General features: G+C 63.9%; 54 protein-coding genes, 1 pseudogene and 1 riboswitch (2 of these 56 only partly in view). Of the genes and pseudogenes, 24 read left to right on the forward strand and 31 right to left on the reverse strand.

Annotated elements, in window-relative coordinates:
* The 4 genes in view from OW521_RS13895 to OW521_RS13910 are tightly spaced (at most 44 nt apart) and all read right to left on the reverse strand, a layout consistent with a single transcriptional unit that may run on beyond the window.
* Window positions 1-844, reverse strand: the 5' portion of a protein-coding gene (locus OW521_RS13895; RefSeq protein WP_268020217.1) for a VOC family protein. The gene continues 152 nt to the left of window position 1, outside the view; 844 of the gene's 996 nt are visible here — the first part of the coding sequence; the start codon lies at window positions 842-844; its stop codon lies beyond the left edge, outside the window.
* 27 nt (window positions 845-871) lie between these two features.
* A complete protein-coding gene (locus OW521_RS13900) occupies window positions 872-1,906 on the reverse strand; it encodes a PDR/VanB family oxidoreductase (protein ID WP_268020218.1) in 1,035 nt (344 codons plus the stop codon).
* Between the two features lie 3 nt (window positions 1,907-1,909).
* Entirely contained in the window at window positions 1,910-2,257 is a 348-nt protein-coding gene (locus tag OW521_RS13905) for a RidA family protein (protein ID WP_268020219.1), read from the reverse strand.
* Between the two features lie 44 nt (window positions 2,258-2,301).
* The gene (locus tag OW521_RS13910; RefSeq protein ID WP_326493958.1) at window positions 2,302-3,864 is read right to left on the reverse strand and encodes an aldehyde dehydrogenase; all 1,563 of its coding nucleotides are present in this window, start codon (window positions 3,862-3,864) and stop codon (window positions 2,302-2,304) included.
* 414 nt (window positions 3,865-4,278) lie between these two features.
* Between OW521_RS13910 and OW521_RS13915 the strand changes: the two genes are divergently transcribed.
* Window positions 4,279-5,550, forward strand: a complete 1,272-nt coding sequence (locus OW521_RS13915) for an MFS transporter (protein WP_268020220.1) — start codon at window positions 4,279-4,281, stop codon at window positions 5,548-5,550.
* A gap of 92 nt (window positions 5,551-5,642) precedes the next feature.
* On the opposite strand, the gene trmB is transcribed toward OW521_RS13915, so the two are convergent.
* Window positions 5,643-6,566 carry a tRNA (guanosine(46)-N7)-methyltransferase TrmB gene (gene trmB / locus OW521_RS13920; protein ID WP_268020221.1) on the reverse strand — a complete coding sequence of 308 codons (924 nt, stop codon included), beginning with the start codon at window positions 6,564-6,566 and terminating at the stop codon, window positions 5,643-5,645.
* Between the two features lie 77 nt (window positions 6,567-6,643).
* Here trmB and OW521_RS13925 point away from each other — a divergent pair, with 77 nt between their 5' ends.
* Entirely contained in the window at window positions 6,644-7,930 is a 1,287-nt protein-coding gene (locus tag OW521_RS13925) for an MFS transporter (protein ID WP_268020222.1), read from the forward strand.
* Window positions 7,931-8,002: 72 nt separating this feature from the next.
* Here OW521_RS13925 and OW521_RS13930 read toward each other — a convergent pair whose 3' ends face one another.
* The gene (locus OW521_RS13930; protein ID WP_268020223.1) at window positions 8,003-9,295 is read right to left on the reverse strand and encodes an MFS transporter; all 1,293 of its coding nucleotides are present in this window, start codon (window positions 9,293-9,295) and stop codon (window positions 8,003-8,005) included.
* A gap of 28 nt (window positions 9,296-9,323) precedes the next feature.
* Entirely contained in the window at window positions 9,324-10,553 is a 1,230-nt protein-coding gene (locus OW521_RS13935) for a M20 metallopeptidase family protein (RefSeq protein WP_268020224.1), read from the reverse strand.
* A 143-nt stretch (window positions 10,554-10,696) separates the two neighbouring features.
* Here OW521_RS13935 and OW521_RS13940 point away from each other — a divergent pair, with 143 nt between their 5' ends.
* Window positions 10,697-11,752, forward strand: a complete 1,056-nt coding sequence (locus tag OW521_RS13940; protein WP_268020226.1) for an Lrp/AsnC family transcriptional regulator — start codon at window positions 10,697-10,699, stop codon at window positions 11,750-11,752.
* A 28-nt stretch (window positions 11,753-11,780) separates the two neighbouring features.
* Here the strand turns inward: OW521_RS13940 and OW521_RS13945 are convergent, their stop codons facing one another.
* Together OW521_RS13945 and OW521_RS13950 are read right to left on the reverse strand one after the other, a co-directional pair.
* Window positions 11,781-12,932, reverse strand: coding sequence for an alkaline phosphatase family protein (locus OW521_RS13945; RefSeq protein ID WP_268020227.1), 1,152 nt, complete (start codon window positions 12,930-12,932; stop codon window positions 11,781-11,783).
* The gene (locus OW521_RS13950) at window positions 12,929-14,194 is read right to left on the reverse strand and encodes an alkaline phosphatase family protein (RefSeq protein WP_268020228.1); all 1,266 of its coding nucleotides are present in this window, start codon (window positions 14,192-14,194) and stop codon (window positions 12,929-12,931) included. Before OW521_RS13950 ends, OW521_RS13945 begins: the two co-directional genes overlap by 4 nt.
* A gap of 151 nt (window positions 14,195-14,345) precedes the next feature.
* Between OW521_RS13950 and OW521_RS13955 the strand changes: the two genes are divergently transcribed.
* The gene (locus tag OW521_RS13955) at window positions 14,346-15,815 is read left to right on the forward strand and encodes an MFS transporter (protein WP_268025880.1); all 1,470 of its coding nucleotides are present in this window, start codon (window positions 14,346-14,348) and stop codon (window positions 15,813-15,815) included.
* Here the strand turns inward: OW521_RS13955 and OW521_RS13960 are convergent.
* Window positions 15,812-16,486, reverse strand: coding sequence for an SAM-dependent methyltransferase (locus OW521_RS13960; protein WP_268020230.1), 675 nt, complete (start codon window positions 16,484-16,486; stop codon window positions 15,812-15,814). The two genes, OW521_RS13955 and OW521_RS13960, sit on opposite strands and share 4 nt — an antisense overlap.
* 383 nt (window positions 16,487-16,869) lie before the next feature.
* Here OW521_RS13960 and OW521_RS13965 point away from each other — a divergent pair, with 383 nt between their 5' ends.
* Window positions 16,870-18,594: a DEAD/DEAH box helicase gene (locus OW521_RS13965; RefSeq protein WP_268020231.1), complete on the forward strand. Its 1,725-nt coding sequence runs from the start codon at window positions 16,870-16,872 to the stop codon at window positions 18,592-18,594.
* A gap of 128 nt (window positions 18,595-18,722) precedes the next feature.
* On the opposite strand, the gene OW521_RS13970 is transcribed toward OW521_RS13965, so the two are convergent.
* From OW521_RS13970 to OW521_RS13990, 5 genes are all read right to left on the reverse strand, one after another.
* The gene (locus OW521_RS13970; RefSeq protein WP_268020232.1) at window positions 18,723-19,373 is read right to left on the reverse strand and encodes an MBL fold metallo-hydrolase; all 651 of its coding nucleotides are present in this window, start codon (window positions 19,371-19,373) and stop codon (window positions 18,723-18,725) included.
* Between the two features lie 36 nt (window positions 19,374-19,409).
* Window positions 19,410-20,429, reverse strand: coding sequence for an aldo/keto reductase (locus OW521_RS13975; protein WP_268020233.1), 1,020 nt, complete (start codon window positions 20,427-20,429; stop codon window positions 19,410-19,412).
* A 78-nt stretch (window positions 20,430-20,507) separates the two neighbouring features.
* Window positions 20,508-20,873 (reverse strand): DMT family transporter, encoded by a 366-nt coding sequence (locus OW521_RS13980; RefSeq protein WP_268020234.1) that lies wholly within the window; start codon window positions 20,871-20,873, stop codon window positions 20,508-20,510.
* A gap of 2 nt (window positions 20,874-20,875) precedes the next feature.
* The gene (locus OW521_RS13985; protein ID WP_268020235.1) at window positions 20,876-21,190 is read right to left on the reverse strand and encodes a DMT family transporter; all 315 of its coding nucleotides are present in this window, start codon (window positions 21,188-21,190) and stop codon (window positions 20,876-20,878) included.
* A gap of 9 nt (window positions 21,191-21,199) precedes the next feature.
* Window positions 21,200-21,265, reverse strand: a riboswitch (guanidine-III (ykkC-III) riboswitch).
* Window positions 21,266-21,481: 216 nt separating this feature from the next.
* A complete protein-coding gene (locus OW521_RS13990) occupies window positions 21,482-22,114 on the reverse strand; it encodes a HutD/Ves family protein (RefSeq protein ID WP_268020236.1) in 633 nt (210 codons plus the stop codon).
* Window positions 22,115-22,247: 133 nt separating this feature from the next.
* Here OW521_RS13990 and OW521_RS13995 point away from each other — a divergent pair, with 133 nt between their 5' ends.
* From OW521_RS13995 to poxB, 7 genes are all read left to right on the forward strand, one after another.
* Complete coding sequence (locus OW521_RS13995; RefSeq protein ID WP_268020237.1) at window positions 22,248-22,844, forward strand: phosphoribosylanthranilate isomerase; 597 nt, start codon at window positions 22,248-22,250, stop codon at window positions 22,842-22,844.
* Window positions 22,845-23,069: 225 nt separating this feature from the next.
* Window positions 23,070-23,420 carry an ArsR/SmtB family transcription factor gene (locus tag OW521_RS14000; RefSeq protein WP_268020238.1) on the forward strand — a complete coding sequence of 117 codons (351 nt, stop codon included), beginning with the start codon at window positions 23,070-23,072 and terminating at the stop codon, window positions 23,418-23,420.
* Entirely contained in the window at window positions 23,417-23,878 is a 462-nt protein-coding gene (locus tag OW521_RS14005) for an SRPBCC family protein (RefSeq protein ID WP_268020239.1), read from the forward strand. Before OW521_RS14000 ends, OW521_RS14005 begins: the two co-directional genes overlap by 4 nt.
* 286 nt (window positions 23,879-24,164) lie before the next feature.
* On the forward strand, window positions 24,165-25,601 hold the full coding sequence (locus tag OW521_RS14010) for an IS1380 family transposase (protein WP_268020240.1): 1,437 nt from the start codon (window positions 24,165-24,167) through the stop codon (window positions 25,599-25,601).
* A gap of 287 nt (window positions 25,602-25,888) precedes the next feature.
* Window positions 25,889-26,224 carry a hypothetical protein gene (locus OW521_RS14015; RefSeq protein ID WP_268020241.1) on the forward strand — a complete coding sequence of 112 codons (336 nt, stop codon included), beginning with the start codon at window positions 25,889-25,891 and terminating at the stop codon, window positions 26,222-26,224.
* Between the two features lie 331 nt (window positions 26,225-26,555).
* Entirely contained in the window at window positions 26,556-26,957 is a 402-nt protein-coding gene (locus tag OW521_RS14020; protein ID WP_268020242.1) for a YccF domain-containing protein, read from the forward strand.
* Window positions 26,958-27,038: 81 nt separating this feature from the next.
* Window positions 27,039-28,775: a ubiquinone-dependent pyruvate dehydrogenase gene (gene poxB / locus OW521_RS14025; RefSeq protein WP_268020243.1), complete on the forward strand. Its 1,737-nt coding sequence runs from the start codon at window positions 27,039-27,041 to the stop codon at window positions 28,773-28,775.
* 14 nt (window positions 28,776-28,789) lie between these two features.
* Here poxB and OW521_RS14030 read toward each other — a convergent pair whose 3' ends face one another.
* On the reverse strand, window positions 28,790-30,568 hold the full coding sequence (locus OW521_RS14030) for a sialidase family protein (RefSeq protein WP_268020244.1): 1,779 nt from the start codon (window positions 30,566-30,568) through the stop codon (window positions 28,790-28,792).
* 19 nt (window positions 30,569-30,587) lie between these two features.
* Between OW521_RS14030 and OW521_RS14035 the strand changes: the two genes are divergently transcribed.
* Entirely contained in the window at window positions 30,588-30,926 is a 339-nt protein-coding gene (locus OW521_RS14035) for a DUF1801 domain-containing protein (protein WP_268020245.1), read from the forward strand.
* A gap of 37 nt (window positions 30,927-30,963) precedes the next feature.
* On the opposite strand, the gene OW521_RS14040 is transcribed toward OW521_RS14035, so the two are convergent.
* The 4 genes from OW521_RS14040 to OW521_RS14055 form a co-directional block, all read right to left on the reverse strand.
* Window positions 30,964-31,743 (reverse strand): 2-phosphosulfolactate phosphatase, encoded by a 780-nt coding sequence (locus OW521_RS14040; RefSeq protein ID WP_268020246.1) that lies wholly within the window; start codon window positions 31,741-31,743, stop codon window positions 30,964-30,966.
* The gene (locus OW521_RS14045; protein WP_268020247.1) at window positions 31,740-32,609 is read right to left on the reverse strand and encodes a DUF4031 domain-containing protein; all 870 of its coding nucleotides are present in this window, start codon (window positions 32,607-32,609) and stop codon (window positions 31,740-31,742) included. Before OW521_RS14045 ends, OW521_RS14040 begins: the two co-directional genes overlap by 4 nt.
* An 18-nt stretch (window positions 32,610-32,627) precedes the next feature.
* A complete protein-coding gene (locus OW521_RS14050) occupies window positions 32,628-33,095 on the reverse strand; it encodes an SRPBCC family protein (RefSeq protein WP_268020248.1) in 468 nt (155 codons plus the stop codon).
* Between the two features lie 95 nt (window positions 33,096-33,190).
* Window positions 33,191-33,529 carry a hypothetical protein gene (locus OW521_RS14055; RefSeq protein WP_268020249.1) on the reverse strand — a complete coding sequence of 113 codons (339 nt, stop codon included), beginning with the start codon at window positions 33,527-33,529 and terminating at the stop codon, window positions 33,191-33,193.
* Between the two features lie 224 nt (window positions 33,530-33,753).
* Here OW521_RS14055 and clpB point away from each other — a divergent pair, with 224 nt between their 5' ends.
* The gene (gene clpB / locus OW521_RS14060; RefSeq protein WP_268020250.1) at window positions 33,754-36,423 is read left to right on the forward strand and encodes an ATP-dependent chaperone ClpB; all 2,670 of its coding nucleotides are present in this window, start codon (window positions 33,754-33,756) and stop codon (window positions 36,421-36,423) included.
* 5 nt (window positions 36,424-36,428) lie between these two features.
* On the opposite strand, the gene OW521_RS14065 is transcribed toward clpB, so the two are convergent.
* Window positions 36,429-37,124 (reverse strand): septum formation family protein, encoded by a 696-nt coding sequence (locus tag OW521_RS14065; RefSeq protein ID WP_268020251.1) that lies wholly within the window; start codon window positions 37,122-37,124, stop codon window positions 36,429-36,431.
* Between the two features lie 242 nt (window positions 37,125-37,366).
* On the opposite strand from OW521_RS14065, the gene OW521_RS14070 reads away from it, so the two are divergent.
* From OW521_RS14070 to OW521_RS14085, 4 genes are all read left to right on the forward strand, one after another.
* The gene (locus OW521_RS14070) at window positions 37,367-37,600 is read left to right on the forward strand and encodes a DUF3073 domain-containing protein (RefSeq protein ID WP_028265518.1); all 234 of its coding nucleotides are present in this window, start codon (window positions 37,367-37,369) and stop codon (window positions 37,598-37,600) included.
* Window positions 37,601-37,841: 241 nt separating this feature from the next.
* Entirely contained in the window at window positions 37,842-38,171 is a 330-nt protein-coding gene (locus OW521_RS14075) for an ArsR/SmtB family transcription factor (protein ID WP_268020252.1), read from the forward strand.
* Window positions 38,168-39,148, forward strand: a complete 981-nt coding sequence (locus OW521_RS14080; RefSeq protein WP_268020253.1) for a TIGR03086 family metal-binding protein — start codon at window positions 38,168-38,170, stop codon at window positions 39,146-39,148. The genes OW521_RS14075 and OW521_RS14080 overlap by 4 nt, the downstream gene beginning before the upstream one ends.
* Before the next feature lie 121 nt (window positions 39,149-39,269).
* Complete coding sequence (locus OW521_RS14085; protein WP_268020254.1) at window positions 39,270-40,055, forward strand: VOC family protein; 786 nt, start codon at window positions 39,270-39,272, stop codon at window positions 40,053-40,055.
* A 73-nt stretch (window positions 40,056-40,128) separates the two neighbouring features.
* On the opposite strand, the gene purM is transcribed toward OW521_RS14085, so the two are convergent.
* From purM to uraD, 5 genes are all read right to left on the reverse strand, one after another.
* Window positions 40,129-41,289 carry a phosphoribosylformylglycinamidine cyclo-ligase gene (purM, locus tag OW521_RS14090; protein ID WP_268020255.1) on the reverse strand — a complete coding sequence of 387 codons (1,161 nt, stop codon included), beginning with the start codon at window positions 41,287-41,289 and terminating at the stop codon, window positions 40,129-40,131.
* On the reverse strand, window positions 41,286-42,905 hold the full coding sequence (gene purF / locus OW521_RS14095; RefSeq protein ID WP_268020256.1) for an amidophosphoribosyltransferase: 1,620 nt from the start codon (window positions 42,903-42,905) through the stop codon (window positions 41,286-41,288). Before purF ends, purM begins: the two co-directional genes overlap by 4 nt.
* A gap of 62 nt (window positions 42,906-42,967) precedes the next feature.
* Complete coding sequence (locus OW521_RS14100; protein WP_268020257.1) at window positions 42,968-43,339, reverse strand: hypothetical protein; 372 nt, start codon at window positions 43,337-43,339, stop codon at window positions 42,968-42,970.
* Between the two features lie 124 nt (window positions 43,340-43,463).
* Complete coding sequence (uraH, locus tag OW521_RS14105) at window positions 43,464-43,805, reverse strand: hydroxyisourate hydrolase (RefSeq protein WP_268020258.1); 342 nt, start codon at window positions 43,803-43,805, stop codon at window positions 43,464-43,466.
* Window positions 43,802-44,332, reverse strand: a complete 531-nt coding sequence (gene uraD, locus OW521_RS14110) for a 2-oxo-4-hydroxy-4-carboxy-5-ureidoimidazoline decarboxylase (RefSeq protein WP_268020259.1) — start codon at window positions 44,330-44,332, stop codon at window positions 43,802-43,804. The genes uraH and uraD overlap by 4 nt, the downstream gene beginning before the upstream one ends.
* A gap of 295 nt (window positions 44,333-44,627) precedes the next feature.
* Between uraD and OW521_RS14115 the strand changes: the two are divergent.
* Window positions 44,628-45,721 (forward strand): annotated as a pseudogene (locus OW521_RS14115) (pyridoxal-phosphate-dependent aminotransferase family protein).
* Between the two features lie 225 nt (window positions 45,722-45,946).
* On the opposite strand, the gene OW521_RS14120 reads toward OW521_RS14115, so the two are convergent.
* The gene (locus OW521_RS14120) at window positions 45,947-46,873 is read right to left on the reverse strand and encodes an Lrp/AsnC family transcriptional regulator (protein WP_268025882.1); all 927 of its coding nucleotides are present in this window, start codon (window positions 46,871-46,873) and stop codon (window positions 45,947-45,949) included.
* A gap of 296 nt (window positions 46,874-47,169) precedes the next feature.
* Here OW521_RS14120 and OW521_RS14125 point away from each other — a divergent pair, with 296 nt between their 5' ends.
* The 5 genes from OW521_RS14125 (at window position 47,170) to OW521_RS14145 (ending at window position 52,384) form a co-directional block, all read left to right on the forward strand.
* Complete coding sequence (locus OW521_RS14125; RefSeq protein ID WP_268020260.1) at window positions 47,170-48,018, forward strand: transporter substrate-binding domain-containing protein; 849 nt, start codon at window positions 47,170-47,172, stop codon at window positions 48,016-48,018.
* A 69-nt stretch (window positions 48,019-48,087) separates the two neighbouring features.
* A complete protein-coding gene (locus OW521_RS14130) occupies window positions 48,088-48,822 on the forward strand; it encodes an amino acid ABC transporter permease (RefSeq protein ID WP_268020261.1) in 735 nt (244 codons plus the stop codon).
* Window positions 48,819-49,625 (forward strand): amino acid ABC transporter ATP-binding protein, encoded by an 807-nt coding sequence (locus tag OW521_RS14135; protein ID WP_268020262.1) that lies wholly within the window; start codon window positions 48,819-48,821, stop codon window positions 49,623-49,625. The genes OW521_RS14130 and OW521_RS14135 overlap by 4 nt, the downstream gene beginning before the upstream one ends.
* Entirely contained in the window at window positions 49,615-50,658 is a 1,044-nt protein-coding gene (locus OW521_RS14140; protein ID WP_268020263.1) for a C-terminal binding protein, read from the forward strand. Before OW521_RS14135 ends, OW521_RS14140 begins: the two co-directional genes overlap by 11 nt.
* Window positions 50,659-50,710: 52 nt before the next feature.
* The gene (locus OW521_RS14145) at window positions 50,711-52,384 is read left to right on the forward strand and encodes an amidohydrolase (protein WP_268020265.1); all 1,674 of its coding nucleotides are present in this window, start codon (window positions 50,711-50,713) and stop codon (window positions 52,382-52,384) included.
* A 186-nt stretch (window positions 52,385-52,570) separates the two neighbouring features.
* Here OW521_RS14145 and OW521_RS14150 read toward each other — a convergent pair whose 3' ends face one another.
* From OW521_RS14150 to OW521_RS14165, 4 genes are all read right to left on the reverse strand, one after another.
* Window positions 52,571-53,302, reverse strand: a complete 732-nt coding sequence (locus OW521_RS14150; RefSeq protein ID WP_268020266.1) for an RES domain-containing protein — start codon at window positions 53,300-53,302, stop codon at window positions 52,571-52,573.
* Entirely contained in the window at window positions 53,299-53,631 is a 333-nt protein-coding gene (locus tag OW521_RS14155; RefSeq protein WP_268020267.1) for a hypothetical protein, read from the reverse strand. Before OW521_RS14155 ends, OW521_RS14150 begins: the two co-directional genes overlap by 4 nt.
* Before the next feature lie 183 nt (window positions 53,632-53,814).
* Complete coding sequence (locus tag OW521_RS14160) at window positions 53,815-55,026, reverse strand: aminotransferase-like domain-containing protein (protein ID WP_268020268.1); 1,212 nt, start codon at window positions 55,024-55,026, stop codon at window positions 53,815-53,817.
* A gap of 56 nt (window positions 55,027-55,082) precedes the next feature.
* Window positions 55,083-55,155: the 3' end of a TetR/AcrR family transcriptional regulator gene (locus OW521_RS14165; protein WP_268020269.1), read on the reverse strand. Its footprint extends 608 nt past the window's final position; 73 of the gene's 681 nt are visible here — the last part of the coding sequence; the start codon falls outside the window, past its right edge; it ends in the stop codon at window positions 55,083-55,085.

Consider the following 55,155-nt stretch of genomic DNA (forward strand, 5'->3'; position numbering starts at 1 on the left):
GGTCCGACAGCTCGGGAGTCCGCTTCCAGGTACGGCACAGCCAGCTGTCTTCATCAACCTGCGCCACTTCAGAGGTGTACTCACAAACAAGGCCTGCGGGATCGGTGAAGTAGGAGAAGGTGTTATCCCCGGGACCGTGGCGGCCCGGACCCCACTGGGGGGCAATACCGTGGGTTTTGAGTGACCCGATGCCGCGCATGAAATGGTCGATACTCTGCATTTCGTAGGCCACGTGGTTGACCGCTGTCCAGGGGGCCTGATTGAAAGCGATGACATGGTGCTCTGAATTGCACCGAAGAAATGACATCTGATGCTCGGACCAGTCCGAGACCCGCATCCCCAAAACTTGGGTGTAGAACGCCGTAGCCCGGTCAATGTCAATAGTGTTCAGCACGACGTGGGCGATCTTGCGTGGGATGGCCCGCCGCCCCGCAGGCTCTTGGTTGAGGACGGCGTGAACATCAGCGGAAAGTTCAACAAGTCTTCCCTCAGGGTCAACCAGCTGCAGGCCGTAACCGCCCGCAGCGTCGTCCAATGGTCCTGGCTCGCGGAAGAGGGGAATCCCCAGAGCGGTGAGCTTAACTGCGGCCTGGTCCACCTCGTGGGGCGTAGCGAGGGCGAAGGCCACGCCGCCGAGAGCATTCTGCTGGCCCTTTTCCAGCTTCAGAATGTGGTGCTCCGAGCCGGTCCCACGGAGCCAGAAACGGTCACTGTCTTCGTCAACGGTGGAAAGGCCCCAGACCTCGTGATAGAAATCCTTGGCACGCGCCGTTTCCGGTACCTTCAAGGACACTGACCGAAGAGACCGCAATTTACACACAGGCTCTGCTGCAAAGAAATTCATGGGGCTACCTTCTTACTTTTCTAGGGTTTAGAGGTCAAGGATCAGTTCGGCCGAACGGCAACGCGAGACGCACACGAACATGGACTTGTTTGCGGCCTGCTCAGCCTGGCTGAGGAGAAAATCACGGTGTTCCACGTCGCCGCTGATGACACGGGTTTCGCACGTACCGCAGATTCCCTCCGCACATGAGCTGGGAACGTCTATGCCGGCGTTGTTGAGAGCATCAAGGACAGATTCATCAGGCCTCACAGGGATGCGTTGGCCGCTGCTGTTGCACACCACGTCAAACGCTGATTCGTTTTCCCTCGCGACGACGGCCTTCTCCGGTGCCTTGAACCGCTCGATCCGGAGCTGGGCTTCGTCCTGCATGGCCCCGGCAACAGCCCTCAACAGTGGTTCCGGACCGCAGGCGTAAACCAGCGCATCGGGGCTGAGGGTTCCGACCGCCGCGGCCAGGTCAGGGTAACTGCCGTTGGCCTCGTCATCAGCGTGGATGGTAATCCGGTCTCGAGGAAGGGCCACGATCTCAGACAGAAAGGCCATAGTGGCGCGGGACCGGCCGGTGTAGAGCAGCGACCAGTCCGCCCCTGCCGCCTGAAGCTCCCGCGCCATGGAGATGATCGGTGTGATGCCGATCCCGCCAGCGACCAGTACGTAGCGTCCAGCATCTTCCAACGCGAAGTTATTGCGCGGGCCTTCGACCTTGAGCAAAGACCCTACCGGCAGGCCATCGTGGACCAACTGGCTGCCGCCGCGTGAATCAGGCGTCCGCAGGACAGCCACTGTCCAGCTGGTCGGATCCAGCGGATTCGAGCACAGCGAATACTCGCGTATCAGCCCGTTGGGCAGATGAAGACTCAGGTGCGAACCTGGCTTCCATTGGGGCAATCTCGCCCCGGAGGGATCAGCGAACGTGACACTGGTGACCCCGTCTGCTTCCCAGGTCTTCTGCTGTACCCTCAGGGTCCGTGCGGATGGCTCCTCGTTGACGGCCCGGTCACTGTTGGCAACTGGCCGGGATGATTCTTCCGCTCCCCGTGCGTCCAAAGTGGCGATAGTCATTGTTCACTCCTCGCCCCGGTGCGCTATGGCTTCAATTTCAACCGTCGCACCGTACGGCAGAGCAGTAACCTCTACGAAGGTCCGGGCTGGCCGGGGCTCACTGAAGAGCCGTTCATAGTGGCTGTTGGCCTCTTCCCGCAAGGTCAGGTCCGTGACGAAGTAGGTGGTTTTGACGATGTCCTGCAGGGACATGCCGATGGTTCCCAGCCGCTCCGAGAGCCTGGTTGCAGCGGCCTCAATGGCTTCGAGACGGCCACTGACGGGCTTGTAGTTTTCATCAACGGACAACGCCCCGGATACAAAGCCGAAACCTCCGGCCTGGTATGCCGGGCTATACGGGTGAGCACTCACTGACTTGCCTTTCATCGGGGATGGATCGATAACTGCTGCGGATTTCATGCGCCGGCCCACGGCAAAGGTGTTCCGGAAAGATCCACGTAAATGCTCTTCTGGCGCATATAGGAACGGATACCGTCCCTCCCTTTTTCGGTTCCCAGACCGCTTTCCTTGATCCCGCTGAAGGGGGTAGCGATGCTGAACTGCTTATACGTGTTGATCCAGACGGTGCCGGCAGCAACGGCACGAGCAATGCGCCATGCCCGCCGGTAGTCTGCCGTCCAGACGCCGCAGGCGAGACCAAAAACACTGTCATTGGCTTGGGTGAGCAGATCAGCTTCATCATCAAAGGGAAGGACGACTGCCACCGGACCGAAGATCTCCTCCTGGCAGATCAGGTTTGAGTTCGCCACACCGGCGATGATGGTCGGCAGGTAGTATGCGCCCTGCTGTAGTTCCCGCTCGCTAGGCCGTGCACCGCCGCAAAGGACCTGTGCCCCGGCGGACCGTGCGTCCTCGACCACCTTTTCAACGAAATCTCGGTGGGCGTGGGCAACCAGCGGTGCAACCTGCGTGTCCGGATTGGTTCCAGGACCCACCCGCAGGGCTTTCGCACCTTCGACCAGGCGCGCCAGGACTGTTTCGTAGATGGCGCGCTGGATGAACACCCGCGAACCAGCGATGCAGCTCTGGCCGCTGGAGGAAAAGATGCCGTAAAGCACCCCGGCGACGGCCTGGTCCAGATCCGCGTCCGAAAAGATTATGGTCGGCGATTTTCCGCCCAGTTCCAGCGTGATCGGCATGATTTTCTCGGCTGCGATATGGCCCAGCTGCCGGCCGGTCGACGTGCCGCCGGTGAAGGAGACCTTGCCGACATCCCTGTGCCGTGCCAACGCATCCCCGACGGTCCGCCCCGGGCCCGGAAGCACCGAAAGCAGACCCGACGGAAGTCCGGACTCGTCGCAGATCCGGGCGAGTAGCAGCGACACCCATGGTGCCCATACCGGGGGTTTGATCACGACGGCGTTGCCGGCGGCAAGCGCGGGGGCAACCTTTTGCGCGTCACTGGCAATCGGGGAGTTCCACGGCGTAATAGCAGCCACCACACCGATATGTTCATAGGTGGAGATGCTTAAGTAATCCCCGCGAGGCGGCGTTAGTGAATCCTCCATGGTTTCAAGGGCCGACGCGGTGAAACGGAACGTGGCCGCAGCGCTCATTGCCAACGCTCGCGTCTCTTTGAGGGTTTTACCCGTGTCCCGGGTCTGCAGAAAAGCGATCCGGGCCGCGTTGGCTTCGATAGCCGAACCGATCCGGTGCAACACAGCTGCACGTTCGTGCGGCATCTTACGGGCCCAGCCTGACTCTTCGATGGCCGCAAGGCCGGCCGCGACGGCCACATCTACATCTTCAACAGTGGCGCCATGGAGAGTTGCGAAGACCTCGGCGGTTGCGGGATCAACGGACTCGATCGGCGCACCTGCTCCCCGAGCCCAGACCCCGCCGACATAAATTTCATCCAGCATGTCCATACCCGGTTCGAAGCCGCCAGAGGGGACGAATCCATCAGGATTCGTACCGGCCGGCCGGTCCACGATGCCCGCGCTGCTCAGCGTTGTCATCCTCAGGGTCCACCAATCTCTATAGCCACTCGTGCTGGCCGTCGACGTTGTTTGCGACTTGTCACGCAGGCCGTAGAAACGACCGAAATGTGAATTAGGTCATGCCAAAGAATATCAGCATTAAGATACTTTGTGTCAAGGAAATGGATGCTTGACCTTTAAGCGCTAAGGAGATAAAACTAACGCAGTGCCATGATCTTCATCACACCTGCGCACTTCGCCAGCCGGCTTCTGTGGCTGGGCCGACAGCGAGAGAACACATGTCGGGCTTGAACGGGGAAACCCCGTGACGTAGCTCGCGACGCGTGCGCCTCTTCCACGGCCTCGACTGGCGAGCCGCCAATGACGGTGGCATGCCCCGCTTCGAAACTGCATTCGAAGCCCTCACAACCTTAAGGATGTCCGATGGACACGATGAGCGAACCCAAGAAGGAAGAGACCAAACCGAATTGGTGGGTACTTTGTCTCGCATGTGCCGCTGTAGTGCTCGATGGATACGACACGGTCGCGTTGGGCCTGTCCATACCGGCGATTGCTAAGGACTGGGGTGTTCAACCCTCGCACTTCACTCCTGCGCTCGCAGTGACCAGCGCTGGAGTGGCTCTGGGGTATCTGGCGGTGGGGCGCCTCGTGGCCAAGCTGGGCACTAGAAACGTCATTTTTTCGGCGGTCGTCGTGTTCACCCTGGGTTCGCTGCTAACAGCGTGGTCGGGTTCGATTGTAGAGTTGACGATTCTACGTTTCGTGACCGGCCTGGGACTGGGGGCGGTGCTGCCGGCCGCTGTCTCCCATGCGACCGCAGTCAATCCTGGTCGCATGCGTCAATCGATTGCGGTGGTCGTGATGACGGGCATCTCGCTCGGGGCTCTCATCGCAGGGCTGGCCGGGAGCGGTATCGTGGGCGCATTCGGGTGGCAATGGGTGTTCATTATCGGAGCTATCGCTTCTGCTGTACTTCTACCGTTCCTGTGGTTCGGACTGTCCGGTAGCCACGTGTCGAGAATGCCCAACGATGCGGCCGAGGCCAAGCATCATGCGTCGGTTGCGCGTCTGTTCGATGCTTCCGTACGAAGCAGAACGCTTCTCCTGTGGGCTTTTTCGTTCCTCATCTTCGCCGTGTTCTACGTGTTCTCGTCGTGGTTACCGACCCTGCTCACCAGCTACGGCTTCAGCACCAGTCTGGCACCGTTGGGATCGGCGGCCCTGGGCACCGGAAGCATCATCGGTGCCTGCGTACTAATCCTCGGATCGCGTCGATTCCGGATGACATCGGTCCTGGCTGGAACCTCGGCAGCAGCGATCGCGTTCCTAGCCATCTCTGCATTCCTCGGCCCGGACAAAGCGCTGCTGCTACTGGTATTCGGTGGCGTCGGCCTCGGACTTCAGGCTGGCATGATCGGCCAGGCCGCGGTGGCAGTGACGCTGTACCGCCAAGCAACGCTGACCGCAGGCGTCGGCTGGGCGGCTTCACTGGGCCGACTCGGATCGGTTGTCGGCCCGATCTTCGGCGGCGTCCTCATCGGACTCGGCGTAGACACCAGCATCATCGTTCTCTCAGTATGCGTGCCCGTGGTCATCGCGCTGGTGTTGGTGCTGATTCTAGGGCGGATCACGGCAGCCAAAGCACGGATTCCGATGTCTGGACACTTGGCGAAATCGCCCCTCACGGCGCCGCCTCGGACCTAGCGTAGCGCCTGCCCGCACTGCCCCTTCGGCAAGGATCTGCAGGGGCAGTGCGCGACTCCTAAGCCGCCTCACGATCCCCACAAATCGTGTGGCTAGATCCTGCGGTAACTGAGGTCGAAGATCATGCGGCCTGCCTCGTGGGCCTTGTTTTCGAAGCTCGTCCGGATGCGGCCATCGAAGCGCGGAGCCCATCCGCCCACGTGGTCCACTCCCTCGTTGGGGCCGGTGTGTTCGGTGCTGACCGGTGCCCGGCCTTCCTTGACGGGTGCTCCGCCCACCATGGATTCGACGCCGGATTCCCAGACTTGGGTGAGGGGGCTGTCTGCGCCGGTCCGCTCGCCGTCGTGCAGGTTTTCAAACTCAGCGGAACCGGCAAGGACCTCGCGGACGTGGATGGCGTAGTTGGACCAGTCGGTGGCGATCCGCCACAGGCCACCCGTCTTGAGGGACCGCGCCGCGAGTTCGGCGAATGCGGGCTGAATGAGGCGGCGCTTGTGGTGCCGGGACTTGTGCCAAGGGTCGGGGAAAAAGACCCAGAGCTCGCTGACCGAACCCGCGGGGAGCATAGTGGCCAGGACCTCGGGGGCGTTGGCTTCCACCACTCGAACGTTGCTGAGGCCGCGGCTGTTGATCTTGATCATGGTGTTGGCAAGTCCAGGGGTATAGACCTCGACGGCGAGGAAATCCTTGTCCGGGTTTTCCTCCGCCGCGTGGCATACCGCGTCGCCGAGTCCTGAACCGATTTCGACGATCAGCGGCGCCTTGCGCCCAAATTCCGCTTCGGCGTCGAATACGTAATCCGGGTGCACCGAAGTGTTGGCCACGTGCCGTGGAACCTGGATGGCCCAGCGGTCCGAGTGCTCTTCCCACGCGGCCTGGCGACGGCCTTGAAGGCGCGTCCCGCGGCGCACGAAACTGACCGGCCGGCCGCCATAGGTGCCGAAGGAGGCTTGGCTGCCGGGGGTCACAGGGCGCGGGGACTGCGGTGTTTCAGGGGATTCTGGGGTTTCACTCATCCCCTTCAGAATACCTTCGCACAGTCAAAGCCCCGCGGCGGAGCCAGCGTATGTGGACAAACTGCCAGAATGGGTTGGTGACCCCCGCCTCAAGCACTTCCAAGAACACCAAGCCGCATTCCGGCGTTCCGGATATCCTCGTCGATGCTGAGATCGATGAGGTTCCCGCCGCCGAACCCACGCAAGTCAAGACTCGCCGTGGACTGGTCTTCCTGGGGATCTGCCTGGTGCTCATCGGACTGAACCTACGGACGGTGTTCTCGAGCTTTTCGGCGGTCCTTCCGGAAGTTACTGCCGACGCCGGACTGCCGGGCTGGGCTGTGGTGGTGCTCACTACCGTGCCAGTGACGTTGTTGGGTTTTTTCGCGCCGCTCGCCCCGATTCTGGCGCGCCGTTTCGGTGCGGAGAGGGTGTTGCTCGGCGCGATGGCGGTGCTGACGGCCGGGCTGTTGCTGCGTCCCGTGGACCTCGCCGGTGCCGGACATTTGCCCGCCCTACTCGCCGGGACGGCAGGGTGTGGCGCCGCGATAGCCCTGTGCAACGTGCTTCTGCCCGGTGTGGTTAAGCGCGATTTCCCGCACCGGCTCGGACTCATGGGTGGCCTGTATACGACGGCGATCTGCGCTTCTGCCGCGCTGGGCGCCGGTTTCACCTACCCCGTGTTCACGGCTACCGGGCGATGGACCTCGGCGCTGTGGTTCTGGGCACTGCCCGCCGCCGTCGTACTTTTGCTTTTCTTGCCGCTGGCGATTCGTCAGCATCCCGTTCGCCACAACGCCGCCGACGGCGGTGCGAACGTTTGGCGTTCCGCCGTCGCCTGGCAGGTCACCATTTTCATGGTGCTGCAGGCCATGATGTCCTTCAGTGTGTTTGCCTGGCTGGCGCCGATTCTGCGTGATCGGGGGATCGACGGCGGGACGGCTGGCTTGATCGTGTCCGTGTCGATTGTGCTGCAAATGGTGGGTTCGTTCCTGGCACCCGGGCTGGCCGCCCGTTTCAAGGACCAGCGCGTCATCAACACCCTGGTGGCCCTGATGACCGGTGGCGGCTTCGCCCTGAGCATCTTCGGCCCGACGGAACTGATCTGGCTCTGGACCGGGCTGCTGGGCCTGGGCCAGGGCAGCCTCACGGCCGTGGCTCTGACCATGATCATGCTGCGTACCCGTGATTCCCACACGGCCGCGCATCTTTCAGGCATGATGCAGGGCGTCGGCTACGGGTTGGGGTCTACTGGAACGCTGTTGGTCGGCCAGTTGCACCAAGCTACGGGTGGCTTCGCGGCGGCCGGCATCCTGTTCCTCGTGGTGGGTTCGTTGGCTGCTTTCTTCGGTTTCCGCGCGGGCCGGAACCGTTACGTCGACTAACCCAAGTAACTAGCAGTAGGTGTCGTTATGAGGGCTCATAACGACACCTACTGCGAGTCAGTTGGGTGAGTTTTAGTGCGTCAGGTCCTTGCCCTTGGTTTCCGGAATCGTGAAGGCGAACGCGATTCCGATGGCCAGCAGGATCACCGCGTAGACGTTGAACATGTTGGCCTGGCCGATGCTGCCCAACCAGGTCTGCAGGTACGGGGCAGTGCCGCCGAAAGCAGCCACGCAGATGGAGTACGGGACGCCGACGCCCACGGTACGGATCTTGGTGGGGAAGAGCTCGGCGTACACGGCCGGCACAATCGAGGCGCTGCCGGCGATGAAGAAGAGCATCACGGACATGCTGACGGCCAGCTGCCACGGAGAATCCTTCAGGAGCCACGTCATGGGGAAATGCAACAGGGCGGCGCCGGCAGAGCTCATGATCAGCACGGGTTTGCGGCCGATGCGGTCGGACAGCTTGCCCCAGAACGGGAGGGAGGCGATGAACGCGATGTTGCCGATGACGCCTGCCCAGAGGGCTTCTCCGCGGTCCATCTTGAGGGTGGTTGCGGCATAGCTCGGCGCCACGACGCCCCAGATGTAGTAGACAACGGTGAGGCCGACGGTCAGGCCGATCACCTGCAGTGCCTGCTTGCGGTACTTGACGATCTGCGGCCACATGGGCTCTCGCTTTTCCTTCGGCGCTTCGGCTTCGAACGCCTCCGTCTCCTTCATCTTGGCGCGCATGACCAGGGCGTAGATGCCCAGGGCGCCGCCCACGAGGAACGGGATACGCCAACCCCATGCGTTCATGTCGACCTTGCTCAGGACCCCGGTCAGGACAGCGCCCAGCAAGGTTCCTGCGAGGATGCCGGCGGTGCCGGAGGTGTAGATGAGGGTCGCCCAGAAGCCGCGCTTTTCCTTGGGCGCCATTTCGGACAGATACGTTTGCGACGACGGCAACTCGCCACCATGGGCGAGGCCCTGGATGAGGCGGGCCACCAGAAGCATGACCGAGGCCAGGGCCCCGACGGCCTGGAACGTCGGCGCGATGCCGATCAGCAGGCTGCCGAAGGCCGCCAGGCCGACGGCGAATGTCATGGAGGTCTTGCGGCCGATCCTGTCACCGATCCAACCAAAGACGAAGCCGCCGAACGGCCGGGCCACGAATCCGACGGCGAAGATCGCCAGGGTGGAGAGGACCGCGGACGTGGGGTCGGCATTGCTGAAGAGGGCGCTGGCAATGAAGGGCGAAAACGTGGCATAAATAGCCCAGTCGTACCATTCGACGGCGTTTCCGATGCCGGTGCCAATGAGGGTCCGCAGATGGGACTTGTGAACCTGAACGGTGGCTGATGCGCCTACGGTGGCGGTCATGTCTTGCTCCAAGTGGCTGGGGTGGTGGTTAGTTGCCGGCGGCGAGGGCGGCGATGCGGGACACTGCGAGCTCTGCGTAAAGCGCCGCACCGTCGGACAGGACGCCGTCGTCGAAGGTGGCGTAGGGGGAGTGGTTGAACGGTGAGGTGGTGTGGTCCACGCCCCGCGGCACGGCGCTGAGGCCCACGAACGTTCCCGGGACTTCGGCGAGGACCCGGGAGAAATCCTCCGAACCACTGATTGGCGTGGCCCAGCGGGAGAGCCGCGAATCGCCGAACATGCCGGAGATGACGTTCTCCGCGGTGTGGGTCTCGTCCTCGTCAGTGATGGTCATGGGGTATTCGCCGCGGTAGTCGACATCCACCTCAAGGCCATGTGCGGAGGCGATGCCCGTGAGGAGCTGCGGTATGGCGGTCATCATCCGGTCGCGGGAGGCTTCCGAGAAGGTGCGGATGGTGGCTTCGAAACGCGCAGATTCCGGGATGACGTTGCGCTTGGTACCGGCCTGCAGCAAGCCCACGGTCAGGACTACGGGATCGAACATGTTGAACTGCCGCGTGATCATGACCTGCAGCGCAGTCACCATTTCTGCGGCTGCCGTGACGGGATCCTTGGCCGAATGGGGCGCCGAACCGTGCCCGCCGGCACCCAGGACCGTGACGAAAAGCCCGTCAGAGGCGCTCATCATCACTCCAGGCTTGGTGCAGAACTGGCCATACGGTTCCAGGGAGGAGAAGACATGCATGCCATAGGCGGCGTCAACCCGGCGGCCTGCAGCGTCCAGGACGCCTTCGCGGATCATGTGGCCCGCGCCGTCGAAGCCTTCTTCGCCCGGTTGGAACATCAGGACCACATCGCCGGCCAGCTGATGGCGCCGTTCGGCCAGCAGGGTAGCGGCTCCGGCGAGCATGGACGTGTGGAGGTCGTGGCCACAGGCGTGCATCGCGCCGTCGATCTTCGAGGAGAACTCGACGCCGGTGCGCTCCTGGACGGGGAGGCCGTCCATGTCGGCGCGGAGCAACACCGCTGGCTTCTGCGCTGAAGCGTGCGGCGCACCGGGTGCGGTGCCGCGCAAGACTGCCGTGACCGACGTCGTGCTCTCGCCGAGGGTGATTTCGTACGGGAGTCCGTCGAGGGCCTTGATCACCTTTTCCTGGGTGCGCGGGAGGTCCAGGCCGATTTCCGGGTTCTGGTGGAGCTCGTGGCGGAACCGGGCGATTTCTCCCTGCATCTCTTTGGCGTCTGCGGCGATCGACATCTGCTCTCCTGTTTCCTGAACGTTTGGTAAGTACCCATAGTCATTGTGGAGTGATTAGCCTCACAATCTTCTAAAGCCCTGAAAAAATTCAGGAACATGCCAGAATTAGCAGGATTCACGCACCGTCTAGGAGAGGATCGCTCATGGAACTCAGTGAAGAGGACCTCCGGCTGATCAATGCCCTCCAGATCTCGCCGCGGATCAGCTGGTCCGACGCCGCCGAAGTCCTCGACGTCCATGCCACTACGTTGGCCTCCAGATGGGACCGGCTGCGCGAGTCCGGAGCGGCTTGGACCACAGCGCACCTCATGGGCGATCCCAAGAATGCCTGCCTGGCACTGATAGACGTGGATTGCGAGATGCACCTCAGGCCCGAGGTCACGGCCGCGCTCGCTGCGATTCCGGAGGTCATCACGGTTGAGGAGGCCGCCAGCAACCGGGACCTCATGCTGACCGTGATCACCCAGGACCTGAGCGAGTTCAGCACCCGGCTATTGCCTCAGCTCAAGGAAATCCGGGGGCTCACCAAGTACCGGACCTCGCTCTGCACGCGGATCCACACCAGCGGCTATGCTTGGCGGCTCAACGTACTTAGCCGGGCGGAGCAGCAGGCGCTGCGTGCCCTTGCCGGGCCGGAAGCGGCCAATCCGTCCGCCCCCTACGCGGCGGTGACCCCGCTGCCGGCGAGCCACATGGCACTTCTTCCCTTCCTCGCCCGGGATGGCAGGGCCTCCGCCGCGGAAATCGCACGTGCCCTGGGGCGCCACCCTGCCACGGTGCAGCGGCAGCTCGGCCGCGTGCTCGCGAGCCGGATGCTGTCCTTCCGCTGCGAAATTGCCCAGAAATTCTCCGGCTTTCCCATGACGTGCCAGTGGTTCGCGAATGTTCCGGCGGGACAGCATGAAGCCGCGGCCGCCGAGCTACGGGCCATCAGGAACGTCCGGTTCACTGCCTCCACCACCGGCAGCACCAACTTTGTGATCATCATGTGGCTGCGTTCACTGGCAGAGATCATGGAGATGGAACTAGCAATCCAGCAGCGCATTCCCGGGATCGAACTCGTCGAAAGCGTCGTGATGCTGAGCACGGCCAAGCGGGTCGGCTGGATGCTGAACCCCGACTCGACGGCGACTGGCGCCGTCGTACCCACCGCCGCCGGTGGGCCGGTCCGCGCAATCGAGCTGACGACGACGGCGTAACTGCGGTACTCGCGGTGCGGAGCCCGGCCTAGAGGCCGGCGTTGTAGACGTCGAGTCCGAAGCGGTTCAGCCCAGGGGTGGCTGCGTAGCCGAGGTACGGAAGGGCGAAGGTGTCCTCAATGCTGGCCAGCAGGCTGTAGTGGTTGTAGGGGGTGGTGGACCAGGTGCCACCCTTGGTGAAGGGCGAGATGACCAGGGCGCCGACGCGGCCGCCGCCCTGCCCCACGATCCCGGGAAGCGGGGAGTTCGGTCCCGGGCCTTCACCGCAGCACGCGCTGGCGTCCGATTGGGGGCTGTCGGATTCGTCGAAGGTGATCACCAGGACACCGTCTTGGCGGAACGCGGGAGACGAGGTGATCAGCGGAACATACTGCTTAAGCCATGCATCCGCGCTGGTCAGGCCCCCGGGCTGTCCGTCCACGCAAGGGGAATCGTGTCCGTCGTGGCAGAGGTTCGGGGTGATCATGGACAGGTTTGGGGTGGTGGAGGCAGAAGCAAGATCATTCTTCAGGGCGCCGAGGTCCACATCGTTCTTGGCGCAGTCCGGTGATCCCGTGATCCCGGCGAAGTAGACAAAGGGATTGTGGCGGGCGGCGTACTGGTCCCCGACCTTCGCCTTCTGGGTGTCATCAGGTGCGCCGAGGGCGGGGTGCCGGCATGGCGTACCCATGTCCTCCATGTAGCCTTTCCAGGTCTTCCCGGCTGCCGTCAATTGGCCGGCCACCGTGGGCACATCAGCCGGGAAGACGCAGCCATCTCCAACGGCCTGGCCAGGAGTTGCCGTCCCGGTCTTCACGAACGGGGAGTAGGTCTGGCAGTCTGCCTGCATCTGCGGGTTGGGGCCTTGTCCGGAAATCTGGGCGACGTAGTTCGGTTGGGAGTTGTGTGCGGTGCCGAAGTACTGGTTCAACAGGACGCCCTGGCTGCGCAGCGTGGTGGAAAGGTACGGCGCGGCCGAACTTGGTCCCCACGTGGTGTCGTAGCCCTTGTTTTCGAGATTGATCACGAACACATGCTTGGCGCCGGGGAGATAGCCCGCGCCCTGGGTCGTCGGGGGTTGGCTTGCTTGGGCCTGCGTCTGGTGGATGCCGAATGCAATACCGGAAACGGTCAGCAAGACAACCATCAGGGCCGCAAATCCGAGCCGGAGCCTGGAAATGGTGAAGGTTTTGAATGTCATGGCAGGATCCATCCGTCCGCAAGAGCTTTTTGTTTCAAACCGGCCCACTCTTCTTCCGCGGGCGGTCCGACGGGAGAACATGCCGGTCCAGCGACATAGGGGGGTACGAGGTACGTCGGGGCCGCGAGATTCGGTGCTGATTGGAAATCGAGCACCTCGGCGATGTTCCGGGCAGCGTTGTCCCGCGGCGTCAGGGGTTGGAGTCCCCAGCGCCACTCGATGGCCTTCAAGATTGAGGTGTGGTCGTACTTATCGTGTGCAACGTACCGCCTGCGGGCCCGGGGTGAAACCACCAAGGACGGGACGCGGAAGCCACGCCTGGCGGTATCCGGATTGGTGTCCGGTGCTGTTTCCGGCGGCACGTGGTCGTAGAATCCGCCCCACTCGTCGTAATTGACCACCAGCATCGTGTTGGCCCAGTTGGGGCTCTTGGTCACTGCGTTGTAGACCTCGGCCAGGAAGAGCTCGCCGGAGCGGATGTCAGCGTGCGGGTGGTCATCGCCGGAGGTTCCGCTGGATTCATCCATGAAGCGCGGATCCACGAAGGAGACTGCGGGAAGTTTCCCGGAACTACAATCGCTGAGGAATTCAGCGTAGGGCCTGGAGATTCCGAGGTACTTGGTTCCCCAGAGCGCGGTGAAGGGAATGTCGCCGTAGTAGTACTTGCCCTGTACGCCGGCAGCTGCCAGGCGGTCCCAAATCGTGGGCATGGTGCTGGTGACGGTCGAGTTGTGGAGCCTGTCTGTGGCCGCCGAGTGCTGATAGAAACGATTCGGATAGGTCTCGGCCATCGTGGCAGCGAAATAGCGGTCGCAGACGGTCCAGTCGGGGCCTGCCTGGCGCCAAAAGTCTATGTCGCTTGAGTCGTAGTACCCGACCGCGAATTCATCGTTCTCACCGGCTCGTAGCCAGCCATCGTTCTTGCCGTTGTTGAACTGGATCCGGCCGCCCTCATAAGAATGATCGGGGTCGGGATGGGCGCAGCCCTGGTAATCCGTCAGGTGGTGCGTCGTGTGGGGAATCCCGTAGCGGTCAATGTACGTCAGGCCGGATTGCTTTCCATCAGCCCCGGGCATCCAGCCAAGAAAATGGTCGAAGGAGCGGTTTTCCATCATCACCACAATGATGTGGTCGATGCCCGAAGCGCCGGGTTGAGGGAGTGGGGTCGCAGCAGGAGCGGTTCCCATGGTCGCCCCGCTGACAAGCGTGGCGGCCGTGGCAGATCCGGCAACTGACAGGAAATTGCGTCTTGTGAAGTTCACCCCAAGAGTCGATCACGGAATGATTACGGGGACAATCGATAGTTGGCTATTTAATAAAGTGTTCGCCAACAGTTAATTTCAGGTGAACGTTAATCACTTGAATGGATTTTCATGGTGGCCCCAACCTCGTTTGGGCTTCTAGGCTGGGATGATGACTAGCCACGACGCGACAGCCGGCATCCTGCAACGCCCCTACCTTTTGGCCACCGTGGGTTCCTGCGCGCTGGTCTTCCTGGCAGCCTTCGAATCCATGGCCGTCACCACCATCATGCCGGTGGTGAGCCGTGAACTGAATGGCGCCGGACTCTATGCCCTGGCGTTCGCTGGGCCCCTCGCCACGAGCGTCATTGGGATGGTTGTCGCAGGGAATTGGGCGGACCGGCGTGGTCCGGCCGCTCCGCTGTACGCGTCTGTAGCGCTGTTCGCAGCAGGACTGCTTATCGCCGGCACCGCGGTTTCCATGCCGATGCTCGTCGCTGGGCGGCTCGTCCAAGGCCTCGGCATCGGCGCCATGACGGTCGCACTGTACGTGGTGATTGCAAGGGTTTACCCCGCCAGGCTGCACGCCCAGGTCTTTGCAGCGTTCTCGGCGGCCTGGGTCATACCTTCGATGATCGGGCCTTTCGCTGCCGGCGTGGTTGCCCAGTTGAGCAGCTGGCACTGGGTTTTCCTGGGCGTCGTCGGTCTGGTGGTTCCGGCGTTGGCAATGATCCTGCCTGCCATGCGCGGCATGCGTTCCGCACCGGGCGTGCGCGAGGCAGGTTCCCCGAAGACCGGGCTGCGCCAAGCAAAGCCCAACGCAGCGGAGGTCCCTTGGGCGTTCGGCCGCATGGGATGGGCCGCGCTCGCAGCCCTTTCCGTCCTCGGCCTGAACCTGTCCGGGCAGGTGCCCGGCGTGGGCTGGGTGATCGCCGCCGTCGCGCTCGTCATCGCGATGCTGGCCGTGAAGCCATTGGTTCCCCGCGGCACCCTCGGCGCACACCGCGGATTGCCGAGCGTCATCCTGATGCGTGGAATCGCCTCGGCCGCGTTCTTCGGCGCCGAGGTCTACGTTCCGTACCTTCTCACGGAGCGGTACTCCTTCACCCCGGCGTTCGCCGGACTCGCGCTGACCGGATCGGCCCTCGCCTGGGCAGGAGCGTCCGCTGTCCAGGGCCGGCTGGGTTCCAGGCTCGGGAATGCCTTGGCTGTCCGGATCGGTTCTGCGCTGGTTCTTGGTTCCGTGGCCGTTGTCCTTGTGACCACGGTGTTCGTCTGGCCGGCCGCGGTGGCGATTGCAGGCTGGCTCTTCGCTGGCGCCGGTATGGGACTGATGTACCCGCGCCTAAGCGTCATGACCCTGGCCCTCTCGCGCCCCGAGGACCAAGGCTTCAACAGTTCGGCAATGTCCATCGCCGATTCCCTCGGAGGCGCCCTTTCGCTCGCCGTGACGGGACTCGTCTTCAGTGCGCTGACGACGACGGTGGCCTCCTTCGCAGGCGTCTTCGCACTGACGTCCGGGATCGCCGTCGTCGGACTCATCATTGCGCCGCGCGTGGTGGGCAGGCGACCTTCGGGCGGTCCGCGTGGTCAGGGCGCGGAGGCTCACCGCGCCGAGGAAGCCGACGACGTAAGAGCCTAAGATTTTCTGTGGGCCCGGAGCACGCTGTCGACGGTGGTGGCCTGCTGACCGTCCGGACCGTTCACCACGCGTTCCCGGGAATCGGCGACGTTGATCCTCCACGAGCCAGGGCCGCGGGTGAGCGCTTCCACTAAGTCCTCGGGAGTGAAGAACTTGTCCTTCATTTCCTTGTGCGCGCTCCACGGAGTCAGGCCCTCCGGGTGATGCCCGACCACCAGCAAAGCCCCGCCGGGAGCCACGGCTGCTGCGGCCGAGGCAAGGGAATCGCGCCACGGAAGAAGCGGAGTGTGAAGGAATTGGGCGGACACCAGATCAAAGGCTTCGTCCGGACGCCATGTTGCGAAGTCCCTCTGCAACCAAGTGATCCGGTCCTGTAGCCCCGCTTCGATCGCGTGGGCTGCTGCCCGTTCAAGCGCGACGGCGGAGACGTCCACAGCGGTCACCGTCCAGCCATGCTGGGCGAGCCAGATGGCGTCCGCGCCCTCGCCGCAGCCCAGGTCCAAGGCGGTGCCAGGGGGCAGGCCGGCGGCTTCCGCGATCAGCTGCGGATTGGGATTCCCGCTCCACCTCTTCGCCTTTTCCTGGTACACCTCGTCCCAAAACTGCGCTGCGTCAACGCCGTGGTTCGGTTCGCTGTGAAGGTGGGCTCCGCCGTCGTGCTGGTGCGTCATGGCTCAAGCGTGCCCTGACTTGCTTCCGCGAGGCAACGGCCACCCACCCAACTGGCTCGCAGTTGTTGTCGTTTTCAGCCCTTAAAACGACATCTACTGCGAGCTACTTGGGCAACAAAGACCCCCGCGGAAAGGCGGGCTGCCCGCGGATGCTAGAATGGATTTACTTGATGTGCAGTGATGCCCGCTTAGTCCCGGATTCGGGGAGTGGGCTTTTTTCATGTGAGAGGCACATCCTGCGTCGATGAACGCGTTTTCTCTGGTCCCGGCCACGGCTTATTGCCTACCGGTCGATCACTGACTTTTTCCTCGGCGAACCCTCGGCCCAACCGGCGTCGGGGGACGATGTCCGTTGGACACCGCCAGAAAGACCCTTGAAACACATGACTACTTTTGCTGCCCTTGGCACGCCCAAGGCCATCGCCGAGTCCCTCGCTGCAGATGGCATCGAAGAAGCCTTCCCCATCCAGGTCAAGACCCTCCCGGACACGCTCGCAGGCCGCGACGTCCTGGGCCGTGGCCGCACGGGCTCCGGCAAGACCATCGCTTTCGCTATCCCGCTTGTGGCACGTCTCGCCGAGCGCGAAGCCAAGCACTTCCGCAAGCCCGGCCGCCCCATGGGCCTGGTCCTCGCACCGACCCGCGAGCTCGCCACCCAGATCAACGCCACTATCGAACCGCTGGCCAAGGCCATGGGCCTGAACACCACGGTCATCTACGGTGGCATCTCCCAGGCCCGCCAGGAAAAGGCCCTACGTGCCGGCGTCGACATTGTCATCGCCTGCCCGGGTCGCCTTGAGGACCTCATCCGCCAGCGCATCCTGACTCTCGAAGCCGTCGAGATCACCGTCCTGGACGAGGCCGACCACATGGCCGATCTCGGCTTCCTCCCGGTGGTCAAGAAGCTCATGGACATGACCCCCACCCAGGGCCAGCGCCTGCTCTTCTCCGCGACGTTGGACAACGGTGTTGACAAGCTCGTCAACCGTTACCTGTCCAACCCGCTGACCCACTCCGTGGACGACCCCCAGGCCGCTGTCACCACCATGGAGCACCACGTCCTGGTGGTCAACGACCAGACCGTCAAGAAGCAGCTGATCGTCGAGTTGGCCTCCGGTGCCGGCCGCCGCCTGCTCTTCATGCGGACCAAGCACCACGCACGCAAGCTCGCCAAAACCCTGACCGATTGCGGCATCCCCGCCGTCGATCTTCACGGCAACCTGTCGCAGAATGCCCGTGACCGTAACCTTGCCGAGTTTGCCAGCGGCGAGGTCCGGGTCCTGGTGGCCACGGACGTCGCAGCCCGCGGCGTGCACGTTGACGACGTCGAACTCGTCATCCACGTAGACCCGCCCACAGAGCACAAGGCATACCTGCACCGCTCCGGCCGTACGGCCCGCGCAGGTTCAGACGGCACCGTGGTCACGCTGACGCTTCCCGAGCAGCAGTCCGACGTCAAGAAGCTCATGAAGGCTGCCGGCGTCGACGTCTCGTTCGAGCGCGTCACGGCCAGCTCCCCGCTGGTTGCCCAGCTCGTGGGCCAGGTTGCCGACAAGGTTGACCCCCGCACCCGTGCGGCATTGCTCGCAGCGAAGACCCAGCAGCAGGGTGGCGGCACCTCCACTGGTGCCAATGCCCAGCGCAAGCGCAACCGCCGCACCACCCAGGCTGCACCCACTGCGGGTGGCCGTGGTGGTCGCGGTGGCCGTGGCAAGGTTGGCTCCGAGCCGGTACGCACCGACATCAACCGTGCGGATCGTCGCGCAGCAGCGAACGACGACGTCGCCCGCAGCTCGCGTGGTCGCGGCAACTCTGCTTCCACTCACCGCAACGACGTGCCCGCTGCACAGGGCCAGAACGGTCGCAGCGGCCGTCCGGCGACTGGTCAGCGTGCTGCCGGCGGCAACCGCTCGGCGTCGGCCCCGCGTACCGAGTCCGCAACTGCTACGCGCAGCAGCGGCAACAAGTCCGTCTGGTCCTCGAACACCGGCGGCAACTCCGGTGGCTCGTACGGCTCCGGCTCGGGTAACTCGGGTTCGGGTCGCCCGGCCCGCAGCGGCCCGCGCCGTGCCTCGGCTCCGGCGTCGAACGAGCGTCGCAGCCGCTAGGCACTCCGGCCGCTGGGCCAGCTGTGCTCTAGGTACTCCGCAGGACATGCTCAACGTTGGTAGCAAGGAGTGGACATATTCCTGATATGTCCACTCCCGGGCTCGAAGAATGAGCATGTCCCTAGGGATTACCAGCCGCGCTCGCGCCATTCTGCAAGGTGTGGCCGCTCCGCGCCAAGCGTCGTCGGATCTCCATGGCCAGGATGCACCACCGTGTCATCCGGGTAAGCCTCGAACAGTCGTTCCGTTACGTCGTTCAACAGCGACGTGAAGCGGGCGGCATCGTTCTGCGTGTTGCCAACCCCTCCCGGGAACAACGAGTCGCCGCTGAAAATGTGCGTGGGCCCTTCCGGGTCCTGGTACACGTAGGCGATTGAACCCGGGGTATGGCCGCGCAAGTGCACCGAAGTGATGTCGAAACCGTCGAAGTTTCCCACATCGCCATGGTGCAGCGGTACGGCCACGGGTACCGGCAGCGCGGCCGCGTCGTCCGCTCCGGCCGAGGTCTTAGCGCCCGTGGCTTCCACCAACCCGGGAAGCGCGCGGACGTGGTCCCAATGCTGGTGCGTCGTGGCGATCAGGGCCAGCTTCGGTGTGGCCTTGGTGTCCGCGGCCGAGTCCTCGATCATCTGTTGGATGGCCGGAAGGTCGTCCGCGGCGTCGATCAGGAGCTGCGCACCGCTTGCCTTCGCGGTGAGCAGGTACACGTTGTTGTTCATCTCGCTGACCGAGATTCGCCGGATGGTGATGTCACGCAGTGAATGAATGAGTGAGTCCATTCGTCCACTCTACGGAAGCCGCGTGCGGCCTACCGACTACTCGCGGCCCTGCGAAACCCAGGTGGGATCCGCGGACCGTGAGCCGACGACGGCGTCCGCGGCGCCGTCGAGCACGTCTAGTTGGGCGGCACTCAACTGGAGGGACAGGGCGCCGAGGTTTTCGTCGATCCGGTGCGCCTTGCGTGTGCCGGGGATGGGGACCACGCTGAGCTGGAGGCGGCGGCCTTTGGCGAAAAGCCAGGCCAAAGCCAGCTGGGCGGGAGTTGCATCCCGGCCAGTGCTCTCGGACAGTTCCGCGGCGACGGCGCGAACCGCGGCGACAACCAATTGGTTGGCGTCGAGGGCGCCGTCGGCAAAACGGGGGATGCGGTGCCGGAAATCGTTCTCCCCGAGTTGATCGGCGCTGACGGTTCCGGTGAGAAAGCCCCGGCCAAGCGGCGAATAAGGTACGAAACCCACACCAAGCTCAGCCGCAGTCGGGACGACGTTGCGTTCAACGTCCCGGCTCCAGATGGACCACTCGCTCTGCACGGCGGAGATCGGGTGCACGGCGTTGGCCTCCCTCAGCTCCTCGGCTGTCACTTCCGACAAGCCCAGGTGCCGGACCTTGCCTGCCCGGACAAGCTCGGCCATGGCCTCCACGGTTTCCACAATCGGAACGCGGAGGTCACGGCGGTGCATGTAGTAGAGGTCAATAACGTCAGTGCCCAGGCGGCGGAGGCTCGCTTCTGCCGCCTGGGTCACGTAGGCGGTATCTCCCCGGACGTCGGTGTAACCATCGCGCGGGTTGCCCACGATTCCAAACTTGGTGGCTAACTGGACCTCGTCGCGGCGATCCTGCAGCAGTTTTCCGATCAGTTCCTCGTTGTCGCCCGCGCCGTAAATATCTGCGGTGTCAATGAAGCTGATCCCGGCATCCACCGCATGGTGCAGCGTCTTGAGGGATTCGGCGGGATCCACCTCGCCATAAACGGGCGTCAATGCCATCCCGCCGAAACCGAGGGGGCTTACGGTCAGGCCGTCGCCTAGCTGTACGTTCGTGGTTTCCGGGCTCATGGTGGTTCTCCTTCGCCGAGTGTTCGTCTCATTGCTGGCAACTCCGCGGGGCGGGGGAGTATTCCGCCTGCTTGGGGCTTATGGTTGGGCCGGTTCTGATACCTCATCGTGCTTCTCCGTAGGCAGGGCCTTCAGACCGGCCGCACAGCCCACGATTCCGGTAATGAACAGCAGCTTGAGCGGGCTGGCCGGTTCGACGCCGGTTGTCATCGCCCAGCCGACCGTCAGTGCCGCGCCGATCCCGACCCAGACCGCGTAGGCCGTGCCAAGGGGAATGCGCTTCACCGCGAGGCCGAGGCCGATCATGCTGAGGGCCGCCGTCACGGTGAAGACCACGGTGGGCGCGGCCTGGCTGAACCCGTCGGACAGTCCGAGGGCAGTCGCCCACACAGCTTCGAGTACGGCGGAGGCCAGCAAAATGGCCCATGCAAACTTAGGGGTCATGGCTACGCCACCACCTTCAAGCCGACCACGCACACACCGATCCCGGCGAGCAGGAGCAGCCGTGCCGCCGTCGGGCGCTCAACTTTGGTGATCATCGCGTAAGCCGCTGTAAGAACGACACCGACTCCCACCCACACCGCGTAGGCGGTGCCGGTCGGGATGGATTGCATCGCGAAAGCCAGGCCCGCGGTGCTCGCAATCACGGTGACCAGGAAGATGGTGGAGGGGAGCGGCTTGCGGAAGCCGTTGGAACGGTGGAGGGCTGCGGCCCAGACGGCCTCGAGGGCACCGGACAGAATGAGGATTAACCACGACATGACAGATCCTTTGGCCAGTCTTGTCGCGTGCCGGGTACTGAACCGTCGTCCGGAGGTCCCTGTGCGGGCCTTCCTTCTAGGCTAGCAAATCCCGACGCCGGGCGGCCAGCTTGGAGGCGAGGCTCACCCGGTCGCGAGGCTTGCCGGGGGGACATGTCCAGTCGCGAGCATTGCCAAGGGACATGTCCAGCGCTGGGCTCAGCGAGTGGGCATGTTGTGGTCACCATGAGGGACATGTCCAGCGCTGGGCTCAGCGGATGCACACGTTGGCATTATGTCCAGTGCTGGGACCTAGGAGTGCACATGCTCCACGCGGTCGATCGAGATAACGGCCAGGAACCCACGGCCCAGGATTTCGGGGCTGCGGGTGTCCGAACCTACTACGGCGTCGTAGCGGGCGAGTTCGACTGGCTCGGACGCGGTAAGCGCGGCCTCAGCTTCACCGTCCGCGGCGTCGGCAGGCTCCGCCCCGGGTGTGACAGAAGCCTTGCCCTCCAAGAGGACGGCCATCTGACCTTCGAACACCGGGTGCGCGCGCTTCTTCGAGAGCTCGATGATGGACGTGTAACCCTTGAATTCGCCCGCCCGGGCAATCACGTTGAGGTCCCGGATGTCGCCGGTGGGGAGTGAGCTGGAAGAGGCTGCCTCACCCGAGAACCGGAAGGGCCGATACTTTTCCAACGGGTGCTCTTCGCCGGCCACCGTGAGCAGCAGCAACTCGCCGTCGATCACTGTGATGACGCGCTCCATGCCGGGGAACGTCGAGAAATCGCCGGCCGATCCGACGTCGGCGATGCTGACGCGCCAGTCCCACGCGCCGTCCTGCGCCGATGCTGCTTTCGGATGGCTGGCCAGTTCGCGGGTCACCCCGCCGCCGTTGCGCCACGGTTCAGGTCTGAGCTCGGCAAAACGGATGATCTCCATATGCTCCAGCCTAGCCCGAGCCCGCCTTTGGCCGGCTGAACGCTCGCGTAACATCGGCGCAATCTTGGCACGGTTCAACAATCGCTGGGGCCCTTGCTAACGTCGTAGGGAGATAAACGGTTGGAGGCACGGAATGTTCGTCAAAGTGTGTGGCTTGAGCACGCCTGAATCCGTGCAGGCCGCCGTCGAGTCCGGCGCAGACGCCGTGGGTTTCGTACTGACGAAGAGTCCGCGCGAGGTATCGCCCGACCGTGCCCGAGACTTGCTGGTCCATGTACCGGAAGGTGTCGCCGCCGTCGGAGTCTTCCGCCACGAGACCGCCGCCGACGCCGTCGCAACCGCCCGCGAGGCCGGTCTCGAATGGGTCCAGTTGCACGGAAGCCGCACGCCGGAAGATATTAAGGCCGTGCACGACGCCGGGATGCGGCTGGTCAGGGCCGTCACCATGGGTGCCGCTCCGGAGGAGTTCGAGGAGTGGGGCGAGGAACTGCTCCTGATCGACGCCGCCGTGCCCGGCTCGGGGGAGTCGTGGGACTATTCATCAGTCCGGAAACTGGGCCTGGGTGAGCGCCAATGGTTGTTGGCCGGAGGGTTGACCCCGTCCAATGTCGGAGCGGCAGCGCGGGAAGCCGAAGCCTGGGGCGTTGACGTGTCCAGCGGAGTGGAGTCGTCCCGTGGCGTGAAGGACCTCGACCTCGTGCGTGCCTTCGTCAAGGCCGCGAAAGCCTGACGCCCCCCACCCAAACGCTCGCTCACCTTTGGTGCGTTTTGGACGCTCGCTCACCTATAGAGCGCCTTTGGCGCGATGCTCCTGCAGATGATGTGATCGAGGGTTCGAGGATTGGCCCCCAAAAGTGAGCGAGCGTCGCAAGAAACCTTTGACAGCCGTCGTTCGGCGTCGCATATTTAACATATCAATTAATTAGCGGCATGGTTAAATCCAGAGGCCCCAAACATGTCCACAGATCGGCTCAGTCTCATCTTCTCGGCCCTCGCCGACCCCACCCGAAGGGCAATTCTGGCCCGGCTTTCGGAGGGTGAAGCCACCGTGAACGAGCTCGCCGAACCGTTCGACATCAGCCTTCCCGCCGTCTCGCGGCACCTCAAAGTCCTGGAAATCGCAGGGCTGATCAGCCGGAGCCGGAATGCGCAATGGAGATCTTCCAAATTGGAAGCGGAACCACTGCGCGAAGCCACCGAATGGATGGACACATACAGGCGATTCTGGGATGCGAGCTTTACCCGCCTCGATGCCCACCTACGCAAGATTCAGCACGATTCAAAGGATCCAGGAGTCAAGCAATGAACAAGGAACAGCACATCCTCACCATGACCCGCGAGTTCGATGCCCCACGGGAGCTCGTCTTCGAGGCATTCATGGATCCCGATCAGCTCGCCGCATGGTTCGGGCCCGTGGGTGTTGCTTCGCCGCGCGACCGGATTGTCGTGGAACCCAGGGTGGGCGGCGTCTGGCAGCTCGTCATGACCTGGAATGAGGACGGCGCCCCCAAGGAATCGCCTATTGACGCTGTCATCACCGCTTACGATCCGCCCGCCTTGCTGGTCGCCACGCAAAAAGCAGAGCCCGACGCCGGGATCACGCTTCTGCTGGAAATGCGCCTTGAGTTCGAGGTGTTGGAGGGCGACCGCACTCTGCTTCATCTCACCCAAGGGCCCTTTGACTCCGACGAATGGGTTGAAATGACCCGCGAGGGGTGGGGTACCTCGTTCACCAAGCTGGACACCCTGCTGGTGCGGGATTAGGGAAGCGGGCCAAAGGGCGCCAGAAGTCAACTTGGAAGGTCGGGGACCGTTCGGGCTACACTCCACGGCGGGGACAGAATGCCATTGACTCTGGAGACCGAACGGTTCCGGAGACAGACGATCAAGCAGAATGCGACCTTTGAAAATCCTTGTGAAACCTTTTAACCCGGGGTTTTCGTGGCCAGCTGGCGCGAGTGGCGCGTTAAAGCAGTGAAAGGGTGCTCTGAGCTGGGAAAATAGTGGTATTCGACGCCATATTTTCCTGATCGTGAGGAGCACCCTTTCGATGCATCATTTTACCCGGCTTTTCCCTGCTGCAGCGGTTGGCTTCACCGGCCAGTCACTGGTGTCCCACGCCGGAACGAAGATTCTGACGGAATTGATCGACGCGCTGGGTTTCCGCGGACTCTGCGAGGACCGGCTTGGCCAGTTCGCTCCTTCCGGCGCCCGACACCGGCCCGGCCGGCTCATCGCTTCCCTGGCCCTGATGCTCGCTGGCGGCGGCGAGCACGTCAGCGACCTGGACATGCTGCGTTCCTCGCCCGGGATCTTCGGGCCGGTGCCCTCGAACGCGACCGTGTCCCGGTTTTTCGAACGCACCGTCGCCAACCCCGAACTGTTCAGCTACGGCTTCGAGACCCTGACCCGGGAACTGCGGTCCAGGGCCTGGGACGCTGCAGGGAACTTCGAACCCGGCGGCCAGGCAACCGCCGCCGATCCCTTGATCGTTGACTTGGATGCCACGTTGGTGACCTCGCACAGTGACAAGGAACTGGCCGCGGGCACGTACAAAGGCGGGTACGGTTTCTCCCCGTTCATCGCCAGCATCGATTACGGCACGGGCAACGGCACCGGGGAAATCCTCGCCTGCGTGTTGCGGCCCGGCAGCGCGGGGGCGAACAGCGCCGATGACCATATCCGTGTCTTCGAGACCGCCACGGCCCAGTTGCCCGAGAGCTTCTTCCCCGATGGGAAGCTGGACGGGCAGAGGATCCTGGTCCGCACCGACAGTGCCGGCGCCTCGCGGAAGTTCCTCTGGCACCTGCACTCCTTGGGCGTGCAGTTCTCCGTCTCGTATCCGGTCCCGGCAGCCAAAGCCCACATGATCGACTGGATCAACGACAAACAGTACTGGCAACCGGCCCTGGACCAGCACGGGACCGACCGCACGAACGCGTGGGTCATCAACGCCACCGAAGTGATCCCGCTGAAGGACTACCCGCCGGGCACGAACATCTACCTGCGGGCCGAGCCGCTGCACCCCGGCGCGGCCCCGACCCTGCTGGATCTGGACGGGCACCGCATCACCGCGTTCCTGACGAACGCACCGCGCTGGCACGGACCGTTCCTGGATGCCCGGCACCGGGCCCGGGGCCGGTGCGAGAACCGGATCAAGACCCTGAAGAACACCGGCCTGGGCAAGCTGCCGTTCTACGATTTCGCCGCGAACCAGGCCTGGGCCAACATCGCCGCCCTGGCATTGAACCTCACCTCCTGGCTGCAGCTCACCGCCCTCCCGGAAGGCCACCACGCCAGGTCCTGGGACATCAAACGCTGGCGCTACCGGCTCTTCGCGACCGCCGGGAAAATCATCACCCGCGCCCGCCGGAGGACCTTGCTCCTGCCAGACAGGGCACCGGAGAAACAGCTCATCACCGTCCTGCTGGACCGGATCAAAGACCTCCCAGCGCGACTGAAAAGCGCCCCGGCAAAGCCTACGTAGCCAGGTCCAAGGTTCCAACCGCCACGACACAGAACAAACACCCAACGGAGAAGTGGAAATCCGCGCCGATCCCGGCGGCACCAGGGCCACTCCAGCCCCGCCAAAATCCAGATCACAGCCGATCAGCGATCAACGCCGCCCCCGGCCGGCCCACCAGCGGCAGATGAAAAATCTGGGTTAACGGCCCTATCCGCTACCTGCCAGTCGCCTTTTTTGCCGCTTTGGCATTATCTGGCTGCTCTTCGCAGGCAGGCACCGCCTCGGCGGGCACGCCGTCGCCCTCTTCCGTGAGCGATTCCGCATCTGCAAGCCCAACGCCGTCGTCGGGGCCCTTTGGAGGCTTCGCTTCGGCGGCCGAGATGTGCTCCACCATTTCGCAACAGGCCACGGGAGCTTCGTTGCTGCCTATGTCTGCGGCGCAGGGAAAGACCGCTGAACTGGAGCAATACAAAGCCGAGCTCGCCGCGACGGCTCAGCGCGTCCCAGATGCGCTCAAAGCCGATTTCACCAACCTGAAGGACATCGCGATCGCAGGTTTGAAGGACCAAACCGTGTACTCGAGCGGCAAGTTCGAAAAAGCGATGGCTCCCGTTACAACCTGGCTGGGCGCCAACTGCAAGTAGGCCCTGGCCCGCAGCCCCCGCGGGGAAGGCCTGCCCTGGCGCTCGTAGGTGAGCGGGCGTCAGTGAAGAGGGCCGCGTAGGTGAGCGAGCGTCAGCCAAAAGGTCAACATAGGTGAGTGAGCGTTGCGGCGGCGTGACGCTCGCTCACCTTTGGGCTAAAAGTAGAGCGCCCGCCTTCAGATGATCTGCAGGAGGGTGCCGCCGTTTGGGCTCATATGTGAGTGAGCGTCGGGGGAAAGGGCCATATATGTGAGCGGGGATCGGAAGATCAGGGGGATTTCAGGGCGAACCCCTAGGCCTTGGCCGCATCCCGCAAGGGACAATGGAAGACATGAAAACGCTGCTTAACATCATTTGGCTCGTCTTCGGCGGCTTCGTTCTGGCCTTGGGGTACTTCATGGCCGGAATTGTCTGCTGCTTGTTGATTGTCACCATCCCGTGGGGCATCGCGTCGTTCCGGATAGCCTCGTACACGCTGTGGCCTTTTGGACGGATGGTTGTCGACAAGCCGGGAGGCGGGGGAGTCTTCCCGCTCATCGGCAACGTCATCTGGCTGCTGGTTGCGGGCATTTGGATCGCGATCGGCCACGTGGTTACAGCTTTCGCCATGGCCATCACCATTATCGGGATCCCGCTGGCCATCGCCAACCTGAAGCTCATTCCGGTATCGCTCATGCCGCTGGGCAAGCAGATCGTGCCCAGCAACCGCCCGTTCGTCAGCACCTACCGCTAGCCTCCCCGCATAAGGCACCACGAACTGTTCCGGAGTAGCGTAGGCCGTGTCTGCACTGCCTCCCCTCGAAAGGAACAGTCCATGTCCGCCGCCAGGAACACCGTTGCCAAGAACATCGTCGCCACCCTCAAAGCCAACAATGTCCAGCGCGTCTACGGGATACCCGGAGATTCGCTGAACGGATTCACGGACGCGCTGAGGGAGGAAGAGAGCATCCGGTGGGTCCATGTCCGGCACGAGGAAGCGGCCGCGCTGGCAGCCGCGGCCGAGGCGGGTCTCACGGACGAGTTGGCTGTGTGCGCCGGTTCCTGCGGCCCTGGCAATCTCCATCTGATCAATGGGCTCTACGATGCCAACAAGTCCAGGGTCCCCGTGTTGGCCATCGCCGCGCACATTCCGAGCGAAGAGATCGGCAGCCAGTACTTCCAGGAGACGCATCCCCAGGAGTTGTTCCGGGAATGCAGCGTTTACGTCGAGCACGTCGCACATCCCAGCCAGATGCCCAGGATCCTGGAAATCGCCATGCGGACCGCGGTCGAGAAGCGGGGCGTCGCCGTCGTCGTGATTCCCGGTGATGTTGCCCTCGCGGAGGCGCAAAGCGACCGGACCGCGGTGGTCCGGGCCGCCCGCCCGGAGATCCGCCCCAACCCACAGGAGCTCGTCGAGGCGGCAGACATGCTCAACACGGCCGGCAAAGTCACGATCCTCGCGGGTGCCGGCACCGCGGGTGCGCACGCGGAGGTCATGGCGTTGGCGGACGGGTTGGGGGCGCCGATCGTCCACGCGATGCGGGGCAAGGAACACATCGAATACGACAACCCGTTCGACGTCGGCATGACCGGCCTTTTGGGGTTCAGTTCCGGCTACCGCGCTATGGAGAGCTGTGAGGCCTTGCTCATGCTGGGCACCGACTTTCCGTACCAGCAGTTCTACCCGGAGAACGCGAAGATCATCCAAGTGGACATCAGGGGCGAGCAGCTCGGCAGGCGCGCCAGGATCGATCTTGGACTCGTGGGCACGGTCAAGGACACGGCGGCCTCGCTCCTGCCTTCGATCAAGCGCAAGACGAAACGAACACACCTCCAAGCTTCGCTCAAGCACTACGCGAAGTCGCGCGCCAAGCTCGATGACCTCGCCTCTCCGGCGAAGGACGGCCAGCCCATCCATCCGCAGTACGTTGGGAGGCTAGTCGATGAGTTGGCGGCCCCGGATGCGGTATTCACGTGCGACGTCGGATCCCCGACGGTGTGGGCCGCCCGCTATCTGACCATGAACGGCCGACGCCGGCTTCTCGGCTCGTTCAACCACGGAACCATGGCCAACGCCCTGTCGCACGGCATCGGAGCGGCGGCTGCGTATCCCGGGCGCCAAGTGGTTGCCCTGGCCGGCGACGGCGGGCTGACCATGCTGCTCGGCGAGCTGATCACCTTGGTGCAGAACAAGCTCCCGGTCAAAGTGGTGGTCTTCAACAACTCCTCGCTGAACTTCGTGGAGCTCGAAATGAAGGCCGCGGGCTTCGTCAACTACGGCACGGACTTGGAGAACCCGGATTTCGCTAAACTCGCCGACTCCCTGGGCATCCGCGGCATCCGCGTGGACGACTCCTCCGGGCTGAAAGCGGGATTGGCTGAAGCTTTCGCGCACGACGGCCCGGCCCTCATCGACGTCCGCACGGCCCGGCAAGAACTGTCCATTCCACCTGCAATCAGCGCCGAACAAGTCAAGGGGTTCACGCTCTACGCGATCCGGACTGTACTCTCCGGCCGTGGCGACCAGCTGATCGACCTCGCGAAGACCAACATCCGCCAGATTTTCTAGGTGGAACCGCCACGCTAGCGAGCCGTCACAGCTCCGGTGCGCAGATCGAAACTGAAGCTGCGCTCCACGGCCCGCGTGCCGCCGTCGTACGTTGCGGCGAAAGTCAGCTCGAGCGAGTCCAGCGCCAGGTCCTCCTCGGTGACCGTGTACACGGGCGTGAAGTAGAGCGCCTCCGCGCCCGGCGCCAGATCGGCGGTCGGGAAGTCCTCCGGGTTGGAGTGCGGTCCCAAGAGTACGACGCCGGACGCCGCTTGGGTGCCTAGGTTGCGGGCCCGTCCGGTGAAAGCGAGGATGTCCCCGGCTTTGTAGCCCGGAATGATGGGCCCGTAGTTGAGGTCCTGGGCTTCGCGCGTACCGAGGACCTGCGCCTGCTCCGCTGAGTAGCCCTGGCCGACTTCCTTCCAGGTCTGCACGTCCCAATCGCCGTCGTTGTCAGGTGATATGACATGGAATTCGCCGGCGTTCTGCCAAACAGCGGGCCGGCCGGGGGTGATGGAGCGCAGTTCCATGTGAAACTCGAGGCCCTGGGGCTGAGACTGGCGCCGGAACTGGGCTTCGGGCGCCGCGGTAGCCACGCCGGTGAGCTGCCCCGTCAGCTGCTCCACCGGTACGGATAAGAACACAATCTCGCGGTATCCCTGCCGTTCATACAGCACGCCGATGTTGCCATCCGGAAGCCGCGCAGCGGTCGAGTATGCCGAGCTGCCCTCGCACAGGACAAGCTTGGCGGGCCAGCTGGACCCATTGTCTTTGGACAGGCTGAGGATCGTGTTGCGGCGCAGCGAGGTGTCCTGGTTGTTGCTCGCGAGCAGCCAGCTGTTCGTGGCCGGGGCGGCTAAGGACGTTACGCTCGGCAATCCGTCGAATCGGACAAGGGAGCCATTGTCGCTCGGGTCGGGGAGGTCCTCCACCGGTTCCAGCGGGCTCCACGTGTCGCCGCCGTCGTCGGAGACGGCCATGAGGCGCCGAGGTGTCGCCCGCGAGTGCAGCAGGAGGCCGCCGTCGTCGAGGCAAGCCACTTTGTTCTCGTTGGGGCCGATTCCGTCCGGCCCCGTTCCGATCAGCGAGCCGAGCGTCCACTTCTCGCCGTGGTCGTCGCTGTACGCGGAAGCCGCCATGATCTCGCCGTCCACGAGCACTACGAACTGCTGCACCAGGCGTCCGGCGAACGGACCCGCGTGCACCTGGATTCCCTGCCCGGCAGCGGCGAAAATCCCCGTGATGCCGGGGTCGCGTGCGCCGGCACCGCGGCCTATCTTGAGCTGGGCGGTGAGCCGCCGGTGCTGCCAGGTGACGCCGTCGTCGTCGGAAATGCTGACATCGCAGTGCTGCACGTCGTCGTCCGGTTCGAGCCCGGCCACTGCCTCGAAGAATCCGGCATGCGTCCCGGCGGCGTGGAACATGAAAATCCGTCCGGTCACGACGTCCACCAGGAGGCTGGGATCGCCGTAGCCGTTGAGTCCCGAGCCTCTGCGGACCACCCGCTGCTCCTCCCAGCTATGGCCGTTGTCCGTGCTGCGCCGGAGCAGGAGGTCGATCGGATTGGGCAGGTCGTCCAGGTTCGGTCGGCCGTCATACGCGGCGAGCACTGTTCCGGCCGTGGAGACGGCCAGCGCGGGGATGCGGTACTGCCGGTAGCCTCCCGTGCCGCGTACAGCCAGGACATGCTCGACGTCGGGATGGGCTTGGGGGAGTGCGGCACCGTTGCGTTGGAGGTAGGAGGTCACACCTCCATGATACGAGGTGTCGTCTTGGGCTCCAGCAGCCGCGGCCAGGCTTATGGTTACTGCCATGGGCAATAGAAATCCAGAAGTGGACACCTGGCTTCAGCAGTACGACAACCCGCACCGCGAATTGGTCGGTCAGATCAGGGAATTCATCCTCTCCGTGGACCCCCGCTTGTCCGAAGCCATCAAATGGCAGGCACCCACCTTCATTTACAAGGGAAACATTGCCTCGTTCTTTCCGCGATCAAAGAAAAACGTCACCCTGATGTTCCACCAGGGCGCGTCGATCGCCGATGAACTGGGCCTGCTCGAGGGTGACGGCGAAGTCTCCCGCGTTGCGCGTTTCGTGGACAACGCCGACTTCGAGGCAAAGAAGCCGGCGCTTGAAGCCGTGATCCTGGGATGGATCAAGGACAAGGGCTAGCCACACGGGGCTGACCGGCACACAGGCTTGGTGGGCCTCAGGGCCGCCCAAACGCACCATCCCTCAACAGGGCCACAGCGAATCCGGCATCAAGTTCGGCGGCGATCTCGACGTCGTTGACGTACCCTGCGCCGATCAGCTCCCGGCCGCTTGAACAGCCTTGCAGGGCGTCGCGGAGCCGGGGCTCGGCAGCGTTGAATACTGCCATCGCGGCCTCAGCCTCCGGCGAGAAACCTTCCCTGCCGTCCTCTGGGGTGAAGCCACCCCTGCCCGCGGCTGCAAGCCCGGCGATGAAGGCCCCGGCCCCGATCTGATCCTCCACGGCGGGCCGGAGCGGACCGCCGGGCCATCGCTCACCGGCCGCGATCACCGCGACTATGGCGTCAGGGGGCAGTTCGGACGCCACCCAATCCGCGGTGGCGGCAGCGTTACGCAATGACACTGCTGCGATGAGCGGCACTTCCTGGGCGAGCTCATGGGCAAGCGCGGAACCGTTCGGCGAAGGCAGGACCACGCGACTCAAGGCCGGTGCGTCGCGAAGGCTCGACGGCGAGAGGCTCAGTCCGCCGCCACCCCTCGGACCCGCCAACAGGGCATCATGGTGGGCTGCGAAGTCCTCTGCACTCGCATCCATCCACGGGTAAGGGAACACCGTGGCGCCGCGGTCGACGGCGACGCTCACGCACGTGGTGAAGGACAGGACGTCAACCACAACGGCAAGGTCGGCTCCGGACGATATGGCGCGGGCGCCGTCGAGCCCCCACTCAAACCTCACCGCGAACGGGAGCTGCCGGTGCACCATCGCCGCCGTGGTCATGACAGTTCGGCCTCCAGGTTGCGTCGGGCGGCATCCAACCAAAGGCTTTTCGCCCGCTCGCTGTGGAAGAGCGGATCCAGGGCGAGCAATTGGCGGACTACTGCGGCCCGGCCGGCGGCAAAGTCGGGATCGCTGACGTGGGCATAGTCATCGCGGACAGCCGTCAGGTAGCGCGCGTAAGCGGCGGGTTCCGCGCCGAGGATTGAGAGATCGGCGTCGCACAGGAGGGCGCCGGCATGATCGTCCGGCGCGGGGCTGTGCGTGGAGGTCAGCCTGACGAGCCGGGCAACTTCGTCCGCGACTGACTCGGGAAGGCCCGCGATGGCGAGGCGGTCCTCGGCCAACTTGGCTGATTCTTCCTCGTCCTGTCCGGCGACTCCTTCATAGACGGCGTCGTGGAACCACGCGGCGAGGGTAACCGAGCGCGCCGGAAGCGCGGGGTCGGTGAGGACGTCCAGGGCTTCGAGGACCGCCAGCAAATGCGTGCGGCTGTGGTACTTCCGGTGCTCCTCACCCCAGCGCTCCAGGAGTTCGAAACCCAGCTCTTCATGTCCTGGAAGCGTCGAATTCCAGCGCTCCAGCAGGGGCACCGTGAGAGCCTTGCTCCGCTCCCGGGCAGGGATGCGCAGGCCGCTCGCGATCAGCTTGCGCACCAAAATTCGGGCCTCAACGGGGACGGCCCCGGCGGACAGGAGATCCTGGTAGCGGCGCTCGGGGACGTCGTAGTGGTCGCCGTCGAAGGCTCGTTCAGGGATCCCCGCGGCCTTGGCAAAGGCATGCAGTTCGTCGAGCGATGTGTCCGAGACCAGATGGGAAAACACTGTCCCGTGCGCGGGCCACAGCGGCGGATCAACGTAGACGGCCATGGCCTGCGCCCGGACGGACTACGAGTTCTTCTGGGTTGCTGCCGCAGAGAGCGAGGTCAGGCCCTTTTCGAAATCGCCGCCCACCATCTTGTCCATGTTCATGAACAGCGCGAAGATCTTGCCGATGCCTTTGTTCTCGCCCGTCATTGTCCACGTGACACGGGTGCCGTCGCCTTCCGGCACGAAGGTGAATTCTGTGGGGTTGACGGCCTTCATCGGCTTGGTGAATTCCAGGCGGATGTCGATCTTGCCGGGCTCTTCGGAGCCGACGATCTCCATGTTTCCGGTGCCGGCCTTGTTGTTGCCGCTCCAGGCATACTTTGCTCCGACGCCGGATTCGGTGCCCGAGTAGCTGCGGCTTAGCTTGGGGTCAACCGCCTCCCACGGAGACCATTTGGTCCATTCGTGGAAGTTGTTGACGAGCGGGAAGATGTCCGCGGGAGCCGCGGGGATGAGTGCATTGCGGGTGACTGTGAAGGGTGCCATGTGCATATCGTACGGCTGATGTCGGGTCAGTGGGTCCGGGCCGAGCGCTGCGTTCTGAATGCGGCGCTCGGCCCGGACCCACGTTGTCGCGAGCGTTACATGCCCGGGATGTCGAGTTGTTCGTAGATGTGGATGGAGGCTTCCGGTGCCATGAGGAAATGCGGGTGGCCTTCGAGGAGCTTCAGTGCTCCGTCCATGTCCTCCGCTTGCAGGACGCTGTAGCCGCCTACGCCGGTCTCGGCATCGGACACTCCGGAATTCCCAACGATCTTGCCTGCGCCGAGGGGTGTGCCGAGATCAACAATCCCGTCACCAGCCCGCGTGGCCCAGTCCGTCCACAGCTTCATGCCTTCGGCTGCTGCCTCGGGAGTGCTGTCGGCCATGGCCGATTCGGCCGATTGCGGGGCATTGTAGAGAACAACGAACTTCTTCATTGCGCGTCCTTTTTCTCAGCTTGCCGGGCGGGTGATCCACCCAGTCAGAACCGATCCTAGGGCTCGGAGCCGCAAACGGCGAGGGGCTTTTCCACATAAGTGGGGTGGACTATGGACAGTAGTTTCGCCGTCGGCAAACATGGAGCGGGAGGGCCGGTTTCTCAAAGTTGAGCATAGTAGACTCAACTTTGAGAAACAGTCATCTTCCCGAAAGGAGCTCTTCAATGGACGTCAAATTCACCACCAAGAGCCAGGAGGCTCTTTCCGCAGCGGCCATGAACGCCTCCACCGCCGGAAATCCGCAATTGGAGCCGGCCCACCTGCTCAAGGCGCTCATGGACCAGCGCGAGGGCGTCGCCGTCGCGCTTTTGCGCGCGACGGGAGCGGACCCGGACGCGGTGAGCGTGCAGGCGAGTTCTGTGATCAAGGCCCTGCCGTCGTCGTCGGGCAGTTCCGTGCAGCAAGCGCAGCTCTCCCGCCCCTCCATGCAAGCCATCCAGGCCGCCCAGCACGAGGCCGAGAAACTCGGTGATTCCTTCGTGTCCACCGAGCACCTCCTTTTGGGACTTTCTGCCGGAAGCGACGCCGTAGGGAAACTACTGCGCGACGCCGGCGCCTCCCATGAAGCGCTCCTCGCCGCCTTGCCGGGTGTCCGCGGAGACCGGAAGGTAACCTCCGCGGACCCCGAAAACACCTTCCAAGCGCTGGAGAAATACGGTATGGACCTCACCGCCGTGGCGCGCTCCGGCAAGCTGGATCCCGTGATCGGGCGGGACAGTGAAATTCGGCGAGTCGTCCAGGTCCTAAGCCGCCGCACCAAGAACAACCCGGTGCTGATCGGTGAACCCGGCGTGGGTAAGACGGCCGTGGTCGAAGGCCTCGCCCAGCGTATGGTGGCCGGGGACGTCCCGGAAAGCCTGCGCGGCAAGACCCTGATCGCATTGGACCTCGCTTCGATGGTGGCCGGAGCCAAGTACCGCGGCGAGTTCGAGGAACGCCTCAAGGCCGTACTGGAGGAGATCAAGAACTCCAACGGTCAGATCGTCACGTTTATCGACGAAATCCACACCGTTGTGGGCGCCGGGGCCACGGGCGAAAGTGCAATGGACGCCGGCAATATGCTCAAGCCGATGCTGGCCCGCGGCGAGCTCCGGCTCATCGGCGCCACCACGCTGGACGAGTACCGCGAGAACGTCGAGAAGGATCCGGCCCTGGAACGCCGATTCCAGCAGGTCTACGTCGGTGAGCCGAGCGTGGAGGACACCATCGGGATCCTCCGGGGCCTCAAGGAACGCTACGAGGCCCACCACAAAGTGGCTATCGCAGACTCTGCCCTGGTAGCCGCCGCCACGCTCTCAAACCGGTACATCTCGGGCCGCCAGTTGCCGGACAAGGCGATCGACCTCGTGGACGAGGCCGCGTCACGGTTGCGTATGGAGATCGATTCCGCTCCCGAGGAAATCGACCAGCTTCGCCGGGCCGTAGACCGCCTCACCATGGAAGAGTTGGCCCTCGCCCGCGAGACTGATGCCGCCTCGGTGGAGCGTCTCGCAGCCCTCCGCGCTGACAAGGCGGACAAGAAGGAAACCCTGGCGGCATTGAACGCCCGCTGGGAATCTGAGAAGGCCGGGCTCAACCGGGTTGGTGACCTCAAAGCGAAAATCGACGAATTGCGATCCGCCGCCGAAAAGTACCAGCGCGAAGGCGACCTTGAGGCTGCCTCGCGCATTCTCTACGGCGAGCTGCCGGCGTTGGAGCGCGAGCTCAGTGCGGCAGCCGAGGAGGAATCCGCCAGGGAGGCGCGGGGCGAAGCAAAGCCTGCGTTGATGGTCGCCGACGAAGTCACGGCGGACGATATTGCCGAAGTCATTTCCGCCTGGACCGGCATCCCCGCAGGCCGCATGCTGCAAGGCGAATCCCAGAAGCTGCTGCACATGGAAGAGGAGATCGGCAAGCGGCTGATCGGCCAATCCAAGGCCGTGGCCGCCGTTTCCGACGCCGTCCGCCGCGCCCGCGCGGGTATCAGCGACCCCAACCGCCCCACGGGTTCGTTCTTGTTCCTCGGCCCCACCGGCGTCGGGAAGACCGAACTGGCCAAAGCGCTGGCCGACTTCCTCTTCGATGATGAACGCGCCATGGTGCGGATCGACATGTCCGAGTACGGGGAGAAGCACTCCGTGGCCCGCCTGGTCGGTGCTCCTCCCGGATATGTCGGCTACGAGGAAGGCGGTCAGCTCACGGAAGCCGTCCGGCGCCGCCCGTACTCCGTGATCCTGCTCGACGAGGTAGAGAAGGCCCACCCGGAAGTCTTCGACATCCTCCTCCAAGTGCTCGACGACGGCCGCCTCACCGACGGTCAAGGCCGCACTGTGGACTTCCGGAACACCATCCTGGTGCTGACCTCAAACCATGGCAGCCAGTTCCTCGTGGATCCAACCTTGGACGCCGCGTCGAAGCGAAATGCGGTCATGGCCGTGGTCAACGCTTCGTTCAAGCCGGAATTCCTCAACCGGCTCGATGAGATCGTCTTGTTTGATGCCCTCACCGTAGACGAGCTGGCCAAGATCGTTGAGCTGCACGTGGACGAGCTGACCAAGAGGCTGCACGACCGCCGGCTCATCCTCGAGGTCACCGACGGCGCCCGTGCCTGGCTCGCGATGTCCGGTTACGATCTCGCCTACGGCGCCCGTCCGTTGCGCAGGCTGGTTCAACGAGAGATCGGAGACCGCCTGGCCAAGGAAATCCTCGCCGGGGAGATCGCGGACGGCGACACCGTGCTGGTGGACACAGCGGCCGACGTCGACGAACTCACCATCGAGGGGCTCGAGGCTCTGTCAGGTCCCGACGGCGGCGCTCCGGCAGGTAGCGGCCTCACGGTGAGGCGGAAGGGCTAGCAGGGCTACTTCTGAAGTACTGATTCCTTGAGCGTGTTACCCGAGTCCACCACAATGAAGCAGTCCACGCGGCGGTCGCCCTTGTCCCAGCTGGCGGAGCTCGGATAGACGTTTTGTTGGAGCAGCACGTACTTGCTGGATGCCTCGTTGAGCATCATCGTCCGGCAGATTTCGCGGCCTTTGTCCCGCAGTGCTGTAGCGCCGGGAAAAGAGTCCTCGGCTTTGTAGCGGAAAATGGCGCCGAGCTGGGCGGAATGGTCGGTGTTGCATTCCACGACCCTCGCCTTGCTTGCGTTGGAGTCGAAGTCAGCGAAGCAATCGCCCAACTGGTAGTCCTTGGCCTCCACGTCCGCCGGAAGGGGCCCGCGGCTGGTGGACGTGGCGGGTTCGGGAGTGACATCGGCCACCGGACGGTTGGCCAAGGCTCCAACGAGGACCCAGATCACTACGCCGATGAGGACCAACACACCCAGCACGATGCCGCCAAGGATGAGCCGTTGCCGCGTCATGGTATCCAGTGTGGTCCGCTGCCGGGACTCTTTTCCGGCGGGACCGGTGAACTCCGGCTCATAGTGGGCAGGTTCGGCGTTCTCCGGATCAACGCCCGTAATCCCCGGTTCCTCGGCCCCTGAATCCGGGTCTACCGGCGACTCATCGTCCCTTGTACCGTTGTTGCCCGGGAAGGTGTTGTCCTGGCCCATGTCTGGTTTTGCGCCTCTCCTGCGTGTGGCCCGATATTAGGGCGACTCTACCCAAGTTTTTCATGCCGATGAATGTTGAGGCTGCCGGGTGGGACTGTGACGCTGCTTTCGTGAACGTCGTGGCAAGCAGTTGCTCCGGAAAGCATGTAATCTAGACATACGACAAATTGACCAAACATTCCGGGGCCTCACCGATCGCCAAGGTGACCACCTCCGGTCCAAGTACAAAAGGGGGTCACGCCATGGGGCGCGGCCGTCAAAAGGCAAAAGCTACCAAGCAGGCTCGGGACATTAAGTACTACTCCCCGAACACTGACTATTCGGCCCTTCAGCGCGAGCTGACGGGTCCATCAAGTCGTGCGACGAGCCGATTCGCGGATGATCCGCCGGAGCCGGACTACTCGGCTTATGAGGACAAGTACGCACAGGACTTGGAAGACGATGACGACGAGGTAGACACCCGCCGCATCGGATAGCTGTCGCGACCATCAGGTGCCTTCCGGCATCGAGTTGCGTACCGCCGTCGTACACTAGGTCATTTGGCATCCCCGGATGCCACGCAAGCGATTGAGCCCGTGGGGCCCGCCATGATTGGCGTGCCCCACGGGCTTTTTTCGTTCCCTTGTCGATGAGGCGTGTCCGCCGTGCTGTAGTCGTTGGTAGTGCGCTCTCGAAAGCCGTTGACAGAATGCGTTAGTGACGGCTAACGTATTAATCATGCTCGACCCACTGGAAGTCGCCGCGGAGCCGAACAGGCGGCGCCTGCTGCAAATGCTTGCGGCGGGCGAGCGCACCGTGACGGAGCTGGCTGGCGAATTCACGGTGAGCAGGTCCGCCGTTTCGCAGCACTTGTTGCTGCTGGAGCAGGTAGGCCTCGTTGCGGCCCGCAAAGAGGGACGCAACCGCTTCTATCGTTTGGACAACGCTGGCATGAGAGAACTCCGGATGCTTTTTGAGCAGTTCTGGACCACGGAGCTGGACATGCTCCTTGCTGACGCCCAAAACTTCACCACCGACCGCCTTCAAACAACAGAGGAATCATCATGATTTATGACAAGACCGTTCTTCTTCCCCTCAACGTCGACCAGGCGTTCGAACTCATCACCCAGCCCGCACGCCTCCGCCGCTGGCAGACCGTTGCCGCCCGCGTCGACCTGCAGGTAGGCGGCGCGTACCGCTGGACCGTCACTCCGGGCCACCACGCGGCCGGAACCTTCACCGAAATCGAACCGGGCAAGCGCGTCGTCTTCACCTGGGCCTGGGAGCAGCCTGAAGCGCCGGCGGACAACGTCTCCACCGTAGCCATCACCCTTGAGCCGGCCGACGGCGGCACCACGGTCCGCTTTGTGCACGAAGGACTTCCGACGCCCGAAGCCGTCGCAGCCCACTCCGAGGGCTGGAACCACTACCTCGATCGTCTCCTCGCCGCGGCATCCACGGGCGACGCCGGTGCCGACGAATGGGCAGCGGCCCCTGCCGATCTCAACGAGCTCACCAGTGCGGACGCAACGCTTGCCATCGTGCAGCGCGTGCTGGCGCACGTCACCGAAGCTGACGCACAGACCCAGACTCCGTGCGCCGATTTCAACGTGTCGCAGTTGCTTGACCACCTCGCCGGCTCGATTTCCGGCATCGCCAAGGCCCTGGGTGCCGACGTAGCCGACGACGCCGGAAAGTCGCCTGAGGTGCGCATCGCAGATCTCGCGCAGCCCACACTGGAAGCCTTCTACCGCCGCGGGCTCGAGGGCACCATCGACATGGGCTTCGCCGAACTGCCGGCTCCGATGGTAGCTTCCATCCTCAACCTCGAGTTCCTGGTCCACGCCTGGGACTTCTCCAAGGCCCTGGGCCTTGAGGTGTCGGTGGCAGATGAACTCACCGATTACGTCGAGGTCCTCGCGCAGAACACCATCAGCGAGCAGGTCCGCGCAAGCGGCAGCTTCGCTCCTGCCCAGGAAGTCGCAGAGTCGGCATCCAGCCTGGACCGCTTGGTCGCATTCACGGGCCGGGCAGTTCACGCATAGAGGACTACGAGGGGCTCCAAGCGGGTCCGCCCGCGCTGGCTGTTGTCAGTGTCGGACCCCCGTACTAGTTTGAACGTGGTATCCGCTGGCGTATGCCGGCATCTTCAACGAAGGGATAGCAATGCCGCAGGTTGATAGCTACAAGCAGGGAACTCCGTGTTGGGTGGACCTGTCGTCGTCGGACATCGAGGCTTCCAAGGCCTTCTACGGTGATCTGTTCGGCTGGGAATTGGACGCGATGGATGCCGGCAACGGCGTGACCTACTACATGGCCAAGCTGCAGGACCGCTACGTAGCGGGCATGATGCAGCAGATGCCGGACATGGCTGCGGCAGGTGCGCCGTCCTACTGGGCCAACTACCTCGCCGTCGATTCGGTCGACGATGCAGCTGAGCGAGCGGCGGCGGCCGGCGGCAACATCCTCTTCCCGCCGGACAGCGTCCCCAACGGGAGCGGCCGGATGTTCTTCGCCGCCGATCCAACGGGTGCGCAGATTGGTTTCTGGGAAGCCGGAAGCCACCACGGCGCCGGGTTGGTCAATGAGCCGGGCACGGTGGTCTGGAGCGAGCTGCAGACAAACGACGTCTCCAAGGCGGTGGCCTTCTATGAGGCCGTGACGGGGTGCTCCACCGAGACGGCCGCGGCCGGTGATCTGCAGGAGTACACGCAGTTCGTCGTAGATGGAACGTCCGTGGCCGGAGCCATGAAGCAGCCCATGGAAGGTGTGCCGCCGTTCTGGATGACGTACTTCAATGTGGCCGACGTCAATGAATCCGTGGCGAAGGCCGTGGAACTCGGGGCCCAGGTCTTCGCTCCTGCCTTCGACGTTCCCGGCATCGGCCGCATGGCAGTTCTCGGTGATCCCGCCGGAGCGGCCTTCAGCGTGATGGCCGGCGAAAGCAGCTAGGCCTTAAACAAACGAGTGCCCACCCAACCGCCAGATCGGCAATTGGATGGGCACTCGTTTTGGGTAAGAACCCTTAGGCGTAAGCGTTGACCAGGCGGACCGCGCCGCCATCGACGCCCTTGGCACCCTGGACGTAGTCCGGGCCGCTCTTGTCCACGGATGCGGAATCCGCGGCAACAGTACCCATGACCCAGGACGGCAGGCCGCGCTCGTTGAGGCGGGAAACAGCGGCGTCGGCGATCTCCGGCGACACGATGGCCACCATGCCGACGCCCAGGTTGAGTGTGCGCTCGAGATCGGCCAGGGGCACATTGCCGAGCTCGGACACCAGCTTGAAGATGGCCGGCAGTTCCCACGTGGCGCGGTCAACCGTGGCCACGAGGCCCTGTGGCAGGACGCGGGCCAGGTTGGCTGCCAAGCCGCCGCCGGTGACGTGGCTGAAGCCATGCACTGCACCAACCGCTGTGCCGAGGCCGGAAACCGGGAAGGTGCGGGTGAGGTCCAGGCAATCGGCGGCGTAGACGCGGGTCGGCTCCAGCAGCTCTTCACCCAAGGTGCGGCCGAGTTCGGAGACCTGGCGGTCCAAGGCCCAACCAGCGTGGTTGATGACGCGGCGGACCAGGGAGTAGCCGTTGGAGTGCAGGCCGGAGGACGCCATGCCGATCACGACGTCGCCGGCGCGGACGCGGTCCGGGCCGAGCAAAGCGTCGGCTTCGACAACACCGGTAGCTGCACCGGCGACGTCGTACTCGTGCTCACCCAGCAGGCCAGGGTGCTCAGCGGTTTCGCCGCCCACCAGTGCGGTTCCGGCAACGGAACAGGCGGCTGCGATGCCTCGGACGATGTCCGCGATGCGCTCGGGGACAACCTTGCCGCAAGCGATGTAGTCGGTCATGAAGAGCGGCTCGGCACCCACCACCACGATGTCGTCCACTACCATGCCGACCAGGTCGAAGCCGATGGTGTCGTGGATGTCCATGGCCTGGGCGATAGCCACCTTGGTGCCGACGCCGTCAGTGGACGTGGCCAGCAGGGGCCTCTTGTACGTGAGCAGCTTGGAGACGTCGTACAGGCCGGCGAAACCGCCGACGCCGCCGAGCACCGAGCTGTTGTGGGTCGCCTTGACGGCGTCCTTCATGAGTTCGACGGCGCGGTCGCCCGCTTCGACGTCGACGCCCGCGGACGCGTAGGTGATGCCGGTTGTGTTCTCAGCGGCGGAGGATGCGGAGGTCATACAGACTCTTTCTTATCGGCGTCGGTCAGCAGGTTCTCAAACTCGGCGTCGGGTCCGGGATCGCAGCCCGTGGCGCCGGGCTTGTTGGCCGGGTCGTCCAAGTCTGCGCTGTCGGTTCCGCCAGAAATGCCCGACGTCGGCAGCCCGCCGAGGTCGGTGCGCTCCAGCAGGTTCTTGCCCAGTTTGTCCGAGCCCGGAAGTTCGATGGGGTACTGGCCCGTGAAGCAGGCCGTACAGAGGCGTTCGCGGGGCTGCTGGGTGGCGCCGATCATGCCGTCTTCGGAAATGTAGGCGAGGGAGTCAGCGCCAATGGCGTGGGAGATTTCCTCGATGGTGGCACCGTTGGCGATCAGTTCAGCGCGGGAGGCGAAATCGATGCCGTAGAAGCAGGGCCACTGGACCGGCGGGGAGGAGATCTTGATGTGGACGGCCGCGGCGCCGGCCTCGCGGAGCATCCGGACGATGGCGCGCTGGGTGTTGCCGCGGACGATCGAGTCATCCACAACCACCACGCGCTTGCCGCGGATCACGGATTCGAGGGCGTTGAGCTTGAGCCGGATGCCGAGCTGGCGCAGGGTCTGCGAGGGCTGGATGAACGTACGGCCTACGTAGGAGTTCTTGACGAAGCCATGGGCGAACGGGATACCGGACTCCTCGGCGTAGCCGACTGCGGCAGGGGTGCCGGATTCCGGGACCGGGATGACGATGTCCGCTGCCTGGGTGTTTTCGCGGGCCAGCTGGCGGCCCATTTCCACCCGGGACTCGTACACGGAGCGCCCGGCAATGGAAGCGTCGGGGCGCGCAAGGTAGACGTACTCGAAAACGCAACCGGCCGGCGTCGCGTCCGCGAAGCGCTGGGAGCGGACGCCGTTCTCATCGATCGCGATGAACTCGCCGGGCTCGATCTCGCGGATGAAGCTCGCGCCGACCGTGGCCAGGGCAGACTGCTCGGAGGCGACAACCCAGCCGCGTTCGAGGCGCCCCAAGCACAAGGGGCGGATGCCGTAGGTGTCGCGGGCCGCGTAGAGCGTGCCTTCGTCCATGAAGACGAAACAGAAACCGCCGCGGATCTTGGGCAACAGCTCAAGGGCGGTCTGTTCGAGGGTCTTGCCTTCTTCGCCTTCGAGGAGGGCGGTGACCAGAGCGGTATCCGAGGTGTTGCCCTGCTTCATTTCGCCGGTCAACTGGCCGCCATTGAGCTCGAGGATCATTTCCCTGAGTTCGGCGGTGTTGGTCAGGTTGCCGTTGTGGGCGAGGGCCACGGTCCCAGTGGAAGTTGCGCCGAGGGTGGGCTGTGCGTTGGCCCAGTGGCTCGCTCCGGTGGTGGAGTAGCGGCAGTGGCCGACGGCGAGGTGCCCGGTGAGGGTGTTCAGCGTCGTCTCGTCGAAGACCTGGGACACGAGGCCCATGTCCTTGTAGACATTGATGCGCTTGCCGTCACTGGTAGCAATACCGGCCGATTCTTGTCCGCGGTGCTGCAGCGCATACAGCCCGTAATAGGTGAGTTTTGCTACTTCTTCGCCCGGCGCCCAGACCCCGAAGACGCCACAAGCGTCCTGAGGTCCTTTTTCGTCGGGGAGAAGATCATGAGAAAGTTTTCCGTCGCCACGTGCCACTGGTCAATTGTCGCATGATGTTGGCGTGGTATTTTCCCTCACGCGTCTTTGTGACCCGGATCCTATGCTTCGGCGTCGTCCTCGTTTGAGTCCGGCACGGACTCGACGACGGCGCGCTGGGAACGCCGCACGCTGACCTTGTCCAGGACGAGCGCGGCGATGGAACCCAGGAGCACGCCGCCGCCAGCGAAGGCCACGAGGAAGAAGCCGAAGACTGCGCCGCGGTCAAAGCTGGGGTCGCCGGGGAGTCCATAGGCCACGAAGGCGGCTGCGATGATGCCGACAACCCCGCCCAGCGCCAGGAACGGAACGAACTTGGGAGCGCGGCGGACCGTGATTCCGCGGCGTTCGGGCCCGCCGTCGTGTGCCGTGCCATTCTGCGCCGTGCCGTTGTTTGGCGTGCCGCTGGCGGTGTTCGAGTCGTCGGAAATCATGCCTTCCAGCCTACCGTTTCGAGGCATGCCTGGCTCCGCCGACCCAACTAGCTCGCATTAGGTGTCGTTTTGAGCCGCTATAACGACAACAACTGCGAGCTAGTTGGGCAGCCATGCGGAGTTGTTAGCTGCCCCGGTACGTGGAGAACGCGAAGGGGCTGAGCAGCAACGGCACGTGGTAGTGCTCGCCGGCGTCGGACACCGTGAAGCTCAAGTCCACTTCCGGGAAAAAGGTGTCCACGCCTTGTGCCTTGTAATACGGACCGGTCGCAAAGTTCAAGCGGTAGCTGCCGCCGTCGACCCTTTCCGGGCCCAGATCCTTGATCCGACCATCCGCATCGGTGGTGCCACTAGCTACGCGCCTCCAGTCGTCGCCATCGCGCACTGAGAGAACGACGGCGACGCCCGCCGCCGGGCGGCCGGAGCCGGTGTCCAGGATGTGGGTGGTTATCTGGGAAACGCTCATTTGTTGGGCACTCCTTCGCTGATCGCGCTGGACTCATTGATCACGCCGGCAATCCGCAGCAACGCGATTTCGCGCAACTGTCCTGCCACGATGATGTCCTCTTCTTCCACGGTGTGGGCCAATCGTTCGTGGAGGGACGCCAGGATTTCCCCGGCAGTCCGGCCCGCGGCGCGGATCAGGAAGACGCGGCCGAACTTGGCCTCGTACTCACGGTTGCCTTCGGCCAAAGCGGTGACGACGCCGTCGTCGCTGGGGTCGACGCCGGCTTGTTCGGAGCGGGACATCGCGGCCTCGGTGGTCCGAGCCTTGGGCCGTTCACCGATCCGGGGGTGATGGGCCATGGCGGCGGCCACTTCGTCCGGCGTGAACGGCTCGGCGGTTTCCCGGGCGAAGTGGAGCAGGGAGTCCAGGCTCCTGAAAGGGCGCGCATCGGCGATGTGCTCCACCCAGCGCTGGATGTCGAGGCATGGGCGGAGGACGTTGATGGCGTCCGCACGGCCCACACTGTTGAAAACTTCAAGCTGCATGCTTGTTCATTCCTCGTGCGAGTGCTGGCATCCATGGTGTTGGCTATGCGGAACTCCGGTGATTCCTGCCGGATGGGCCTGCGCGCCTCCGCACCTCAGACCTTCCACATCATGGAACTGTTATTTCAGCATACGTAATAGTGAATCCAAAGACCGCCGTGGTGTCAAGAGAATACCGCAGGTACGCCCCTCCCGCCCTCCGACGCTCGCTCACCTTTGGTGCCTTCTACGGAAACGCTCGCTCACCTTTGCTGTCTGGTGGACAATGTCAGCAACGAGCCAAAGGAGTTCTGCGATGCCCGAGGTCCTGACTTCCCGGTATCTCTTCGGACCGGGTCCCAGCAATTGCTATCCGGAAGTGACTGCGGCGCTGGCCTATCCGGTGATCGGGCATCTGGATCCTGTGTTCATCGAGCGACTTGATCGGACATGCGGGGGGCTTCGGACAGTGTGGGGGACCCGGAACGCCCGCACGTTGCCGCTGAGCGCCACCGGCTCCGGCGGGATGGAAGCGGCCTTTGTTAATACAGTGTCCGACGGCGACGTCGCGGTGATTGCCGTCAATGGCCTTTTCGGGGAGCGCATGTGCGAGGTTGCTCGGCGCTGCGGGGCCACGGTGGTACGCGTCGACCACGAATGGGGCCAGCCCGTGGATGCGGAGCGGGTCCTTGCCGCGCACCCCCATCCCAAGGTGATAGCCGCCGTCCATGCCGAGACCTCCACAGGTGTCCTGTCCGACGTCGCGCCCCTCGGCGCCGGCAAAGGCGATGCTCTCCTGATCGTCGACGCGGTGACGTCCATCGGCGGGCTGGAGCTGTTGGCCGACGAGTGGGGGATCGACGTCGGCTATGCCGGCACGCAGAAGTGCCTCGGAGCGCCCCCGGCTTGTCGCCATTCACGGTATCCGAGCGTGCGTTTGATCGGCGCATCAAGGAGCCGCGTTCTTGGTACCTGGATATCGGTCTTCTCGGCGGGTATGTGGGGGCGGCGAGCGGCAGCCGGACCTATCACCACACTGCGCCGGTGACCATGATCGCCGGGCTCGAGGCTGGACTGGACCGCATCCTCGCCGAGGGGCTCACGGCCGTTCAGGCGCGGCACCGTGCAGCCGGGGCCGAGTTGCGGGATGGCCTTGAAGCGATGGGGCTCGAGTTGTTTGCCGCCGAGGGCTCGCGATTGCCGAGCCTCACCACGGTCAAAGTGCCCGACGGCGTGGACTCGGCTGCCGTTCGCGCTTACCTTCTGGAGAACTTCAGTATGGAAATCGGCTCCGGAGCCGGTGCGTTCACGTCGACTGTTTGGCGAATCGGCATGATGGGCCCGAATGCAAACAGGGCCTCGGTGAAGCTGATCCTTAGCGCGTTGGAAGAAGCGATCGCGAAGGCCTGACGCTCACCTATAGACGTCCTAAACCGGACGCTCGCTCACCTACAGGGGAACACGGAACCCTCCTGCAGATCATGATCTGCAGGAGGGTTCCGTCATTTGACATCAAATGTGATCGGGCGTCGGCCCGGAAGGGGTTCATATGTGAGCGGGCGTCACGCCGGGAGGCGCTATATGTGAGGGAGCGTCGGGGAGGGGGCGGCCGGGGGAAGGGGTCGGAAGCCGGGGCTAGTGCCCGTTGGCTTGGGCCTTTGTCGCCAGCATCTTGTCGAGGGGCTTGGCGTATCGCTCTTGGACGATCTTCAGGTGCAGCCAGCACTCCACGCTTGCCACGGATTTCATGGCCCGCGCCTTGTCCAGGACCTCGTACATTTCATCCAGGGAGCTGACGCCCACAGTGGCCACGAGGTCGTGCCGGCCAAGGCAACTGGCGATGAACTCCACGCCGGGTGTCGCCGCGAAAAAGTCGATTGCTTCCTCAGTTCCGGCCGCCGTCGAGATCCCGAAGCCAAAGGCCATAGACCTGGAGGAGCCGGAGCGGCTCCGGATAGGCCCGATCTGCATGACGCGGGCTTCGAGCAGGCGAAGGACCCGGATCCTGGCGGCGCTGGCCGAGAGTCCGATCCGTTCACCGAGGGCTTCGAAACCGAGACGGCCGTCCACCTGCAACTCGCTCATGACGAGGAGGTCCGTCTGGTCCAGTTCAAGCCGGGGATCCGGTGGCTCTTTGCCGAGGAAGAGGCTGCGAACCACCTCCTTGTACATCAGGACATCCACGGCAGCCACGCCGTCGCAGAGACGGATGGCCTCGACGTCCTCGTAGAGCCTTTCCACTGTCGGCAGGCGGAGCTCGGCGATGATGCCATACCTGCCCGTGGTGAGGGAAGCGAAGACTGCGCCGTCCAGCTGGCTCAACTTGTCCAGGGCAGCGCGCGCGGAACCGTTGAGCTGGATGGAAATATGCGCGACGGCGGTCAGGCCCAGTAAGCGCGGATGGACCGCAGCGACAATCCGCAGTTCGCCGGATGACGTGAGTTCATTGACCTTGGCTGTCACCGCGGAGCGCGTCACGCCCAGCTGCTTGGACAGCTCGCTGAACGAGGCGCGGCCATCGGCCTGCAGCAGGCGGATCAGCCTGTCGTCCAGATCATGCATGGTCTTCACAATAACTGCCTTGTCTTCGGGCCGCGGGAAACAGGTGCTCAACAGAGGTGCGGCGCCGCGGCGCGCCGAGCTCCGCCGTCCTAGTCAATACTTTCACAAGCCAAGCCATAGGCAAGCGATTTGGATAAGTAAAGCATCTTGAACGTACAAAAACTGTGTGATATCAGTATTAAACGACGGATTCGCTTGATTTGACTGGCATTTTCGTTAGCATCGTGATCAGCGCCACATCGGCGCCCTCCGACTCGCGTTTCGGCGCGACCCCAACAGTTCATTGGAGATCGCACATGCTCAAGTTCACGAAGCCCGCCTTGGCGGCCGCTGCGCTGGCCCTGTTGTTGAGCGGCTGCTCCGCCGCAGCTTCCACCAGCTCAACGGGGCAAGCACCGGCCACCGCGCCGAAGGGACTCGCCACGAGCGGCAAGCTCACCCTGTGTATCGACCCCGAATACGCCCCGCTGGAGTACTACGCCAACGGCTCCAGCGGTGACATCGTAGGGTTCGACGCCGATGCCGCCCGCGCGCTCGCCAAGCACTGGGGCGTGGATGCCAAGTTCGAAGTGACCACATTCGATGGCCTCATGCCGGGGCTCCAGACCCGTCGCTGCGATGCCATTTTCGGGGGCCTCTATATGAGCAAAGCCCGACTGGACGTCGCCGACGCCTCAGCCGTCATGAACGCCGGACCTGCGATCCTGGCCGCCCCAGGCAGCGCCGGGAATTACAAGACCTCGCTGGATCTGTGCGGCCATTCCGTCGCAGCGCAGAGTGCTTCCGCCAACGCCGCGCGCATCACCGCACTTAAAGACGAGTGTAAGAAGGCTGGCAAGGACGAGCCCAAGCTCACCGAATACCCCAAGACCGCTGAAACCGTTCTGGCAGTCCTCAACGGCAAGTCCGAGGCCCTGATCGAGACCAACGTGGCGGCCGCCTACATGGCCGCCCAGAACGAAGGCAAACTCGCAGTGGCTCCGGGAGTCTTCCCCGCGGACACCACGTTCGGCGTATTCACCCGCAAGAACGATCCTCTGTCTCCTGCCATCGCGCAGGCACTGAAGGAACTTCACCAGGACGGCACCCTGGGCAAGATCGCGAAGGACAACAAGCTGGACGCCACGATCGTCGACGTCCCCTAGCCGCCATCCTCCCCGCGGGGGCCACACCAACGCTGCGGTCCCCGCCCCCTAACGCGAAAGGAGTTGGTGATGGAGTTCGATGTCAACATCTTCGTCCAACAACTCGTGAATCCGAGCTACGTGTCCGGGGCTTTCCTGTCCGTCGCCGTCGCGGTGCTTTCACTGGTCTTGGCCACGGCGATCGGCTTTGCCGTTGCCCTGGGCCGCACGTCCCGCAGCCGGATCGCCCAGGGTGTGGCAGGCCTGTACACCTGGTTCTTCCGGGCCATCCCGGCACTGCTGGTCCTGCTCATCATCTGGAACGCCTTGCCCCAACTGTTCCCCGTCCTGCGTCAGGATTGGTTCTCCCCGTTCATTGCCGCGTTCATCGGCCTGGGCATCGTGGAAGCCGCCTTCATGGCAGAGATCATCCGCTCGGCACTGCTCAGCATCGACGAAGGCCAGGCATTGGCCGGCCGGGCGCTCGGAATGTCGCCGGTCAAGGTCATGCTCAAGGTTGTCCTGCCGCAGGCCATCCGCACGGCGCTGCCTCCCACGGGCAATGAGTTCATCGGCTTGGTTAAGTTTTCCTCGCTGGCCTCGGTGATTTCCCTGCAGGAACTCCTCACCACGGCCCAGGTGGGCGTGAACATCACGTTCCGCTATGCCGAGTACTACGCCGCGGCAATCGTCTACTACCTCATCATCGTGAGCCTACTGACGCTTCTCCAAAGCTATGTGGAGAAGAAGTTCGTCTGGACCTCGCGGTCCAAATCCAAGAAGCCTTCCGTCCTGGAACCAGTCGGCCAAGGAGTGCAGTCATGACCCACAGGGGCCCGGAACTCAAACAGGAAATTTGGTCCACCAACGATCCCGTACTCAGCGTGCGGAATCTCCACAAGAAATACCAGGACCAGCACGTCCTGCGCGGGGTCGAATTCGATATCCATCAGGGACAGGTCAAGGCAGTGCTCGGTCCCTCCGGATCCGGCAAATCCACCATGTTGCGCCTGATGGCGCTACTCGAGCCAGCCGACGACGGCGGGATCTTCCTCCGCGGGCGGCGCACCGGTGTCCGCGAGAAAGCAAGCGGAGCCGTTGTCCTGCCTGAGCGCGAGCTCGCCAAGGAGCGCCGGAACGTAGGTATGGTCTTCCAGAAATTCAACCTGTTCCCGCACCTGACGGCCTGCCGCAACGTGATGCTCGGGCTGACCTCCGTCAAGGGCATCCACCACAAGGAAGCCGAAGAACAGGCCATGGCCATGCTCCAACGGGTGGGGCTTTCGCATCGTTCCGGGCACTTCCCCTCAGAGCTTTCCGGTGGCCAGCAGCAGCGCGTAGCCATCGCCCGCGCCTTGGTGATGAACCCCGACGTCCTCCTCTTCGACGAGCCAACCTCCGCCTTGGATCCCGAACTGGTGGGCGAAGTCCTGGACGTCATGGAGAGCCTGGCCAACGATGGCATGACCATGATCGTGGTCACCCACGAGGTCCGTTTCGCGCGCCGGGTGGCCGATGAAGTGACCTTGTTCGACAGCGGCGTGATCGTGGAACAAGGCACCCCGGACGAGTTTTTCGACAACCCCCAGCATCAACGGACCAGGAAGTTCTTGAGTCATGTCCACTAACGCGCAGTCCGCTACGCCGGAGAGGGCGACGCCGGAGCAAAAGCGCCATCGCCCTCTCGCCGTCTACACGGACATGGAAGACCTCGATTACTCCGCCGGCGTCGCCCTCCTGGAAGACAACGGTTACGACGTCCGATACCTCGGCACCCAGGACCCCGCGGTCATCGCGGAGCAAGCGAAAGACGCAGCAGCCTTGCTGGTGGGCTACGCGACCGTCACCGCGGAAGTCATGGACGCCATCCCGGGCTTGAAAATCATCGCCCTGGTCTCAATGGGATTCGACAACGTTGACCTCGATGCCGCCAAGGAGCGCGGTATTTGGGTCAGTAACCTTCCCGGGGTCGCCACGGAGGAGGTCGCCTCCCACGCATTGGCGCTTGCCTTGGCTGTCACGCGCGAAATTCCGTTCTTCCAGGAACGCGTGGCCGAGGGGGACTGGAACGGCCGCCCGGACAGCAGGGTGTTCCGGCTCAGCCAGGAGCGGCTCGGGTTGATCGGACTCGGGCGGATCGGCAGCCGTCTCGGAGAGCTGGCCTGCGGGGTCTTCGGCGAGGTTATCGGCTACGATCCCTACCTTCCGGACACTCCCGCCACCAGGGAAACGCTGGCGAAGGCGGGCATCCGCCGGGCCGGTCTTGAAGAAGTGCTGGCGGAGTCCGCCGTCGTGTCCTTGCACATGCCTCTCTCGGACGAAACCCACCACATCATCAACGCTGGAAGCCTCGCGGCGATGCGGCCGGGCAGCTACCTCGTGAACGTTAGCCGCGGGCAGCTGATCGACGACCGAGCCCTGCGTGCCGCCGTCGACTCCGGCCACATCCGTGGAGCGGCGCTGGACGTGCTCGACGTCGAACCGGCACCCGCCGACCACCCGCTCATGGGCCACCCGCGGATCCTGGTGACACCGCATGTCGGCTTCCTTTCGGAGTTCACGCTGTCCGAATACGTCAGGATCCAGGCGCAAAACGTCATTTCCCAAGCCCGCACCGACACCCCGGACACTCCGTTGTTCGAGCTGGAACCCGCAGGCTGAGTGCCGGCTGTCCCAGCGGTACAGCAAACTTCAACACGCAAAGGTCATTCCCATGTCATTCCTGGCATCTCATGAAATTTCCCCGATCGCTCCCGCCGCGACGCTGTTCTCCGGCGGCCGCATCCGGACCGTTGACGCCCTGAACTCCGTCGCGGAGGCGATGTTGGTCATCGGCAACCGTGTTGCCGCCGTCGGGACGCCAAAGGAGTGCCGCGACGCGGCGCTTAAGCTCACGACGGCGGTGCCCGACGTCGTCGACCTCCGGGGCCGCACGCTGGTGCCCGGCTTCATCGATCCGCACGCGCACCCTCTGATGTATGGCCAGCTGCTGTCCTGGGTGGATTGCGGGCCCGAAGCGGCGCCGGACATCCCCACCATGCTGGAACTGCTGGCCAAGGCCGCCGCTGACAACCCGGGGGACACTCCGATTCGGGGCTACGGCTACGAGCACCGCAACCTGGCCGAACAGCGCCACCCCACGCGGCAGGAATTCGACACCGTCTCCACCACGCGCGAGGTGTACGTCATGAACGCGAGCGGCCACGGCGGAGTGGTGAACTCGTACGTGCTTGCGAAGGCCAGAGTGGACCGCAACACTCCCAACCCCCCGGGCGGCACGTTCTTCCGTGATTCCGACGGCGAGCTCACCGGTGAACTTTCTGACGCCGCCTGCGACATCCTCACCGGGGACGAAGGCGTCAAACTCGGGCACCACGGTCCCAACTTCCACCTCGGAGACAGCAAGGAGCACCACCGCGCCCAGCTGCTGCGCGCCCAGCGCGAGTTCCTCAGCCACGGCGTGACCACTATCGGCGATGCCCAGGTGACCAAGCGTGAATTCGGCGCCTACCTGGACCTCGTGGAGCGGGGCGAATTGGTGACGCGCATCAACGCCTACTTCCTCTCGAGCCTCCTGGACGAGGTGCTGGAACTGGGTCTCGTGGACAAGTTCGGCGATTCCCTCCTCTCCTTCGCCGGCATCAAGCTTTATGCGGACGGCACCCTCGGCGGCTGGACTGCGTACTTCCCGGAGGGCTACCGGGACGACCCCTGCCGCACCGGTTCGCTTTACCACGAGCCTGCCGAGTACCGGGCCCTCGTGGCCAAGGCGCACAGTGCCGGGCTGCAGACGGCAACCCACGCGCAGTCGCCCACTGCCATCCAATTGGTGCTGGACGCGGTTACCGAAGCTCTTGCGGAGAGCCCGCGGGCAGACCACCGGCACCGGATTGAGCACTGCGGGCTGCCAACGCTGGAGCAGATCGACAAGATGGCCCAGCTGGGCATCATGCCGGTCAACCAGCCCCAGCATTACTACAACTGGGGTCCAGGCGTCACGGATGCCATCGGCTCCCCGGGCGAGCGATTCAACCCCCTCGGCGAATTCGTGGCCGCAGCAGTTCCTGTGACCATGAGCTCCGATGCGCCGGTGGCCGATCCCCGGCCGCTGGAAGCCATCCAGACCTCCGTGACCCGCAAGACCCGCTCCGGCGTCCAGTTGGGCTCGGATGATCTTAAGATCGACGTCGTCGAAGCCCTCCGCGCCCACACCATCAACGGTGCACGGGCCATGGGGCGTGAGAAGGACCTCGGTTCCCTGGAGCCGGACAAGCTGGCCGACTTCGTGATCCTCGCCGGGGATCCGTTGGAGGCGCCCGAGGGGGACATCAGCAGCATCGAGGTTGTGGAGACCTGGGTCAACGGAGTGCGGGTGTACGCAGGCTAACGAGGCCTGCCGGGTTGGCGGGCTCCCGTCCTGACCTTGTTTGAGACCGGCAACCCGCTCGACACACCCTCATTCCGGCGTGTCGAGCCGGTTTGAGAATCAAAGAGGGTCAGGACGGCAGAGGCAAACACGGTTAAACCCCGACGTCGGCACCCAGGTGAGTGCCGCCGTCGGGGTTTCGAAGACTCAGCTGACCTGGACTCCAGTGCGCCTGACGGCTTCGATCAGGTCGGGGTCATTCACGGCGAACGCCGATCCACGGCACTCACAGCCGCTATTTGGCTCCGCGATGAAGCCGGCGTAGCAGTAGTCGCCGTCGGTGAAACCGAATTTTGACGGATACCTTAGCCCGGCCGGCTGGCTGCCGTCATCCAGGCGTTGGGCCAGGATCCATTGGGCCACGGCGGTCGTAAGCGTCCTATCGTCGCCGGTCAGGTCAGCGACAGTCATACGGTCTGCGGCGGCAATACCGGAAGCCTTGATGGCGACGACGGAGTCGGGGTGGGTTAGGTCGACCCATGGGAGGGTCGGGAAACTGAGACTGTAGATCTCACGGTCAAGACGCCAATCGGAGTCCATACCGTCCACAGGTAGGCCCTTGTTGCGCAGCTCGTCCAAGAGCTCATTAAGTTCAACGCCAAGGAATCCGGCGATTTCGGCCAACGCGGCGTAGTTCCGCGCCGAAGGTGCCTTAAAGGCGAGGGACTCAGTGAACGCGGTAACTCGGAGGTCAGCGCCGTAGATGGTCAGCCCGGGGGTGTCGAACCGGCTCCAGCCCCGACGATCAATAGCCGGGTCAAACGGGCGTTCGAGCGGGTTCAGCGGCCCACGCCCGGCTTTGGAAACTGAGACCCGGAACATGGTGACGGGCCCCTCCACAATGGAAAGGCCCGTCTTCGTGCATTGTCGGCGGATCATGCGTCGTAGGCATCTTCCAGAAGTGCCTTGGCGGACGCTGCCACTTCCTGGAACCGATCCTCCCGGATCGCCTGGATGGGCGATTGGTAGTCCAGACGCGGGTTGATGGACAGGGCCCAGGCCTGAGCCACTTTCTGTCCGTGGGTTCCCCCTATTTCCTGAATGACGTCGAGGGTAAAACGGAGACGCTGCTCAGCGGGTTGGGTCGGTTCCAGCTCTCCGCGGGCCCATTTGCGGACCTGGCCCGAATCCTTGACTCCGGCGAGGGCCGCCACCAGCTTGGATGTCAGGACATCGCAAAGTTCCTGAACGACCTCCGAGGTCTTCATGAAGACGGACCTGGCTCGATGCCGCGGCCCTCCTGGCCCAATTGACATGTCGGACTCCTACCCCTAGATTCCCAAGCATACCGCGGAATGACCGTCCCATGCCGGTCTTTTGCCCGATTTCTGCCAGCAACCGGGCACCCAGGTGAGTGCCGCCGTCGGGGTTTCGTGCTGCTTGGCGAAGGTTCAGACCCGGCGGATGACCTCCGCGAGGCGCTTGACACCCTCGGTGAGCTGCTCTTCCGGGGCGTACGAGAAGGCGATGCGGAGCTGGTTGCTGCCACCGCCGTCGGCGTAGAAGGCGCTGCCCGGCACAAACACGACTCCTGCCTCGATGGCTGCGGTGAGGACGTGCTCGGTGTCGATGCCCTCAGGCAGCGTGACCCAGGTGAAGAAGCCACCGGTGGGCGTGGTCCACTTGGTTCCTTCGGGCATGTAAGCAGCCAGGGCGTCCAGGGTTGCCTTGCAACGGGAGGAGTAGACGGCACTGTATGCGGCAATCTGGTCCTGCCAATCGAAGCTGCTGATGTATTGCTCCACCACCAGCTGGCTCAAGACCGAGGGGCAGATAGTGGTTGCCTCGGAGGCGATCTGGAGGCGGCTGCGCACATCATGGGGAGCCACTACCCAACCGACGCGCAAGCCGGGGGCGAAGATCTTGGAAAACGAACCAAGGTAGAACACGTTGTCAGGGTCCAGCGTGTGCATGGCCGGCTTGAGCGTGCCGTCGAAGCTCAACAGGCCGTAGGGGTTGTCCTCGACGATCAGCACGCCCTCGGCGCGGCAAATGTCCACCACACGCTGCCTACGCTCCAGGGAAAGGCTGATGCCGGAGGGGTTGTTGAAGTTGGGGACCGTGTAGAAGAACTTGATGGTCTTGCCGTCGGCTTTGAGCCCGGAAATGACGTCTTGGAGGCGGTCGGGATCGACGCCGTCGTTGTCCATCGCCACATGTGCCACCTCGGCCTGGAAGCCTTCGAACACGCCGAGCGCCCCCACGTAGCTTGGTCCCTCCGCGATTACGACGTCTCCCGGGTCGCAGAAGAGCTTGGTGACGAGCTCCAGCGCCATCTGCGAGCCTGCGGTGACTTGCACGTTTTCGGGGGACGTCTTTATACCCTCGAGCTCCATGACCTGGCAGATCAGGGCTTGCAGTTCCTCGGTTCCAGCCCCCGAGCCATACTGCAGGGCCTCCAGCCCGCGGCGAGTTACGACGTCGGACGCCATGGCGGCGATGCGCTCCATCGGCAGCGCAGGTAGGTAGGGGTTGCCGCCGGCTAGGGAGATCATGCTTGGCTGCATGGACACATCGAAGACGGCGCGGACGGGGGAGGGCTGGAAGCCGGCCGCCCGCTTGGCCATCCGGCTTGTATGTGAAAGTTCCGCAGTGGTGGTCATGGTGGTCCTTTGTGTTGTTGTGGCGCCCCGTTCCAGGGCGCGAGTTGGCGCGTGTCCTAGTGCGCGTCCACGAGCTTGGAGCGCTTCGCGAAGATGAATTCTCCGGCGTCGATGCCGAACTCCCGGGCA

This window comes from Arthrobacter sp. MMS18-M83 (genome assembly GCF_026683955.1).
Lineage (GTDB): Bacteria > Actinomycetota > Actinomycetes > Actinomycetales > Micrococcaceae > Arthrobacter.

Excerpts from the sequence above, each read along its gene's own strand:
- OW521_RS14075 (WP_268020252.1), top strand. The coding sequence starts at position 37,842 with ATGCTCGACCCACTGGAAGTCGCCGCGGAGCCGAACAGGCGGCGCCTG.
- OW521_RS14100 (WP_268020257.1), bottom strand. The coding sequence starts at position 43,339 with ATGATTTCCGACGACTCGAACACCGCCAGCGGCACGCCAAACAACGGC.
- OW521_RS14030 (WP_268020244.1), bottom strand. The coding sequence starts at position 30,568 with ATGGCAGTAACCATAAGCCTGGCCGCGGCTGCTGGAGCCCAAGACGAC.
- OW521_RS13960 (WP_268020230.1), bottom strand. The coding sequence starts at position 16,486 with ATGACGCACCAGCACGACGGCGGAGCCCACCTTCACAGCGAACCGAAC.
- OW521_RS13975 (WP_268020233.1), bottom strand. The coding sequence starts at position 20,429 with ATGAGCCCGGAAACCACGAACGTACAGCTAGGCGACGGCCTGACCGTA.
- OW521_RS13995 (WP_268020237.1), top strand. The coding sequence starts at position 22,248 with ATGTTCGTCAAAGTGTGTGGCTTGAGCACGCCTGAATCCGTGCAGGCC.
- OW521_RS13900 (WP_268020218.1), bottom strand. The coding sequence starts at position 1,906 with ATGACTATCGCCACTTTGGACGCACGGGGAGCGGAAGAATCATCCCGG.
- uraH (WP_268020258.1), bottom strand. The coding sequence starts at position 43,805 with ATGAGCGTTTCCCAGATAACCACCCACATCCTGGACACCGGCTCCGGC.
- OW521_RS14150 (WP_268020266.1), bottom strand. The coding sequence starts at position 53,302 with ATGATCCGCCGACAATGCACGAAGACGGGCCTTTCCATTGTGGAGGGG.
- OW521_RS13930 (WP_268020223.1), bottom strand. The coding sequence starts at position 9,295 with ATGACCGCCACCGTAGGCGCATCAGCCACCGTTCAGGTTCACAAGTCC.
- OW521_RS13935 (WP_268020224.1), bottom strand. The coding sequence starts at position 10,553 with ATGTCGATCGCCGCAGACGCCAAAGAGATGCAGGGAGAAATCGCCCGG.
- OW521_RS13985 (WP_268020235.1), bottom strand. The coding sequence starts at position 21,190 with ATGTCGTGGTTAATCCTCATTCTGTCCGGTGCCCTCGAGGCCGTCTGG.
- OW521_RS14045 (WP_268020247.1), bottom strand. The coding sequence starts at position 32,609 with ATGGCCGTCTACGTTGATCCGCCGCTGTGGCCCGCGCACGGGACAGTG.
- uraD (WP_268020259.1), bottom strand. The coding sequence starts at position 44,332 with ATGCAGCTTGAAGTTTTCAACAGTGTGGGCCGTGCGGACGCCATCAAC.
- OW521_RS13915 (WP_268020220.1), top strand. The coding sequence starts at position 4,279 with ATGAGCGAACCCAAGAAGGAAGAGACCAAACCGAATTGGTGGGTACTT.
- OW521_RS14020 (WP_268020242.1), top strand. The coding sequence starts at position 26,556 with ATGAAAACGCTGCTTAACATCATTTGGCTCGTCTTCGGCGGCTTCGTT.
- poxB (WP_268020243.1), top strand. The coding sequence starts at position 27,039 with ATGTCCGCCGCCAGGAACACCGTTGCCAAGAACATCGTCGCCACCCTC.
- OW521_RS14155 (WP_268020267.1), bottom strand. The coding sequence starts at position 53,631 with ATGAAGACCTCGGAGGTCGTTCAGGAACTTTGCGATGTCCTGACATCC.
- OW521_RS14000 (WP_268020238.1), top strand. The coding sequence starts at position 23,070 with ATGTCCACAGATCGGCTCAGTCTCATCTTCTCGGCCCTCGCCGACCCC.
- OW521_RS13910 (WP_326493958.1), bottom strand. The coding sequence starts at position 3,864 with ATGACAACGCTGAGCAGCGCGGGCATCGTGGACCGGCCGGCCGGTACG.
- OW521_RS14145 (WP_268020265.1), top strand. The coding sequence starts at position 50,711 with ATGTCATTCCTGGCATCTCATGAAATTTCCCCGATCGCTCCCGCCGCG.
- OW521_RS14160 (WP_268020268.1), bottom strand. The coding sequence starts at position 55,026 with ATGACCACCACTGCGGAACTTTCACATACAAGCCGGATGGCCAAGCGG.
- OW521_RS14040 (WP_268020246.1), bottom strand. The coding sequence starts at position 31,743 with ATGACCACGGCGGCGATGGTGCACCGGCAGCTCCCGTTCGCGGTGAGG.
- OW521_RS14130 (WP_268020261.1), top strand. The coding sequence starts at position 48,088 with ATGGAGTTCGATGTCAACATCTTCGTCCAACAACTCGTGAATCCGAGC.
- OW521_RS13965 (WP_268020231.1), top strand. The coding sequence starts at position 16,870 with ATGACTACTTTTGCTGCCCTTGGCACGCCCAAGGCCATCGCCGAGTCC.
- OW521_RS13990 (WP_268020236.1), bottom strand. The coding sequence starts at position 22,114 with ATGGAGATCATCCGTTTTGCCGAGCTCAGACCTGAACCGTGGCGCAAC.
- OW521_RS14135 (WP_268020262.1), top strand. The coding sequence starts at position 48,819 with ATGACCCACAGGGGCCCGGAACTCAAACAGGAAATTTGGTCCACCAAC.
- OW521_RS13970 (WP_268020232.1), bottom strand. The coding sequence starts at position 19,373 with ATGGACTCACTCATTCATTCACTGCGTGACATCACCATCCGGCGAATC.
- OW521_RS14005 (WP_268020239.1), top strand. The coding sequence starts at position 23,417 with ATGAACAAGGAACAGCACATCCTCACCATGACCCGCGAGTTCGATGCC.
- OW521_RS13980 (WP_268020234.1), bottom strand. The coding sequence starts at position 20,873 with ATGACCCCTAAGTTTGCATGGGCCATTTTGCTGGCCTCCGCCGTACTC.
- OW521_RS14125 (WP_268020260.1), top strand. The coding sequence starts at position 47,170 with ATGCTCAAGTTCACGAAGCCCGCCTTGGCGGCCGCTGCGCTGGCCCTG.
- OW521_RS14140 (WP_268020263.1), top strand. The coding sequence starts at position 49,615 with ATGTCCACTAACGCGCAGTCCGCTACGCCGGAGAGGGCGACGCCGGAG.
- OW521_RS14065 (WP_268020251.1), bottom strand. The coding sequence starts at position 37,124 with ATGGGCCAGGACAACACCTTCCCGGGCAACAACGGTACAAGGGACGAT.
- clpB (WP_268020250.1), top strand. The coding sequence starts at position 33,754 with ATGGACGTCAAATTCACCACCAAGAGCCAGGAGGCTCTTTCCGCAGCG.
- OW521_RS13940 (WP_268020226.1), top strand. The coding sequence starts at position 10,697 with ATGGAACTCAGTGAAGAGGACCTCCGGCTGATCAATGCCCTCCAGATC.
- OW521_RS13945 (WP_268020227.1), bottom strand. The coding sequence starts at position 12,932 with ATGACATTCAAAACCTTCACCATTTCCAGGCTCCGGCTCGGATTTGCG.
- OW521_RS14070 (WP_028265518.1), top strand. The coding sequence starts at position 37,367 with ATGGGGCGCGGCCGTCAAAAGGCAAAAGCTACCAAGCAGGCTCGGGAC.
- trmB (WP_268020221.1), bottom strand. The coding sequence starts at position 6,566 with ATGAGTGAAACCCCAGAATCCCCTGAAACACCGCAGTCCCCGCGCCCT.
- OW521_RS14120 (WP_268025882.1), bottom strand. The coding sequence starts at position 46,873 with ATGCATGATCTGGACGACAGGCTGATCCGCCTGCTGCAGGCCGATGGC.
- OW521_RS14010 (WP_268020240.1), top strand. The coding sequence starts at position 24,165 with ATGCATCATTTTACCCGGCTTTTCCCTGCTGCAGCGGTTGGCTTCACC.
- purM (WP_268020255.1), bottom strand. The coding sequence starts at position 41,289 with ATGACCTCCGCATCCTCCGCCGCTGAGAACACAACCGGCATCACCTAC.
- OW521_RS14050 (WP_268020248.1), bottom strand. The coding sequence starts at position 33,095 with ATGGCACCCTTCACAGTCACCCGCAATGCACTCATCCCCGCGGCTCCC.
- OW521_RS14080 (WP_268020253.1), top strand. The coding sequence starts at position 38,168 with ATGATTTATGACAAGACCGTTCTTCTTCCCCTCAACGTCGACCAGGCG.
- OW521_RS13955 (WP_268025880.1), top strand. The coding sequence starts at position 14,346 with ATGACTAGCCACGACGCGACAGCCGGCATCCTGCAACGCCCCTACCTT.
- OW521_RS14055 (WP_268020249.1), bottom strand. The coding sequence starts at position 33,529 with ATGAAGAAGTTCGTTGTTCTCTACAATGCCCCGCAATCGGCCGAATCG.
- OW521_RS14085 (WP_268020254.1), top strand. The coding sequence starts at position 39,270 with ATGCCGCAGGTTGATAGCTACAAGCAGGGAACTCCGTGTTGGGTGGAC.